Source organism: Haloarcula amylolytica (genome assembly GCF_049705545.1).
In the GTDB taxonomy this organism is placed as follows: Archaea; Halobacteriota; Halobacteria; order Halobacteriales; family Haloarculaceae; genus Haloarcula; species Haloarcula amylolytica_B.
This window is the reverse complement of the sequence record NZ_JBNAMU010000002.1, coordinates 111,809-168,732: the sequence shown is the minus strand read 5'-3', so window position 1 is coordinate 168,732 and position 56,924 is coordinate 111,809. Positions and strand designations below refer to the sequence as shown.

Here is a 56,924-nt window from a genome sequence, read left to right as displayed (position 1 = left end):
CTCTCGGTCGTCTGACGGCTCGCGTTTGAGAGGAGGTTCGGTATGGGTTCACAAGTGCTCGCTGGCCGGGGCTGATCTCTGGAAAGCGACGTATAGGGCACGTCCCGCGATGAGCCACCGCAGAAGCATCACTATCCCGTGCGATCCCCTCGACCGATATATTCGGCAGTGTATCGGCGTCAGAGAGGGGGCCAGAGATCAGACGGGTGAATCGAAGACGGCCCGACAACGCCCAGTACAGTGGCTCCGTCGAGCGTCCAGCTGGAGAACTGTACTCAGAACCCCGAGGGGTACAGGTCCGGGACCGCGTCGCGGTCCACGTGAACGTCGAGCGGGTGGAGCGCGTTCGTCTCGACGAGGTAGACGAACGCGTCGTACCGGTCAGGGAGGACCGTCGGCACGTAATTCCCGGATTCGTGAGACGGGTGGTACACAACGCCGATGGCGCGATGGCCCCGCGGTCGGGCGAGCGGCGAGTCGCCGGGGAGGTCCTCGGTCACGAGGAGACAGTCGCCTCCACCCGCCTGCTCGAAGACGTGTTCGTAGCTCCCCCTCTGTGCAGGTGGGACCGTCATCTCTTCCAGCCGAGCGCCCCACGAGTCCGCGGCAATCACACTGCCCCGATGTGAGCCCATACCAACCAATGCCACGTCGGACCTGCCCTCGCGTTGGCGAACGAGCTGGCCAACGTTAAGTCGGCCCTGCGCCTCCATGTCGGTCGCTCTGGCGTCACCGACGTGGGTGTTGTGTGCCCAGATGATACCCTTGCTTCCCGGCCCGTGATGCGCCTGCAGGCGCTCCAGTGTCTCGACCATGTGCCGGTCACGGATGTTCCAGGAGTCGACGTCACCTCGAACCATCTCGCGGTAGTACTGTTCGGCGTTTTTTGCGACCAGCGCGTTCTGTTCGGCATTGAAGTAGTCGTCCCGGCCGTCATCGTACGCTGTGACCTGATCGCGGAGCCGAGCCAACATCTCCACCACCTCCTCCTCACAGGTCTCGGGAACCATACGGAGCGCTCGCGCGTACTCCTGGGCGTCGTCACCGTAGGGTTCGAAACATCGATAGGCGGCTCTGGCCTCGGCTGCCGCGTCCGGGTCGACGTCCTCGAGATAGTCCACGACCGCTTCCATGGACTCGAAGAGACTGTAGACGTCGAGGCCGTAGAACCCGATCCGTTCCGCTTCGGCGCGGGTCTGGTTGTGGACTTCTAGCCAGTCGAGGAACTCGAGGACCTCCCAGTTCGCCCACATCCATGTCGGCCACCGTTCGAACGCCTTGAGCGCGTCTCGGATCGTCTCGTGAGACCCGGAGAGTCCCTTGACGTACCGATTGATCTCGTAACAATCCGTCCAGTCGCCCTCGACGGCGACGAACGAGAAGTCTTTCTCCTGAAGGAGTCGGGCCGTCAATCGCGAGCGCAAGCGGTAGTATTCAGACGTTCCGTGAGAGGCCTCGCCGAGCAATACGTATTTTCGATCCCCGAACTGCTCGACGAGGCGATCGAGGTCGTCTGGATGATCCAGTCCGTGTGACGTGGAGCGGATTTCCTCGATAGCTGCATCGGCGTCATCCGGTTCTGTCCAGGACGTGCGTTCCTGCAGTGTCATGGGGACTCCTGTCCAGCCTGTTCGCCAACACCTTCTACGATGCGAGCCTGTGCGACGGTGGGCTCGCTCACTTCCTCACCGAGTTCGTCGTGTGCTTTCGGCCGCCAGTCGTCGCACGATCCGCGGACACGAACGCCGGAGACGCGTTCCGCCATAGCAGATGTTCACCTCGAGCGGTGACTCACTCCGAATAGCCCTCCTGGAGGAATTCTCCTTCCGTCTCGTAGATGGCAACTAACTCCGTGATGAACTCCTCGTATGATTCGCCCTCCTCGAGGTGGTCGTCCAGTCGGTCTTTGAGTTCGTCGCTGATTTCGAGCGTGTAGGTCATAGTAATGGGTGTTGCTGATCCGTCGTTTACTCTATCATGGACGACGTCAAAATACCCCCACAGCTATTCCCACTCGGTGGTAATCGCCGACCAGTACATCCAGCTCCCATCATGATTATCAGCATATATCGATGTCTGCAGCCACTGTCGGGACGTTTCTCGTCTTTCTGATTATCTTCATCGCTCTCGTTTTGTTCGTCACCGAGCCCGTCCCGCTCGACGTGACAGCGATCGGGATCATGGTCTCGCTGATGATACTCGGTCCATGGACGGGCGTTTCGCCGCGAGAGGGCGTCTCCGGCTTCTCGAACCCCGCAACGATCACGATTCTCGCGATGATGATCCTGAGCGAAGGCGTCCGTCGGACGGGTGTGATTCAGCGTCTCGAAAAGACAGTCGCGTCCTACACGGGCGAGAGCGAACACAAGCAACTCGGCGCGACGATCGGGCTCGTCGGTCCGCTCTCGGGAATCATCAACAACACCGCTGCCGTCGCCGTCTTGCTGCCGATGGTAGGCGATCTTGCACACGAGAACGGGACGTCGCCGTCAAAGCTGCTCATTCCACTTTCCTATGCATCGATGGCTGGTGGGATGCTCACGCTCATCGGCACGTCGACGAATCTTCTGGCTAGCGACGTGGCGAGTCGACTCGCCACCGACTATCCCTCCTTGCACGCGTTCTCGATGTTCGAGTTTACCCACCTCGGTCTCGTGGTGTTTCTCGTTACCGGGGCGTACCTCCTTACTGTCGGGTACTGGCTGGCTCCGTCTCACGTGACGCCCCGCAGTAAGCTCGAAACGACACAAAAAGAGGAGTTTCTCACGGAGGTGATTGTCGGCGACGAATCACCGTTCATAGGCTCGACGCTCCGGGAAGCACTCGAAGCGGTCGAATTCGAAGCGAACGTCACCCAACTTATTCGTGGTGGTGACTATCATCGAGAGCCGAGACTGTCGATGACGATACGCGAGGGTGACACCTTCACGATCCGGCTCACCGAAGACGCGTTACGGACGCTACATGAAGTCGAGGGGATCGAGTTCGTTCCGGAAGTCACGCCGCCCGGTGGGCTCGACACGCTCGGCCCCGGGCAAACGCTCATCGAAATCGTCGTCACCGCCGGGTCCGATCTCGTCGGCGAAACGGTCGAGTCGTCACGGTTTCAAGACCAGTATCAGACGGCTGTTCTGGCCATCCGTCGTGGCAGTGAGACCGCCTACGAACGCCTCACGGAGTATCGGATCCGCCCGGGCGACCTCCTCCTCATCGATTCCGACCCCGACACCGTCGACCGACTCGCGGACGATCCGAACGTGATCGTGGCTGGCGAACTCGCCCTCCAGCAGTTCCGGTCGTCGAAACTCCCGATCGCAGTCGGCGTCGTGCTCTCGGTCATCGGCGTGGCGGCACTCGGCATCCTGCCGATCATGGTGGCTGCGCTCGGTGGCGTCCTCGTGATGATCGTCACCGGTATCATCAAACCTGCAGAGGCCTACGAAGCTGTCCAGTGGGACGTGATCTTCCTGCTGGCCGGCGTCATTCCGCTCGGCAGGGCACTATCGGAGACTGGTGGTGCCGATCTGCTCAGCACGCTCGTCGTCTCGACGGCTGACTTCTTGCCTGCGATTGCCGTTCTCGGACTGTTCTATCTGCTGACCGCTGTGATAACCAACCTCGTCAGCAACCAGGCCAGTGTCGTGTTGCTCATCCCTGTCGCCGTCGACGCGGCCGCCCAGTTGAACGCCAACGCATTTGCCTTCGTTCTTGCAGTCACGTTCGCCGCCAGTACGGCGTTCATGTCGCCAGTTGGATATCAGACCAACCTCTTCGTCTATGGTCCCGGTGGATACGATTTCGGTGACTACATCCGAATCGGCGCTCCCCTCCAGGTGATCTTGGCCGTCGTCACGACCCTCGGGATCGCTGTTTTTTGGGGGGTCTAACGATGACGGTCCAGTTATTCAGGCAAAGCGATCCACGTACTGAAGTCCTATTTTCGCCACTGTTCTGATTTCTCTGCGGGCTCCCGCTTTTCACCTTCTCGGAATTTCAATAGGCTCGAACATCTTCGAGCGTCGGGATGCCGCGTCGAGCACCCTCCTTGCGCGTTGCCAGTGACCCGGCGATCGTTCCAATTTCGACGGCTTCCTGCAGTGACGCCCCTGTTGCGAGTTGCGCCGCCAGGAATCCGTTCAGGACGTCGCCGGCACCGGTCGTATCGACCGCTTTGACCGTCGGTGGCGTTACCGTAAACCGTCGCTCCGCTTCGACGATGACATCGTCGGCACCTCGTTTTCGGACAAGGACGCCATCGAACTCTCCGAGAGAGGACTGTAGCGCCTGATATTCGCTTTCGTTCGGGGTGAGGTAGTCGACCGCATCACAACCGAGGAACTCTTCGATTCCGTCTGCGGGCGCGGGGTCAAGGATGACAGTCGGTCGCTCCCGTTCGGCAGCCAGGTCCGAAAGCAGTGCCGAAACTGGCGCAATCGGAATTTCGTTTTGCAGGAGGAGACACTCGGCCGAGCGAATCGTGTCGTACTGCTCTCGGATGTAGGCACTATCGATGGTACCGTTAGCCCCCGGTCGGACGATGATCCAGTTGTCCCCCTCCGGCCCGACGAACACGTAAGCCGTGCCAGTTGGCTCTGACGCGGTTCCGATTCGAGTGACACCGACCCCGGCGTCCATGAGATGACTGCGGACATCAAATTCCCCAGCATCGGGACCGACCTTCCCGAGCATCTGCGTTTCCGCTCCTGCCTTCACCGCAGCGACGGCCTGGTTCGCACCTTTCCCGCCATGGCGAATGCTATCGGGATCGGCTGGGAGATCCGCTGGGAGATCACCGATCTTGACTGTCTGGCCGCGGTCGGGGAACCAGCTATATCGGTTTCCGAGTTCTGCGATTTCCGATTCGGACACGTGGTGTATTCTGTCCACGTTGATGCTACCGAGACTGACAACCTCTTCCATATCGTACGATCAATCAAACAATGTTTCGCTCACCGAATGAGTGTTACGGGAACTGTCGCCCGACGTGCGACGATTTCCGCGATGCTACCGAACACGGGTCGTTCTTCCTCCGTCCGTCCGTGTGCTCCAAGCACGATATGGTCGATATCCTCCTCGGCGGCGAAATTCACGATGATCCGCTTTGGATCACCGATCTCGGACGTGGTGGATACCTGGCGGTCGTACTCAGCAGCGAGTTCTCGAGCGTCTTCGAAGAGGCGCTCCGAGACTTCTTCGGCCCGGTCGTACCACTCTTCAGATCCCATCAAGGGTTCATACGTGGTCTCGAAGTCGGGATAGGCACCGTAGCCGGGCTCAAAGAGGTCAACCACGTGGAGCACAGTGATCGACGCATCTGGAAACTCTTCGAGTGCATGACGAAGCGCTCTTTGCGACAGCGGTGATCCATCGATCGGGACGAGAATCCGCTTCGTCATGTGTCTACCTCCTGGGCTGTGTCGAACGAACTCTGACCGGTCATGAACTGCTGCACCTCTGTAGCCAAACTCATCTCTACCTCCGTATCGAAGCGCCGCGGAATAGGGGTTTCCGGTGATTCCAGTCCAGTGAGAATCCGATCCCATCGAATAGCTGTTTGCGAAACGTAATAACTGGTCAATCACTCGGGCTTAACGACCTCAGCGTACGAGAGCCATTCAGCAAAATCACCGATCGATCCATCCGTCTGTCCTTATTGACAGATAAGATGGATTTTTTACCGCCTACTGATACATTCCTGCCGGTGGCTGGTCCTGTTGCTGCTGATACTGTTGGAGTTGCTCGGCGATTTGTTGTTTCTGTTGTTGGATCTCTTCCGCCTGTTCAAGGAGTTCCTGGGTATCAATGTCGAATTTGACGAGTGGCTCCAGTGCGTTTTCGATGACAGCACGCGCTGCCCCAGGATCGGGAATATACGGATGCGAACGAACGATGAGTACTGCTGCCGGGACATCATCGTGATAACACGCATTTAATAATGCACCAGTGACACCGCCGAGGACTCCCGCCCCGTCTGCCAAGGTGATCTCCGCATCGGTAAGCGCCCCTTCTAGCTGATCGGTTGTGGCGACGCCCATCACCTCGCCGATGTCGTCCTCGGTTTCTGCCGGTGTGCCAGCGAGAAACACGGCCCGTTCGAACTCTTCGGCTACGTCACTCAAAACACACTGACTCAACGATTCGACGGCGGTTGGCGGGATCGGAACATCGCTTTGGAGGGTCATCACAGCTGGGTCTTCCCCTCCGTAGACACGTACTGCGTCACGAACCCGGCCGTCGTTGAATGCTGCAACTGGTGGGAAATCGTCGGAAACGATGGTTCCGTGCTGTTCCAGATCGAGTTGCTTCGTGATTTGATCGACTGCGATAGAGGCGACCAATCCCAATCCGGGAAGCCCTTCGATGAGCGTTGGCGATTCGGCCCGTAGTTCGGTCATCCTTTCGAAACTCGTCGATGAATTAGGAGCCATTTCTCGACACCGAGTCTACCATCGGTCGTCACGGCTTTATCAGCGCTTCAAATTTCCACTCCGTGAGAATGAGGCTATAGCTGATTACGAAGGCCCATCGGCGGACTCACCTGGCAGACGAACCGTCAACACCGGAGCATCGGAGCGCGGGACGGCTTTTTCGGTGACGCTGCCGAGAAGATATCGATCCAGACCTGTACGGCCATGCGTCCCGAGAACGACGGGATCGGTGTCGTGTTCAGCGACGTAATCAAGGATGGCCTGGTGGGGTGCTCCCTGTGCGACTATACCCTCGATCGTATCCACACCGGCCGCCTCTGCTTGCTGGATACCTCATCGATTGCGTTCTCACCAGCCTTTTTGAGGGCATCGAGCCCCCTGCGACGGAGGCATCAACGCCGGCGTTCGTGTCGACCACATAGATCGTATGGAGGGCAGTACGTAGCTGCGAGATTGATTGCACGTTCGACGGCGCCTCGTGTTCCGTTACTTCCGTCCGTCGGGACTACTATCCGGTCGCACATGTCAAATGTTCGTTGGCGGAGGGACAGAGAGTGACTGTCAATTACGAGTAGCCGGGAACTCCTCAGTCCCCAGTATAGAGTAGACTCAGGCTCGGACCTGTGTTCCGGTCTCACCGGCCAGTGCGTCCATCAGGTGCTCGGACGCGGTAACCACGGCCCGCTCTCCGCCCTGTTCGATAAAGCGGAGACAGGCCTCCATCTTCGGTCGCATACTGCCCTCGCCGAACTCACCCGCGTCGAGATGCGCGCGCAACTCCTCGGTGGAAATTCGACGGAGCGGTCGCTGGTCGGAGGCATCGTAGTTCACGTACGCGAACTCGACGTCCGTCAGAATGACGAGCGTATCGGCCCCGAGTTCCGAGGCGAGCAGTTGTGAGGTCTTGTCCTTGTCAACGACGGCTTCGACACCACGAAGCGCGTCATCTCGGACGACGGGAACACCACCGCCGCCAGCGGTGATCACGAGGTTTCCCCGCTCCACGAGACTGGCGATTTCCTCTGCTTCGACGATCTCGACCGGCTCTGGAGACGGGACGACACGACGGTACGGCCGGTTCCCGGTCGCTACGCGTCGTGTCTCGAATGATTTCTCCGCGGCTTCTGTTTCGGTGTAAAGCGGTCCGATGGGTTTCGTCGGATCCTGGAAGGCGGGTCGTCGGCGTCGACGACCACTTGGGTTACGACGGTGATGAAGTCGGGCGTGTCAGTGAGTTCGTTGTCGAGTGCCTGTTGGAGCAGATATCCGATCTGGGCCTGGGTTTCGGCAACCAACACATCGAGGGGTAAGTGGGGCGTCTCGCCGACGCGCTCTTGCTGTAAGAGGAGGGTTCCCACCTGCGGTCCGTTTCCATGGGTGAGCACGACATCGTAGCCGGTCTGGATCGCGTCCGCAATCTGTCGAGCGGTCCGCGCTATCACGTCTCGCTGTTCGTCGATCGTCTCCAGGCCGTGCTCACCGAGCAGCGTGTTTCCGCCCAGCGCCACGACGATCGGAGCCGTTCCCGTCTCGTGAGAGTTGCCGCCCATACTAATTGAACTCCCCGCGCATAGTTAGTACTATGAGTCAGACGCGGATCGTCATCATGGGTGCAGCGGGCCGCGACTTCCACGACTTTAATACGGTCTTCAGAGGCGACGAAAGGTTCGAGGTCGTCGCGTTCACGCACACCGGGACACAGAATATCGGCGAACTCGAAGAGCTCCCCAACCGACGCTATCCTCCGGAGTTGGCGGGCGATGGCTATCCCGATGGCATCCCGATCCGCTCCGAAGCAGAACTCGAGACAATTGTCGACGAGGAGGACGTGGATACTGTCGTGTTCTCCTACTCCGATGTCTCACACGAGCACGTGATGCATCAGGCATCGCGCGCACTCGCTTCCGGTGCTGACTTCCGACTGATCGGCCCGAACCGGATGATGCTTCATGCGGAGATTCCGGTCGTCGCCGTCGACGCAGTTCGAACCGGATGTGGAAAGTCACAGACTGCGCGGAAGTTCGCCGATCTGCTACGCGAACGGGCAAAAGACGTGGCCGTCGTCAGGGAACCGATGCCCTACGGTGACCTCGTCGCCCAACGGGTACAACGGTTCGAGTCGATGGGAGACCTCGACGAGAGTGATGTCACCATCGAGGAGCGGGAAGAATACGAGGGTCACATCGAATGTGGTCACGTCGTCTATGCGGGTGTCGACTACGAGGCCATTTTGGACCGCGCTCAAGAGGAGGCCGAAATCATCGTCTGGGACGGCGGCAACAACGAACTCCCGTTTTACGTCCCCGATATCCACGTCGTCGTGGCCGACCCGCATCGCGCCGGATCCGAACTCCGGTACCATCCGGGCGAAACCAACTTCAGACTCGCGGATTATGTCCTCATCAACAAGGAAAACACCGCCGACGAGAACGGGGTTCGCGGGGTCGAAGAGAACATTCGTCAAACGAATCCGGACGCGGAGATCATTCACGCGAACTCGACGATTACGGCGGATAGGGACTCAATCGCTGGAAAACGCGTTCTCGTCGTCGAAGACGGGCCGACACTCACCCACGGCGACTCGCCCTCCGGTGCCGGCTTGATCGCTGCCCGCAAATACGGAGCTTCGGAAATCGTCGATCCGGAACCGGCGGCTGTAGGCTCGCTCAAGCGAATCTTCGAGGAATACAAGCATCTCGATAGGGTTCTCCCTGCAATGGGTTATAGCGACGCGCAGGTCCGGGATCTGGAAACGACGATCCGGAATGCAGCGCCCGACATCGTAGTCTCGGGGACGCCCCACGACCTGGCGCGGCTGATTGACGTAGATTGCCCTATCGTACGGGTTCGCTACGAACTTGAGGAGAAAAATATCACGCTGGGTACGGTGCTTGACCGTCACGCTCAGGTATTGGATCTCTGAGATCGGGCGATTTTTGTCGTCGTGTATCCCTCGAAGAATGCTACGGGCCGATCGCGCGATTCCGGCAATCCGCTGTTGGTTCCGAACAGGAACAGCGAACGCATGCGATTCCCGAAGAATGGGAACTACCGGCTTGACCTAAACCGATTTAGAGCGTAGTTTCCAGATATGAGCGAGGGCTTCGATACGGGTCACACAACCCCAGAAGAACCAGCGACGAGCGTCCGCTCGTCGACCTCGAGGTCAAGCTCGGCACCCGGTGGCCCTCCATGACGGCTAGCATCGAGGAGAGCAGCCACATAAGCTATCCCGTGCCCATCGGACGGGATGCCCCGCGAGACGACCACGTGGCCAATGAAGAACAGGCGGCCGAAGAATGACGCCAGACCACTACTCTGCACCCCCTGTCTCAAGGGCTTTCCAGAGGTGACCCCCATGGAACACGTCGAATACGCATACACGAGCGGCATGGACGATTCGGAGATCGAAGAGCGACTACAGACAGCCGAGACGGGTGTCCTCGCACTCTCTGGCGACGGCGATGCATATGGGATTCCCCTCTCCCACTACTACGACGGAGACAGCCTGTATTTCCGCCTCGGCTTGACCGCGGGGAGTACGAAACGGGAGTTCTATGAGACGACCGAGACGGCGTGTTACGTCCTCTATGGTGCCGAGCCAACCGACGATCCGCGTGGATTGGATTCCTGGAGCATCATCGTCACCGGCCAGCTCGTCGAACTCCCCGAAACGGAACGCGAACGGTTCGATACGGCCGAGATCAATCGCCACTTCTCGCCGATCCGAGTCTTCGATGAAGCCATCGAGGACATCGATATCACGGTCGTCAAACTCGATATCGATACGATAACCGGCCGGCACACACCGGCACAGGAACACGGTTAGGGAAGACCGGCATGGAGTCCGCAACCCAGCCGTTCGAGTATGCGATGAGCACGATGACCTGTAGTAGCCATTGAAAATCAATCCACACCTGATCGCACGATAGTGGTACGATCAGTGTGTGAATCGTCTCAATTGTTCTATAGGCGAGGGCGAGAAGTTCCGGTTTGCGGTCAGCGAACCACGTCTCGGCGATCCAGTGCAGATTCTCGTCACGGTGGTCAAGGGAGCCGAACCGGACCCGACGTGTATCGCGAAGCTGAGTTCGTCTCGAATCTCTCCGTTTCGCTCTCACCGAGTATCCCTCGCATGGCCCTTCGGAACAGTGCAACTGATTCCCTCGGGAGGTATCGACTGTCGCTCACCCTTATTTTATAAGTCACGATGTCGTTGATTCATTTATCCCGCATCGTCTGTCACGGTGTGGTGGTCCGGTCCAGCACTATGCCAGTCAATATCCTCGTCCCGGTCGACGGCTCGTCGCACTCGTTTGCAGGCCTCGTGTACACGCTCGTGTCGTTTCCAAACGCAACTATTACTGCTTTACACGTCCGCGGACCGGGACAGAATCTACCGCCGGAATTCGATTCGCCGGAACAGGACGACGAGCAACTACAGCAAACCGGAGACCGAACCATCGAACGTGCGACCGAGATTGCATCGGAGTACAACTGCGAAGTCACGACTGCACTCAAGCGTGGGGAACCGCATCGCGTGATACTTGAGCACATTTCCGAACACGATATCGATCACGTCGTAATGGGGAGTCACGGCGAATCGTCGGTTGCTCACCCGTTTCTTGGCCACGTCACCGAGGCAGTCGTTCGACGAGCACCGGTCTCGACGACGATCATCCCCGAATCTCGACCCGAACTCCTTCGACGGGAGTTTCCGGGCCGCATTTTGGTGCCAGTCGACGGGTCAGAACAATCTCTCGCTGCGCTCGAATACACTGTCGATCGGTTTCCAGAAGGTCGAATCACAATTTTCCACGCTGTCGCCCCACCGCTCGGCTATGAGAGCGGGGCCATCGACGAGGGCTTAGGAGATTTCATTGAAAACCTGACTAAACGGGGAGAAACGATCCTCGATTCGGCGGTACAAACAATCGAGGACGACGACCTCGTAGTCGAGACGCATCTTGGGCACGGAAAACCGGCCCGGTCTATCATCGACTACGCCAGCGAAAACGAGGTCGACCAGATCATCATGGGGAGTCAGGGGCGCTCTCTTCCGGCACGAATCATACTCGGAAGTGTCGCTGATACTGTTTCACGTCGATCGACGGTTCCCGTGACGTTGATTAAAGGTCGACCCGTGTGACTGTAATATCTGATATTATCGACGTACCGGGGAACCGTTATCTGCTCGCCAAGAGAGCACCGACTGTGTCTCGAAATAAACTACACGGGATCACGCGATACATATCGAACCAGGTGCAAAAGGGAGCCATTCTCGAACCAATAACAGAGGCGGAAACGCTCATACGCCGCTCCCGGTGTATCATCAGGCGGCGTCGTCACTGCCAGTGACAATGGCGTGAGGCTGCCGGCGGTCACGACATCGTCGGTGTACGTCCCAGTTAAACAGCTCCCGGACCGAACGTGTGCGAGCCAGTTCCGACAGTCGTGTCAGACACGCCTCGGCGTTACATACGTCCGCCAACACCTCGACAGCGGTGAGATGTCGGGGATACAGACGGGGATTCGAACGGTCGATTCGGAGATTTGCATCCGGAACGGTTCGTCGGTGAGTGCGAAAGCACGGATTACGGGAACTGTCCGCCCCCTCGGTCCCGCCGAGTTCGATCGGTGCGCTCACTTACGTAGGGGTCGGCGAAAGGCGTTCCTCTCACTCTCGTCCCGTCGTACTCCTTGATTCGTCCCATGGTGTGCGAACCGCTCCCGAAAGACTCCGTCGGAGTCGGTCAGTGCGCTCTCGAATCACAGGACATCGAGTCGAGCTTTTCGATCACGACTCCGAGACAGACGCTTCCAAAAAAGAGACCGAGTGCACTTCCGAAGAGTAGCGGACCGATACTCCCCGTAGCTTGCTCTATCACCGAAACGAATACGCGAACGTCGAGCGCGACGATCACGAGAGCGCCGATTCCGTTAAATATCATGTCGAGGATCGTATCGCGGAGGCCGTAGTACTCGAGAACCGGCGGTCTGTCGATATACTCTCCGATTTCGCGTGCAGCGAGTTCGATAAATTCCCAGAACACGCCGACCCCGAGCGTAAAAAGTACCGTGATGAGGGTTACGTAGAGGTCCCTGAACTGCGGTTCGAGCGGGTGTTGAATATGGATCTGAAGACTCGCATAGACGAGTGCTGCGATGAAGGCCGCCGAGATGGAATGCGTAAGATGATCCCACCACCAAACGGTGTCGTACCATCCTAGCATACCTATCATGTGAAGCAATCCTGCAACTGCGATCCACGCCGGGAGCGCCGGGCCAAACGTGAGATACGGCCCATTCCCGAGCGCACTTGCGTATTCGACGAGTCTCGGTGTGAGTGCGAAGACGACCGAGACAATGCCGTTGACGATCGCTGAGACGTTTTGTGATACCAGTCCGAGAATCACCGTCACGACGATCCCCGCGAGTGAAACGAAGAAAACACCGTGTAAAACACTCGTCATGATACAACCGATCATTGTGATGAATCAATAAAATCGTACGCATGTTACTGCCCCCTGCTTCGCTCCGTCTGCCGCCTTCGCTCGTTGAGACCGAGGGGTACCGTTTTGAACGATGCTGATAGCAGTCCGTCCCATCTCGCTAAAATTGCCGTTCAGAGCGCGGGGTTCTCCACATCGATAGAGGGAGCGAATCACCGGTATCGATAATGTCGTTGGGGGATGTCATCGAAGCGTCTCCGCGAACCAATCTGCCGCCACGTCGGCGACTTCTTCCAGTTCTCTCTCCCCCTCGAAGAGGTGCCCCGCCCCCTCGACGACGTGTAGTTCCTTCTCACACGAAAGTTGATCGTACGCCTCGCGGTTGAGTTCGAGTACCTGCGTGTCGTCTCCGCCGACGATGAATAACGTCGGTGCCCCGACCTCGCCGAGCCGCTCCTCGGCCAGATCGACACGTCCACCGCGTGAAACGACGGCATCGATATCACCACCTCTGCGCGCCGCTGCCCGTAGCGCGGAGGCAGCACCCGTACTGGAGCCGAAATAGCCTACGTTTAGGTCGGCAGTATCGTCGCGGTCGCGTAGCCACTCGGTAACGGCAACGAGACGAGTTGTCAACAACTGGATGTCGAACCGGTTGTCACGATCTGTATCTTCCGCTTCAGTGAGCAAATCGAACAGGAGCGTTCCAAGCCCCCGCTCGCGAATGACCTCTGCGACGAAGTTATTACGGGGACTCTTGCGACTGGAGCCGCTCCCGTGGGCGAAGACGACCAGCCCCGTCGCACCGTCTGGTATTTCGATCATTCCCTCGAGTTCGACATCGTTGACCGGGATCGACACGAGATGTTCGGATGGCTGACTCATAAGTGAATTCACATTTTCGTCGGATTTTACTGCTACCATGGTTCTTATGACATGAGAATATCCGCAGGCTACTGGGCCATCGTTCCCGAAGATACACTAATGTCTGAATCTCGCCGATTCAAAGACCGCACCGAGGCGGGAGAACAACTCGGAGACGCGCTTCGAAAGCGGGAGCTAGACGTGGACATCGTGCTTGCAATCCCCCGTGGCGGGCTCCCGCTCGGACGGGCCGTCGCCGACACGCTCGGCGTCCCGCTCGACATCGTTGTCGCATCGAAAATCGGCGCGCCGGGTAACCCCGAATACGCCATCGGTGCCGTCGCCCGCAACGGGAGCGTCTGGCGTAACGAAGAGGCCTTCCGCGGGACGGGCTCCGACGAGGAACATTTCGAACAGGAGCGCGAGAAGGAAGCAGAGAACGCACGTCAGAAGGCCGAGCGCTACCGAGGCGAGCGAGCCGAGCCCGACCTGACCGGGAAGACCGTCGCCGTCGTCGATGATGGGGTGGCCACGGGTTCGACCGTCAGAGCGTCCCTCCAGATGCTCCGAGAAACCGACGCCGAACGCATCGTGCTGGCGGTTCCGGTCGGACCGCCCGACACCATTAACGAGTTAGAGGAGTTGGCTGACGAGGTGGTCTGTCTCAAGACGCCGAGTAGCTTCAGGGGGGTCGGCCAGTTCTACGAGCGGTTCGACCAGGTCTCTGATGAAGAGGCGATGGCGTACCTCGAATCGTCGTCCTGACTCTCGGACTCATCGTCCCCTAGTCAGGAAACACTCTGAATTGGTTCAGTAAACCTCCTCGGTCACCATCCGACGAACGAACTCCAGTCCATAGAAGACGTATCCCCCGTTATCGATGTTTCTTGAGCCGATCTCATCCTGTCGCGACCCAGAAACACCCGGAAGTGAATCCTGACGGCCGGACCCTACTTGTAAGCCTGTTCGCCCGCTTTAATGGCTACATCGAGCCAATTCTCCGTCGGCGGAAGCGGGCATTCGTAGTCGTCGGAATACGCACAGGTCGGATTGTAAGCCTGGTTGAAATCGAGGATCCACGTGCCATCGGCTGTCTGGTGGGTATCTGGTTCGAGATCGAGATACCGGCCCGCACCGTAGGTTTCCTCACCACTGGTCGCATCCCGAAACGGAACCCACAGTCGGTCGTCCTGTGGAACACTCTTGTACGCCTGGAGCGTAACGGTCTCGCCGTCGATCTCGAATCGAAACTCTCCCCACTGAAGATAGTCCTGCTCGCCGTCGGCGCTCGTTCCCACTGTTACTGTCGTTTTGCTCTCGTACTCGTGTAGCGGCAGTTCGAACCGATACTTCTCTTTAGGCGGATAGTACTCGAGGCCGTCGAACGATTCTCTGTCCTCCGGTGGGAGTGGCGAACGGGGGTTCGTTCCGAAGTAGTCATCTTTCGCCTCACGCTCCTCTTGAATAGCAGTCTTCCAGTCAACCATCATGATCTAGATATAGGTGTCGCTGGCCTCTATGCCTTCGGCCATTCTACGTTGGTGGGAATAGTATCCGGGCTCTTAGCGGACCCGTTACGTCGTTGAAACTATGACGGAAACCTTCGTTGTAATCGGCGGGGATGCCGCTGGAATGAGCGCCGCAAGCAAAGCCAGACGCGAGGACCGGGACCGTGAGATTCTCGTCTTCGAGAAGGGAGACTGGGTGTCGTACGCCGCGTGTGGGATGCCCTATTACGTGAAAGGCGACGTCGACTCGCTAGACGAACTCGTCCAGGTCACCCCCGAGGCTTTTCGAACAGAACGGGACATCGATCTGCGGACGAATCACGAAGTCGTCGGTATCGATCCAGTAGGACAGACGGTGACAGTATCGGCAGACGATAACCGCTTCGAGCAACCGTACGACCAGCTACTCGTCGCAACGGGGGCTCGGGCAATCGAACCGCCGTTCGCCGGCATGGACCTTGATGGGGTGTTCACTATCCACAACATGGACGAGGCCGATGCCATTCACACGTACGTGACAGAGACCGACCCCGAGACGGCGGCCATCGTCGGCGGCGGCTACGTGGGAATCGAGATGGCCGAGGCACTCGCCGGCCGCGGGCTGGACATCCACCTGTTCGAGATGCTTCCGCATGTCCTCCAACCGTTCGGCGAGTCCGTCGCGACGGTCGTCGAAGACCACCTTCGAGAACGAGACGTCGAACTTCACCTAGATACGCCCGTGGCAGGATTCGATGGCGAAGAGACCGTCGCCTCGGTCGACCTCGATTCGGGGACGGTTCCGGCCGATATCGTCATCGTCGGTGTCGGCGTCGAACCGAACGTCGAACTCGCCGAAGACGCCGGCATCGAAACCGACGAGACTGGTGCTATCGCCACTGACGAGTACGGCCGGACGAACTACGAGACCATCTTCGCAGCAGGAGACTGTGCCGAGGCGACGAACGTCGTTACCGGCGAGGCCGACCACGTCCCGTTAGCACTGACCGCAAACCGTGCGGGACGGGCAATCGGCCAGACGGTCACGGGGACGCCGACGGAAGTCGGTGAAATCGCCGGCACGGCGATCGTGAAAGCGTTCGACCTCGGAGCAGCACGAACGGGTATCCTCGACGAGACGCGTGCCCGGGACGCGGGATTCGATCCGATTTCCGTCGAGATCACGGCACCGACGCGAGCCCATTACTATCCCGGCGCAGAAGAACTGACGGTCACGCTCGTTGCCGACCGCGAGTCGGAGCGTGTGCTCGGAGCGAGCGTCGTCGGACCCGAAGGCGTGAAACGAATCGACACAATCGTGACTGCACTCCACGCGGGCCTGACCGTCAGCGAGGTAGAGAACCTCGATCTGGCGTACGCGCCACCGTTCAGCCCCGTCTGGGATCCGATTGCGACTGCTTCGAAGGTTCTCGCGGGCTCGCTGGAGGACGCAGCGTGACACCACTCGATCTCCGCGCTGACATCCCCGCCCTCGAAGAGGTCATCTATCTCAATACCGGAGCGAGTGGCCGAGTCCACGTCGAGTCGTCACGGCCGCGGAGACGTTCCTCGAACACCACGAATTCGAAGCACCCGCTGCCGAAGGCATGTACACGGCCGCATCCGATACCGATGGCGACGTCCGAGCAACTGTCGCTGAATTTCTCGGTGCCGATCCCAGCGAAATCGCCCTGAGACAGCAGAGCACGACGGACGGAATCAACCGTGTTGCCTGCGCGCTCGAGTGGGAGCCAGACAACGTCGTCGTCAGGACGACCCTTGAGCATCCCGCTGGAAGCCTACCCTGGCAACGATTCGAGCGCACTCGCGGACCCGACGTTCGGTTCGTCGGGAGCGACGCGGGACGGCTGGGTATCGACGCCTACCGGGCGGCAGTCGAAGGAGCGAAACACGTCTGCGTCAGTTCGCTCACGTGGAACTACTGGACTCGACTGCTGATTGAGACGCTCATAGCCGAGCTCAAGGAGACATGGTGTTTCACGCCCCTTACGCCACTGGAGGGATTACTGTTCGCGCGGTCGCCATAGTCCGCTTGTGTCCCTAATTAATCACTTACGATGAGTAGTCTGGAAATTCCAGACCTATGAGAATGTCCCTCTCGTTATAGGTGCCCGCTGGTCGGTGAACTAGACGGAGACAACACCAATGCCAATCGAAGACCTCGCCCGCGAGAACGTCGTCAGTGCCAGCCCCGAAACATCGGTCCGCGAACTCGCCCAACAGATGCGGGACGAAAACGTTGGGAGCGTCGTCGTCACGAACGATAACAGCCCGACCGGAATCGTCACGGATCGGGATCTGACGACGCGCGTGCTCGCCGAAGAGACCGCTCCGGCCGACCAGACTGCCGACGACATCATGTCGACTGACCTGTGTGCGGTCGGCCCCGACGCAGGGTTCTACGAGGCCGCAGAGGTGATGAGCGAGAACGGCGTGCGCCGCCTCCCCGTCTGCGACGAGAACGACGAACTCGTGGGTATCATCACCGCCGACGATCTGACCGAACTCCTCGCCGACGAAACCCAGCAGCTGGCGTCGGTCATCCAGGCGCAACGGCCCGAATACTAAATTCAGCTCCTGAACCGAAATCGGGGCTACAAATCTACTTTTTCAAAGGAATGCCGAGACTAGTAGGATGCCACGATACGGAGTTCTCCGTGACTTCTGTCACGAGATCAACATCGGGGTTCTCACAATCGGCTTCGACTGCCGCGACGGCCCGCTCGAAGCCCTCCCCGACAAGTACCACGATGGGACAGTCACGGAGAAACCCAGACAGTACCGGAGGAATCGTGAGGAAGGCTACGAGTTGCACGCCCCCGTCCACAATGACCGCTACACCTTCAAGTGGGACGAGGCCAACAGTACCCTGGATTTCAGTGTCGTGACATGCTCGAAGACCGCTACGACTTCGAGCATCCCGAGCTCATCACGCTAGAAGTTCGTGGCAACCCGCAGTGGAACGGCGACGACAGCCGCCTCGGACTCATCTACGACGAGCACGCTGATCGACTTCGCGTTCAGCAGCCTGCTCGCATTCAACAGACATCCTGCAACAACGGCCTTCTGAGCGGAGAGGAAGTCAATTACCTGACGACTGCGATAGTCCGTGTCAGGAGGCCCAATTCAGGATGAAGAACCAGGAAATCGCCACCATGCTCCGCGAGATCGCGGATTTCCTCGAAATCCAAGAGGAAGAGTACAAGCCACGCGCCTATCGAACGGCCGCACGGAATATCGAGTCGCTCTCGGAAGATATCGAGGGCATACACGATCGGGGAGAACTCGAAGGAATCGAGGGCGTCGGAGAGTCGATCAGCGAAAAGATCGCAGAGTATCTCGAAACCGGGGAGCTGGAGTACTACGAGGATCTCAAGGCCGACCTTCCCGTCGACATCGAGGCGATCACGAGCGTCGAGGGCATCGGTCCAAAGACGGCCAAGAAACTATACCTCGAACTCGATGTCCAGACGCTCGACGATCTCGAGAGCGCAGCCGAGAAGGAGGCAATCGCCGACCTCGAGGGGTTCGGCGAGAAGTCACAGCAGAACATCCTCGACCACATCGAACGGGCGAGAGAAAGTCAAGAACGGATGCTTCTCGGCCGGGCCTTCCCGATCGCACAGGCCATCGAAACCCGACTGCACGACGACGATGCGTTCGACCAAGTGGACATCGTGGGCTCGTTCCGACGGCGCCGACCCACCGTCGGCGATATCGATATTCTGGCGACCGCGTCCGATCCGGAGACAGCGATGGAGCGCTTCTGCACGCACGACGACGTGAAGGAGGTCCTGTCTCGAGGCGAGACGAAGTCGTCGGTCGTCGTCTCCGGCGACCTACAGATGGACCTTCGGATCGTCGACGAAAAAGAATACGGCTCTGCTCTCGTCTATTTTACAGGTTCAAAGGACCACAACATCACCCTCCGGAATTGGGCGATCGACCGCGACTGGAAGCTCAACGAATACGGTCTCTTCGACGTCAGTGGGGTCGACGCTGAGGAGGACAGCCAACGTTCCGGCGAGCGTCTCGCCAGTGAGACCGAGGCAGACGTCTACGACACACTGGACCTCGCGTGGATCCCCCCAGAACTCCGCGAGGATACCGGGGAAGTCAACGCAGCGGCTGCAGAAGGACTTCCCGAGCTGGTTGAAATTGACGACGTTCGCGGCGACTTGCAGCTGCACACCGACTACTCCGATGGGTCCAACAGCGTCCGCGAAATGGCCGAAGCTGCGGCCGAGCGGGAGTTGGAGTACGTCCTCGTCACCGACCACGGGCCACACGCTCCGATTCCGAGCACCCTGGACGAGGAGACGTTCGAGGAACAAGTGGCAGCTGTCGAAGCGGCCGATGAAGACCTGGATATCACGGTCCTCCAAGGAATCGAGGCCGAGATCACCGCAGACGGACTGGAGATTCCCGAGTCCTGGGTCAACCGCTGTGATCTGATCGTCGCGGGGATGCACAGCACCTTGTCCGATCCCACCGAACGGATCGCGGATGCGCTCGCAGAATTTCCGATCGATATCCTCGCTCACCCATCCAATCGATTGCTCAACGAGCGAGAACCGCTGGATATCGATACGGAGGCCGTGATGGAAACGGCCGCCGAGGAGAACGTGGCGATCGAGATCAACGCTCAATCCCAGCGGCTCGATCTCGATTGGGCGTCAGTGAAAGAGTATCGCGATACGGTTTCGTACGTCGTCAGTACGGACGCGCACACGACCGGCGAACTGGATTCCATGCACCTGGGGGTCGCGCAGGCCCGTCGCGGGTGGTGTGAAGCGAGCAACGTGCTGAATACGCATTCGCTCGACGATCTGCTGTCATTTTTCGAGTGAGCCTCCAACTCACGACAGCAGATACGGTTTGGCGTTCGCTCTTTGAGAAGAGTGTCGGCGTCTCAAATCAAGGAGATATCGGGCCGGTCCACGGCTCCTTACAGACATTCCCCGTCGGTCAAAGAACAGTCGTAGGGAGCCGCTAGCTGGCACTTCCGCAACGAGAAGTGTTCGGACGTTCGAATCAGCTAATCTCGATCTGTTTGCCCTGCGTCATCGGTTCGCTCTTGGGAAGGCGGACCGTCAGGACGCCGTCATTGAACGTGGCCGAGATCTCGTCCGCATCCACGCGCTCCGGGAGGGATATCGACCGGGCGACCGATGCACGGTGACGCTCTCGCTTGACGTATTCCCCTCTTCCTCTTCGGTCTCCTCCGCGTGTTCGGCTTCCAAGCGGAGCGTACGGTCGGTCACACGCACGTCGATGTCGTCTTTCTCGAACCCCGGCAGCTCGGCGGTCAGCACGAACTCGTCGTCCTTGTCTTCAAGATCCACCCGCACCGACGACGACACGACCTCCGGTTCTTCACTCCAGGTGCGGGCCATCTCCTCGAAGTCACTCTGCATTCGCTCAAAGAGGTGGCTGATCTCGTTGAATGGATTCGTTGGTCTTGCCATATCCGTCCGCAGCTACATCGGCTAGTCCGAAAGTATCCCTTCCCGATTCCAACCGCATGTGAAGACTCGCCACGAATAATAGTGAACTGGGCTTCCGTCAGTTTGTCACATAGGACGGACTTCGTCAGAAGTCTCTGGTCTTCAAGACGCCCGAAGCGAAGAAGGGTCCAGTACTGAGGGACGGCTACTACATGGTTGCCTTGATTCCGACGAAAGACCCATCACCGTACCCTTCTTTGATCGGTTCGCGCTCGTCGATCTCGTCGGGCCAGTGGTAGATGGTCTGCACGAACTCGAACTCCGAGAACCCCGCAACTTCGAGCGCGTCGACGAGTTCGTCAGTCGAAACGAACACGGCCTCTCGATAGAACGGGTTCTCCGACTTCTTCTCCTGATAGATCTGACCGACGGGGCTGTCCTTGTCGATATAGCCGATGACGAGCGATCCGTCCGGGCGCAGGACTCGACGGGCTTCAGCCAGTGTCTGAGGGATGTCATCGACGAAGCAGATCGTCGTGACGATCAGCGCAGTGTCGAATGTCCCGTTTCTGAACGGGAGGGATTCGGCGACGCCTTTGACCACGTCGATCCCCCGCTCGCGAGCGCGAACCAGCATCTCGCCAGCGGGCTCAAGTCCCACTTGCATCCCGAGAGGGGCAGCGAACCGAGCGCTGCCGACGCCGATCTCGATTCCGAAACCTGGCTGTGCGACCAGTCGCCGGAGCGCCTCGACTTCGGACTGATAGGCGGCTTCGTGTGTGTCGAACCAGCCCTCGTATCGCTCGGTGTATCGTTCGAAGGGTTCGGACTTGGGCATAGTGCTTGTTCACGCGTGGTTCCCTTACGAGTATTGGAGATCACGCAATGTATTCTGAGCCTCTGGGAGAGGCCTCTCAGATCAATCGCACCCCAGAAGAGTTACCCGACGATTCGAAAGTTGTTAACAATACATACTTGTACTGAGCAGTTGTTTCTGAGCTTTCTCAGAGGAGAGTTCACACCGAGGCTCAAATCCGCCGCATCGTCGTCACGACTTCCCACCCAATCACTCGCCACTGACAGTCGTTCCGGACGGCCTCGATCCGCTCGAAGCTGCCATCAGACCGAGGTTCGAACTCAATTTTGCGCTCGGGAACGCGGACGGGCCCATAGATGGACCCTTCGCGTCGGCGACAGAGACCGCACTCATCGGTTCAGCACCCGGACAGCCTGGTCGACCAGCGACTCGCCCAGCCGAACCTCGGACCAGCCACAGCACTCAACTGCTCTCACCGTTAATCGACTACCCGTTATTGAAACGGTCAGTACAGGCACGTAGCTAGCAGCTACTATGGGGTCCATTCGATCTCCTGCCCACCTATAATGAGTTTTAAATTATAGGAGAGTCAACGCCAGTTGCATGCCTTCTCGTAGGTCACTGCTCCTTGAGGAGATGGTCTGGCCAGAGGTCGAATCGGCGCTCAAAAACGGAACACGGACGGCGATCGTTGCTGTCGGTTCGATCGAACAGCACGGCCCTCATCTCCCGCTGAACATGGACACATTGGATGGTGACGAACTCTCCCGACGGATCGCAGAGCAGCTGGGAGATGCACTTGCTGCGCCGACGATTCGGCCTGGCTGTTCGGGACACCACATGGAGTTCCCGGGCACGATCACTGTCCCGCCCGAGACACTGATGGATGTGATCCGGGCATACTGCCGGTCGCTCGACGAACACGGCTTCGAACATATCGTCCTCGTCCCGACACATGGTGGGAACTTCGGCCCGGTCAAGACTGTCGCACCCGATGTCGGCCGAGAAATCGAAGCCACTGTGATTCCCCTGGCTGACCTTGACGAGCATATGCAGTTACTGAATGATGGCCTCAGCGAGGCGGGGATCGACTACGATCAAGATGTGATTCATGCCGGCGCAGCCGAGACAGCGGTGGTGTTGGCGGTGAATGAGGACTTGGTCAGGATGGAGAACATCGAGTCGGGCCTCGAAGGGCAGATTTCTACCGCTCGCCTGCTCAGCGAAGGGTTCAAAACGATCACTCAAAACGGTGTGCTTGGCGATCCGAATAAAGCAACGGCTGAAGCCGGCGAAACCATCATTCAGAACGTGGTGGATACATACGTTGATCACATCGAGAACGAACGTCGTTCAGTCTAAACATCCATCTCCACCGAGGTTGAACGGGTAATGCGCACTCCTACTGAGTGAGGGATTCTCTTAATCGTTCTTGAAAGAAATGACGGCGATAGTAACGACTTGGTCAATAAGTGTCTACAATATCGATATCAAAGAAATCGACGAACTCATATCGAATATAACGTATTCGAGCGAATTAGTGATTTCGCCGGCACAAGCAGACGTGCAGACTTATGACGCAATTCGTGATTCGGTCCGTCCAGATGATTTATCACCCATGCTAAGGAATAGCACATATGGTGGTCTCCACAATTGGTTGGGGCCTCGGGAGCGACTGAGACCATCGCTCCCATCAATTTCTAATAGCACACCGGTGGCTTGCCAGTGCGGAGGATTCACTTATGTGTGCAGGCAACATATCGTACACCATGCCTGAAGAAGTCCTGTTCAAATCGGAAAGCAACCAGAGTCGAGAAGAGATTGCATCGTACCTTCGGAAAGTCGCGGATAATCTCGACAGCGGAAACGCTATCAGTCTTAAATCAGGCTCCGAATCTGTAACGCTGAATCCCCCTGCCCGACCAACCTTTGAGGTCAAAGCTGAACGCGAAGGCCCGGCAGGCAATATGACTGAACGAAGTATCGAGTTCGAACTCGAATGGGACGAGAACGACGGTGAGGGTGGCGGAAGTGGTCAGTTAGAAATCGAGTAGCCAGTACGCAGACTCACTGAACGGCTATTTCTGGTGGCATCGTGAGAAACAAACGACGGTCAGAAGTCAATCGATAATCAGCTACCCAACAGTGTGGGTGTCGGTCAACTATTGTTGGTCAGTGACTTTCGCTGCACTGCCGACGCGGCATGCTGATGCGCTGCTTATGATAGCGTCGGCTGCAACGTCAGACCAGCCACCGCCAGCTCCCGCAACACCTCCGGCGAGACATCCTCCGAACCATGCACCACAGCATCAAGCGTCCACGCGTCGTACTGACTGACGTTCGGTGCTACATCGACAGACTCGGTCGCCACCTCATCACGAATAGCCCGCGCGGCTCGACGAACACGCTTGTGTTCTTCCACAGTACCGCTCACACCTCAACACCTCACACGAGGTCGCCGACCAACGACCCACCGACATGCGGACCAACGTTCCACCCGCGCTCGCCACGAGTATATTCACACTACTCCGAGAGCGTCTCGAAGGGCGTCTCGGCCAGCACAACCGTCTCTGCCTCACCGTCAACTGTCCCAGCAACGGCGAATTCGTAGCTTCCCCAGAAATTTCTTGCACTATTATTACCTACGGAAATAAACGGTGCCAGCCCTGGGTGAGTGGTTCGCGTGTGGTACAGTCAGTACAAGACTATTAGTTACCAGGCTAAACTTCGATATAGGGAGAGTATACCTTCTGATATTTGGGTCAGTAAGTTTATCAGACGAAATTAAGTAGATTCGATATTGTGTCTGAGATGCCGAGTATTGACGTCCTTCACGTTGATGACGAACCGGACTTCTTGGACGTGGCAACTGAAATTCTTGAGAAGCAGTCCAGTAATTTCAATGTTATAACCGAGACGAGCGCGACTGAGGCGCTCGAACGGCTCGCGGAGAGTAATGTTGACTGTGTCGTCAGCGATTACCGGATGCCCGAGCAGGACGGTATTGAACTCTTAGAATCCATCCGCGAGCAGTATCCCGACTTGCCGTTTATTCTTTTCACCGGACAAGGAAGTGAAGCGGTGGCAAGCGATGCTATTGCTGCTGGTGCAACTGATTATCTCCGGAAAGGCCACGGCACAGAACGATACGAATTACTGGCAAATCGCATTGAAAATGCCGTCGAGCAGTACCGCACTAGCCAGCGCACTGCAGAACTTGAGCGGGTTCGTGCCCTCGCCAGCAATATTGACCAAGCACTCATCCGAGCGAGTTCGCTCTCGGAACTCAAAACTCGCGTCTGTGAAATCATTAGCGACTCTGAACCCTACCTTTTCGCATGGATTGGTGAGTGCGATTCCGACACCGACAGGATCGAACCGTGCGCCCATGCTGGTGTTGAAGAAGCGTATCTGGACGAGATTGTCGTTACTGCCGATAATTCTCCCACTGGACGAGGGCCCGCAGGCACGGCCATCCGAGAACGACGTATCGCTGTTTCGCAGAACATTCAAGAAGATCCTGAATTCGAAGTTTGGCGCGAAAAAGCACTTGACCGTGGTTATCGAAGCGCCGCTGCGGTTCCGCTGGAATACGATGGTACTCTGTACGGCCTCCTATGCGTTTATTCGTCTCGTTCGTTTGCGTTTTGTGAAAATGAGCAGGAACTACTCAGCGAACTTGGGGATAATGTCTCACATGCCATGCACTCGCTGAAGATCCGAGACAAACTGCGTGCAGAGCGCACCTTCACCGACCAGGCACTCGATTCACTTGCCGATATATTCTATGTTCTCGATTCTGAGGGTCGTATTCAGCGCTATAATGAGCAATTCGCGGCAGTAACCGGATATAGCGAAGCACGCCTCACGAATCTCGATGCGGTCAACCTCTTTCCGGACGACGAACAGGATGCAGTCGCCAGAGCAATTGAGGAGACGCTCACTACGGGGCAAACAACGATTGAAGCAGACTTGCTTACTGGAGACGGCAAGCGGATTCCGTATGAATTCACCGGCGACCGCTTAACAGACCAAGACGGCGGTCTAAGAGGACTTGTCGGCACTGGCCGAAATATCTCCGAACGTGACCGGCGTGAACGAGAGTTAGAAGATCAAAAAGAACAGCTAGAGCGGTTTGCTGCCACTGTCAGCCATGACCTACGGAACCCGCTCAACGTGATCAGCGGCCGTCTGGAACTTGTTCAGGAGGAGTCCTCAAGCGAGCACCTCGATGTGATTGAGACAGCAACTGATCGGATGGAGCGTATTGTTGAAGACCTTCTCTGGCTGACTCGTGAGCAAAGAGAGATCGGGTCACAGGAGCCAGTCGACATCGAAACTGCTGCTGAGGCCGCGTGGAACATTGCAGCTGATCCTGCCGATGAAGCCGAGATGTATTCCGACTGTGGGACTGATACCCAGCCGCTGATTAAAGCAGATGTGGATCAGTTTCAGCACCTTCTCGAGAACCTGTTCAGGAACGCAATTGACCACGCTGGCTTGGATGTCACTGTCGTCGTGGGCAGGGTTTCTAGCGACGATGCTGGGTTCTATGTCGAAGACGACGGGCCTGGGATGCCTGCCGGGGAGCGCGAAAAGGTGTTTAACCCTGGTTATTCGACTTCTGAATCAGGCACTGGGATAGGCCTAAGCATCGTCAAGCGAGTCGCTGATGCCCATGGCTGGGATATTCGTGTGACTGAGAGCTCGACAGGCGGAACACGGTTTGAGATTACTGGCTTAGAAACGGCCAACTAAACAGAAGTTCTCGAACGGTACGGTCAGTACGGTACACACACAGATACGCAGGGGAGACGGGATATCCATGCTTGGCAAAGAAACCCGTGCGAACTATAGTAACAATTGAAACGATTTACACACCGACCGCACTGTAGTCGTGCGGTCGGGTGTGGATTGATTTTCAATGGCTACTATATGTCGTGGCCGATGCGCATTCTGGGATGTACGATGTCGGTCGCTGAACAGCGCTATCAACGGCACCACAAAGAATATACGCACTTGCTCGATGCGTGCCCGGTCGGGAACGCCGCGGAGATCAAGTGCCGTTTCCGGAACCGGGACTGTCTGATTGTCGGACAGGGCCGCACGCACGACGTCGGCTAACTCACGGAAGGCTGCTGGGACATTTCTCAGTCGAGCGAAGCGAGTCATCAATGGGCAGTTCCGCGAGCACCCCTACTAAGATTAGGTTCGCTCCCGAAGGGAGCGTGCTTGTCTCCACATGTGGGACAGGTGAACCCGACCATGTTGACGACGGCTCCGAGTACTGGGACGCCCTCTTCGCGAAACAGCGCCGTCGAGCGCTCCGTGTCGCCGGTGGCTGTTGGAAACGGCGTCGTCACGAACACCGCGCCGTCGATGGGGAACGACTGCAGCGTCGTCAACACGATGTCGCCAGTCCCCGGCGGCAGGTCGAGCACCAGCGTGTCGACGTCCCAGACGGCGTCGGTCAGCAGTTGATCGACGGCCTCGTGGGCCATCGCGCCGCGCCAGGCCATCGGTTCGTCGTTGGCGACCAGACCGACGCTGACGACCTGCAGGCCGTCGGCCTCGACCGGTTCGGCGCGGCCGTCGTCAGTCGGACCGAGTGGGGCCTCAATGCCGAGCAACTCCGGCGTGTTCGGGCCGTACACGTCGGCGTCGAACAGGCCGACCCGCTCGCCCGACGCGGCCAGTCCGCGCGCTACCTGGGTCGCTACAGTGGTCTTACCGACGCCGCCCTTCGCGCTTGCGACGGCGATGACACGGTTGACCCCGGGCACGACGGTTCCGTGATCCGGCTCCGCTACGTCCGTGTCCACACGGACCTGCTCGACGCCGCGACATTCGAGTACCGCTGCCCGCATCCTGTCGGCGAGCGCGTCAGCCGTAGCAGAGTCCATGCCGGACAGCGCCGTCGCCACGCTGACGGTCCCGTCAGTGGTAGCCACGGACGCCACCAGCCCCGCGGCGACAACGTCCTCCTCGCCATCGGGAGCGGACACAGTTCGAAGCGCGTCCCTGACCGCGTCTGCCGTGGGTCCGCTCTCTTCTCCGGACATGTTACCACGTCTCCCCGTGTTCTGTCTCCGGCTCGGCGGACGTCTTCAGCTATCGTCGGAGACTTGGTGTGTCCATAGGTCGTAGCCGACGACAAGCGTCATGACGCTCGTCGGTGCGATTAGTAGCAGCCTGCCCATGGAGGGGAGCTCGATACCTGCAAGCGAGAGGCCGAAGAGCACACCGGTGAGTGCCGGTGCGCCAATAAGCGCGGCGCCGAGTCGGGGCTTCTCGGATCGGACGTAACCAGCGCCCCATCCGATGAGTCCGAAGAATATGAGGAGGAACGAAAGAGCCCAAATGAGGAAGGCGGTGAGTTCCCTCCCGATCTCGTTTGGGCCGGCTGTGGTGAATAATAGCGTTCCAAGCAAGCAGAGCCCGGTGCCAACGAGACCTGCGAACGCGAGCACGCGCTGCAAGCGTGACATCGATGCACCGTCACGCCTGAATGCTGCGCTTAAACCGACTAACACCAGCGCATTCGCGCTTATTATGAGCGCGGGCCTGAGTGTCCGTTGCACCCAAATCCCACTAAACAGCGGTGGATTGAACACATACGAATCTCCCGGTCGCGGTGTGGGCCAGAGTTCAAGCGGAGCTATAGCAATGAGCAAACATACCGCACTCAGAGCAAGTAGCGGACCAGCGATCCGATATGAGCGACGCCACATAGCAGGTCACTCACCTCCAAGCGCTACGACGGTACCGTCCGGTGACACACTCACAATTCCGCCGTCTAGCACTGCCAGTGAGACGGCCTGATACTCGGCCGGATACTGCCATACTGCCTCGCCAAAGCGCGTGGTGAAAGCGGTAAGACCATCATCACGCTGGAACGTGAATACGCCGTCATCGGCCGCTGCAGTCACCGCTCCGCCGAGATTGATTTCCGAGCACCACCGCGGCTCCGGTGGACCGTCATCGACGCGATCGAACGCGAACGTCGCGCTGGACGCCTCACCAGGTCGTTCGATTGCGTACACACTCTCGGGCGTCACGACCGGCACCTCGAAGGATCGCCCACGGTCGATACGCCACTGCTCGGTCCCATCAGTGAGCGACCGGCCGATTAGTTCGCCGTATGAACCGCTCACATAGACCGTTCGATCAACTACGACAGGATATCCGGTAGGCCGATCCGAGCGTCTCCAGCGGACTTCACTGGTGTCGGCATCCACCGCCACTACCTGCTCGCCATTGATCACCACGGTGCCGTCGGCCACGGCCAGCCTCGTCCCATCCGCTGGTACCGTCCACTGTCGGTGTCCATCGGTCGTATCAAATCTTGCCACGCCATCAGTTGTCGGCACAAACAGAGCAGCATCGGTCACTACTGGAACCCCTGTCCCAGCCACGTCGGTGTTCCGCCACACAACGGTCCCGTCGTCAACCGCAAGCGCAACGACACTGTCGGCCGTTGCAAGGTAGACCCGACCATTCGCCATCACCGGTGGCGCTGGGTTGTCTCCAATATCGACTGTTGACGGGACTGTGGCTGATGTGAACTCGCGTCGCCACTGTTCTGTTCCGTCACGGAGCGACAACGCGACGACACCGGTTGACATCGTCGAGACAACAGTCTCATCGGCGACGACCACCGCACTTGCACCACCGGTATCATTGCTAGCAGACGTCGTGGAAATATCCGTTTGCCACTGGACCGAGGGTGTCGTCGTTGCCATTTTGACTGGTGCATAGCCTGTGTTCGCGGCGTCGAACCGCGGCGAGGGCCACGAGCTGTCGGGGACTGTCTCGAAGCCTGAGTTGGCGGTTCTTGGTTCGACTGTATGAGATGGGTCCGGTGCGCCGCTGTCAGGGCACGACGACGAACAGCCAGCGATACTGGCGACTGTTCCGGTGGCGACCATTCCGAGGAATGTTCGCCGCAACGTGGAGGGCATCGACTGCTCGTTTTGATAGCTTCGTGAAAAATGTTAATACAATATTCCATTGAACGGGAATTCCAGCTGAGTCTTCATTTCCGTGTTACTCAGCAACTTCGCCCCACTGACGAACACACGGGGAACCGTCAGGGCCGGTGTTGCGGCAGAGGCCAGTGTTCTGGGTTCCGATTCGGTTCCCTGTTCTGCTGGTTCGGACTCGCTGCTACCCGAGCATCCAGCAGTTATGAGAACCCTGCCAGAACCGATCAGACCCGGAAGCGCTCGCCACTACATACACCAATTCCCTGTATGAAGTGTAAACATCTTCTGAGGGGCTCCAGAGTGAACGGTCCCCTACTACCCGGACCGCTTCACTCATAGATTTATTGAATACCTGACGAGATTGCTCGTACGCAGCACATTAGGAAAGATACCAGCCGAAAAGGAGAGGACTCAACAAGAGTATTAGTGGAACGACAATCCAGACCTGTCCAGCCAACACGTTGTACTGCCCGAGTGTGACCGACACTGGGGTCCCCTCAACATAGCCGACCAGGAACTCGAACCCGATGGTGAGCCCCGTCCAGCCCACTCCGATCACCACCAATTCGACGTACGCATACTCAATCGGCGTCCACTGGAAGTACACGAACGAGGTAACCAGGAGTGCGGCGACAAGCAGTGCCGTACTCAACACGTGACCGGCGTACTCGCCGACGCGTGGGATTAAGACCACTTCCCTGAAGCCGCCGTTGATCACCGCGACCACCGCCATGACAATCCAGACGCCCAGCGGATAAACCAAAACGTCCGGCCGGATCAACTGTGCGTCCCCCACTGAGAATACACTCATTCATGTCGTCAGATCGGCCAGTGGCGAGTTAATCCTACTGTCGATTCTCGAATTGACGCGTTCGACAGACCACTGTTTTGCACTGAATCCGTGCACGATACCCGTGCTGTATCTCGCGCAGATGTCCAGATACCTCGTTGAACTGGGAGAACTCACAGTGGTCGATACGCACGCCTACTGAGCAGCTACTTCTGGTGAAATCGTGAGAAACAGACGACGGTCAGAAATCAATCGGTATTGGCTTACCAACAATTAGATGCATTACGACCATATGTTGGTTAGCATCTGTAGACTTAGGCTGTCGCCGTGAAGTCCTGATGCCCTGTCTGTGATGAGATGTTTGGTAGATTCTTTCTCATGAACCAACTTTGACTGCTCTGGAGACGTGTCTGGCTACCTCTCAGAGGACGGCGCGGGCGAGACGGCCTGTTGCATCGCTTTGAGATTCGACCGAAGTTGATCGCTCGTCGAGCGGACCAGTTCCGTATCAGGCGAGGAACGGACTTCGAGCCCGTCGAAGCGAGGTATAATCTGCTGGAAGGGGATGTCGGGTGGCGATGGGCACCTGATGAGCCACCCACAACCCACTGTTGTCAGAGGCACAGGTGGGTTCTGGACCCAGGGCATGGCGTGAAACGAGCGGGCACAGAGCGGAACGGGTACCAGAACCCGTTTACCAATAATGCATTCTATATGTATATTTTTTATGGTAGTGTGTCACACAGACTCAATGCTACACCGCCACGCCTCAAGGACCGGTCCGCTCTGGTTACACACGCGACACGGGACGCGGTTTTTACGCCCATCCACAGAACGCTCGGCTCCGCCGTTCACACCAATGGAATGGTGGGTTGCTAGGGGTGGGAGAAACGGGGGGCAACGCACCATCCGAGGTCGTCGGCTGCGACGACGGGTTCCAGCCCCGAAGCAATCGATGATGGGGGTGAATCCAACGGAATTGGACAGGGCGCAGAACCCACTTAGCACCGACACGAAGAGATATAAAAACGGTTACGATTCATGCCGCCGTCTGTCGGTTTCTTACCGGCCCGTAACCCACACATAAGCTCCGATCTGACACTGACACGGTTGCGCAACTCTTGTGTTCAAACCAGCAGAATGGTGGGCGGCCGGGGGAAAGCGGCGTGCCACGCACCACCCAGCGCCGCTGGTGCCGACGACAGGTCCTGTACCCACCACATTCGATAGGACAACTGGCAATCAGGGGACCATGGAGCGGGGGAACAGAATCTAACCTGGGTCTGATAGACAGAGAGTCTCGTGGTTTCCAAAATCGAAGTTGCTATCTTCAGCTGTGAAAACACCGTTCAAATCAGTCGGCGAGTGGCAGTTTGACGACAAAAACGGTTCCCATTGGCTCATTGTCTTCAGCCCAGATATCACCGCCATACTGGGTGACCAGCGTCTGGACGAGATAGAGCCCAATCCCCGTCCCCGAGCTACCGAGTCCACGCTCTCCTTTTCCGAAAACGATATCTTTCTTATCGTCTGGAATCCCCGGTCCGTTATCGGCAATTCGGACCTCGACATCGTCGTCGTGAACCTCGCAGGACACCTCAACGAGGGGGGTGTCCTTGTCGTTGTGTTGGACAGCGTTGTTCAGGAGGTTCCGAAAGACCGAACTGAGCATACTATTGCCGGCGACCTTGACCTCGGGAAGCGGGCTATCCAGACGGAACTCTGCCGCCGGGAACGATTCCTCGCGAAGCGACAACTCAGTCTCGATAACGGAGCAGATCGGCACCGGTTCCACGGTGAGATCTTCATTCGAGACAACCGTTTCCACGTAATCACGAGCTATCTCAGTCAGTTCAACGACGTGTTCGCCGCTGGCGAGAATTTTCTGCAAGTACTCCTCTCCTTCAGTATCAACGTGGGTTTCGAGCATCTCTGCCCAACCCAATACGACCATCATATCGTTGCGAATATCGTGACGGACGATTCGGTTCAGGAGTTCGAGTTCCTGCTCACGACGCTTTTGCTCCGTGATATCTGTACAGATGCCGACGACTTCTGAGACCTCGCCGTCATCGTTTCGGAGGAGTACCTGCCGCGTGAGCACCCAGCGAATCGATCCATCCGGTCGTACGACCCGTCCCTCATACGCTTCCTCGTGGAGTCCCTGGGATGATGCCTGGATGTTTTTTCGTACACGGTCCCGGTCTTCGGGGTGGATGCTATCAATTAACCGAGTGACGTCGTCTTTGACGTCTTCGGGAGGAATCCCCCAGATATCCTCGAAGCCTGCACTGATATAGCCGAATTCGCCGGGTCCTGTGGCTGTCCAAAGCGCAACACCATCAAGTTGGTCGAACAAGGCCCGGAAGTCGTGTCGTTGCCCAAGCGAAGCGGTGCCCATATTTACTTATTCGGTCCAAGCCGAATAAATACCGGTTACTGTTCTCATACCGCTGTATAGCATGCTAAAATTAGCAAGAGCAGTGGCAGCCACAGGGCTAGGACAGAATATAGATAGTACGTTAGGTAGCGTATGCGCAACCGAACACGGCTGTTAGAGTCCTTTCAGGTTCTCGTAATCGATAGTCTCTCTCCGCCAGCGAAGAATCAGTGTGTATGACCAGTATCTGTCCCGGCGACCTGTGCTATCGCGACGGCTTCCCGAGAACACACGACTGCCGGCAACAGAGACTCGCCGATTAGGAGCGCCCGGCCTCGACGTGTCAGCAACCAGTCGCTGGGCGATTGCCACGCGGTCAAAATGACTCGACAACCGGTCTCAAGCAGCGTATCTCTGATCTAGTACCGATGAGCGATTCCTTCGAGTAGAGAATGTCCCCCTTCGTTTATCGGGACTTCTCGCGTACCCGAACGTATGGGAGAGCTCGAAACTGAAGCCGAGAAAACGCGGTCCGAAAGTGCATCGTCCCTCCGCGAACTAGCCGAGCAACTCGACGGCGACGACGCTGTGACGCTCGAACTCGGTGGGCAGCAGGTTCAGTTGGACCCGACGAACCCGGTGACATTCAAACTGGAAGGCGAGTCGGGCTGGTCTGAAGGTGAGACTGAGACAAAACAGAGTATCGAGTTCGAGTTAGTCTGGTGGCGTGAGACCCAGACGGCAGAAGAAGGAGCGGTGGAGATCACTACTGAAGGTCAGTAATATCCACTCATTCCCTCAGACATATCATATGTACGACCACATCCTCTTTCCCACAGATGGGAGCGAGCCAGCAGATTCGGCCCTCGACTATGCCCTCCAGATAGCCGCCGAACACGAGGCAACGGTCCACGTCCTCAATGTCGTAGACACCAGCCAAGTCAGCCGTAGCGGAATGCAAGGTGATGTGAGTGCCGCCCTGGAGCAGGAAGGAACAGAAATCGTGAACGAAACAGCCCAGCGCGCCAGAGAACGCGGCATCTCCGTGGTCTCGGAGGTAATCCACGGTGACCCCTACGAGGCGATTGTCGAGTATAGTACGCAGTCAGCCGTCGAGTTGATCGTGATGCCGACCCACGGACGGCGTGGATTGCAGCGGTTTCTCCTGGGGAGCGTTACAGAACGCGTTATCAACACCGCGGACATCCCCGTGATCGCAGTCAATCCCGGGACACAACCACACACCTATCCGTGCCAGGATCTTCTGGTTCCAACCGACGGAAGCCGTGGTTCGGAACTCGCGTTGTCCGAAGGAGTCGCCCTCGCAAACGCAACTGATGCCACGCTCCATATACTCCACGTTGTCGAGACTGGAAGCCTCGGTCCGGATGCTCGCTCCCTGGTGAAAGATGAGGAACTCACCACCCGGGCGGATGAGATCATTGCAGACGCCATCGAGACCGCAGCGGCGGCGACGGTCGATACCGTCGAGAGTGAAATCGAATTCGGTATCCCGTCCAAAGAGATCCGAAGCTACATCGACACACACGAGATTGACTTCGCCATCCTCGGCACGCACGGCACGACCGATTTCAGCCGATACATGATGGGTGGGGTGAGTTCGAAAATCGTTCGAACGTCGCCAGTGCCGGTGATGTGGGTTCGAGAGCCGGATCCGAGTGGTGGGTGAGACGCCTCTGCTGGTAGGTGACAAACCACTTGAGCGTGATGCACGTAGGTACTCGCAGTGCACATGTACGAGGACATTCTGCTCCCGTTCGATGGAAGCGATGGGGCTGCGGAGGCATTACATCACGCTGCTGAGATCGCACACTGGGCCGACGCCACGATCCACGTTCTGTTCGTCGCGGATACGACACGCGATAGTGTGACCGTCGTCGAAACACAGGTCGTTGACGCACTTGTTCTGGAGGGTGAGGACATCGTCGAGGAAGCAGAGAAGACACTGAACACACTCGGTGTCGACTACGAGTCCGACGTCGTCCAGGGGAATCCAGCGCCGACGATCGTCGAGTATGCTGAGCGATACGATCACGACCTGATCGTGATGCCGACCCGCGGGCGGGAGGGGGTATCACGATACCTCGTCGGGAGCGTCACGGAGAAGATCGTCCGTCTGTCTTCCGTCCCTGTCCTCACAGCGCGGATGCAGCCCGACGAACAACTGGTGTTTCCCTACGAGAACATCCTGATCCCGACCGACGGGAGTGCCGGTGCGGCCCATGCTGCCGAACATGGTCTCTCACTTGCAGCGGCTCTCGATGCGACTGTTCACGTGCTGTCTGTCGTCGACGATACCTCCCTGGGCCTGGACGTTCGCTCAACGATTTCGGAACGTGAAAGTAAACAGGCAGCGACCGATGCCGTTGACGATCTCGTGTCCGAGGCAGAGACACGCGGCCTTTCGAATAGTGTCCGGCACGTCAAACACGGGGCCCCTAACGAGGTAATACTCGACACCATCGAGTCGAACGATATCCACGCCGTCGTGCTGGGAACGACTGGGAGGCGCGGAAGTGATCGAATACTACTCGGGAACGTCGCCGAAAAGACCGTCCGCTCTGCACCAGTTCCCGTCATCACGGTTGGACGCGGGGAGTAGCGGTTCTGTGCGATGGCCCCCGGCTATCGAATTCCGATGCGTACGTAGGCTGATTTCATGCGTATACCCCCGTTCTCACGGATCGAGGGGCCCGATATCGCCTGTCTCAGGGTTGGGGGCCTCGGACCGTCAACACCGGAATCGACGACGTCCAAACGAGATACTCAGTGACGCTACCAAGGACGTATCGGTCAAAGCCCGTGTTCCGTGGGTGCCGAAGACGCTGTTATCGAGAGACCGTATCACTGCTGCGGGTGCAAGACCACACAAATCTGTCTCACCGTCAAGATACCAGTTCCAATCACGAACAGGACAAGGACGTCGGATGAAGTGATATCAGCAGGAACCCACCCAGGATCGAATATGTCCCTCATAGCAGGAACTCCCCTCTCGCGGCGTAACCTTTGTGCGTCTACCACGAGGCTGTAGAGATAGAATCCGTGGATTCGAGCATCAATGAGATACTGATACGAGGACGTGAATCCGGCCTACTGGTCGCTGGCGCTCTCGTCTCTCTGCTACTATTCCTGTTCGCAGTCCAGTTGCTGGGGGCGTCCACAGCGGCCGCGGCCGCTCCGCTCGAACGGTTTTTCAGGCGATACGTCGCCGGAAGTGGGCAAGCTCTGGGTGCGAGCTGGCTCGCCACGTACGTGCTCACCAACGGATCAGTAGTAGCGGCCCTGTCCGTCTCGCTGTTCAAGACTGGGGTTCTCACGGCTTCACAGTTGTTCCTGATGCTCGCCGGTTCACGCCTCGGGGGTGCCGCTATCGTACTCTTGATAGGAATGCTGGACTATTTCCAGAAGCGGCGCTCTTCGTTCGGTGAGGCGACTGAGTTGGGGATACTGACGTTCCTCCTGTCCCACTCGATCTATCTACCGGCGACCGTGCTCGGGTATCTCCTCTTGCCAGTACTCCGGACCGGACTCCAGGGCGTGAGTGACAGTGTTGAATTCTCGTTTAACCCACTGGCGGCCTTCGATCCAGCGACGGGAGCCATCGTCGATACTGCTGGTGTGAGCCTGGCACTCGTGATGGCCGTTCTCGTGCTGTTTGGCAGCCTCACGCTCTTCGACCGGGTGCTCAAACGGATCGACACCGAATGGCTCCGCAAGCGGTTCTTTCTCCGATTTCAGCACAAATGGACCTCGTTCGGGCTGGGTATCCTCATCACTGGCGTGACGACCAGTGTCGCGTTCTCGTTAGGCGTCGTCGTCCCCCTCTACAACCGCAACTACATCAAGCGGAAAGAAATCGTTCCCTACGTTCTGGGGGCGAATGTCGGCACCTTCTTCGACACGATTGTCATCGCTGTGCTTTTGGAATCTCCACAGGGCGTGGCTATCGTGTTATCACTCGTCGCAGTCGGAACGATCATCACGGTCGGAACACTGGTTCGGTTCTCGACGTACTTCCAAGCTGTCGAGACCGCCCAAACCCGTCTGGTTACCAACCGTTGGTACCTGGCTTGGTTTCTCACCTCGTTGGTTGTTCTCCCGATACTTCTGGTTCTACTCCCAATCTAGTTCTGGGACCGAGAAAGCCTGTTCTATCGGGAGAGGGCCGCCAATACGGGTGGAATCCCCTTCCGCAGGCTCAGTTTCCCCCGGGCCTATATATGGATTTAACGCGCATCTCTCGGGTATGACTTCCGTCAACGAGGTGCTCGTTGCGTACGATGGGACTCCGCTCTCGGAGAAGGCGCTGACGCACGCGCTCGATGTGTATTCGGATGCGCCGATCACTGTCCTCCACGTTATCGACTACATCGAAGAGAGCTATAGCGCGAAAGCACTGATCGGAGACGAAACGCTCCGGAAACGGGCCCGAGATCGGTCGGCAGAACTGCTTGCCGAGGCCGAGGCGAAGGCGGCCGAGCACGACCGGGAGGTTAAAACAGCAAGCGAGGTCGGCAAGGCCGCTGACGAGATTATCGAGTACGCGGACAGACACGGCATCGACGTGATCGTTATCGGGAGCCACGGACGCTCGGGTGTCTCTCGAGTGCTCTTGGGTTCAGTCGCCGAAACCGTAATGAGACGTGCATCGCTGCCCGTGACTGTCGTCAGGTGACCGCAAACTGTGCGCCCAGATTCGCCCCTGAAACGGTGAATCACAACGTACCGAACATCCGGAGGTGAATCCACTCTCGAGACGCTGTTTTGTAATTGAGGGTTGAAAAATCAAGCCTGAGAGCCCTCGTCCCAATTCCGTCTCGGAGAGAGTGAGGTGCGGCTGGGGAAGCAGAAAGACACGGATGGCTGGTCGTCCAGTCGGTATTGATCAAGAGAATCATGGGTGAAAGAGCCACGGGGATGCGGTATCTCGTTGGACACACAGACTGATAAGTGGGCTGTGGCCCACTGACTTCGATTTGAGGCCGGATAACCCCGGCAGTCGATGGCAATGCGGTCTACAGCTGTGATGATATCGAATCTTTTTGTTATCGGTCAACAAATCCACAGCTGTGAACCTCAGCAAGGGGTTTGTCCTCGCCCTAATCGTTACCCTCCTCGGTCTATCGGCCATACTGATACAACCGTTTCTCCAGTACGTCCTCGGTGCCGTCCTCCTCGCCTACGTGCTCTATCCGCTGCAGATCCGCCTCGAAGCGTACGTATCGCCGATGGTCGCCGCGCTCTCGCTCGTGATTCTGACGGTTGCTGGATTCGTCGCGCCGTTCGTAGTGATCCTCGCGACAGTCGTAGATAGCGCCAACCAGAACCTCCAAAACTTCGACGCTGACCCGGTACAGATCGAGGTAGTCGAATCCCGGATCGAAGAGCTCACCGGACAAGAGGTCGATATCACAGGCGAACTCGTCAGCTCAGGGCGGGAAATCGGAACGATCGTATTCGAACGGTCGACCCAGGCGTTCAGTACGATCACTTTCCACCTCATCGGGCTCGCGTTGGCGCTCTTTCTCGTCTACTACCTTCTCAAAGACAGTGACGACCTGACCAACTGGCTCAACCGAACGATCCCCCTCCCGACGGACATCCAGCGCGACCTCCACGCTGAGATCAACGACGTGATGTGGGGCGTTCTCTTCGGACACGTCTTCGTCGCAATCGTCCAGGGGGTCGTCGCCGGAGTCGGGCTCGTCGTTACTGGCGTTCCCAATGCCCTGTTCTGGACGGCCGTCATGATCGTTCTCGCGATGATTCCGCTCGTCGGAACGATTCCCGTCTGGGGCGGGGCAGTGGTCTACCTGTATCTCACGGACGAACCACTACTCGCCGTCGGATTATTCGTCTACAGCGTCATCGTGGTTGGACTCACTGACGACTATCTCCGTCCATTCGCCGTCGACAGATACGCGAAGCTCAATCCTGCCGTCATCCTCCTCGGTATCCTCGGTGGAGCGTACGCATTCGGGATTATGGGCCTGTTCTTTGGTCCCGTCGTCCTTGGGGCACTCAAAGCCGCCCTCCGCGTCGGCTTGGATACCTGGTCCCAAATCGACGAGGGAGACATCGGTTGACCGACCGGTCCGTATCAGTCGAACAACATATTTTCGAGCCTTGTCCCCAGATTCGGCGTGCCAAACCGGCGTCGCAACTCCAGAACGATCTGTCCGGCACCGAGGGGGAGCAGGCTCATCCCGAGCACCACCAGCCAACTCTCGAGGCCAATCGGTGCGGTGCTTAGTGCCAGCGAGACCCCGGGCAGATAGACGGTACCAATCACCAGCAGAGCCGACAGGCCGAGTGCACCCCACACGTACGCGTTCTCGGTGACTTCGTTGCGCACGATGCCCGACGTGAGTTCACGCATGTTGAACACGTGCCAGAGCTGGGCGAACGCCAGCGTGAGGAACGACATCGTGACGACTTCTTCGGCCCCCATACCGCCAGCGTACATCCCGCCCCCGATCACGAACGCACCGATTGTCGCGACCGAGATCATCGTCCCATACATCCCGAGTTCGGTCCAGTGCGTGCGGGTCAGGATCGGCTCGTCGGTGTCTCGCGGCGGTGTATTCATGATCTCCTTGCTTCCCCCACACGCCCCCAGTGCGAACGCCGGGAAGATGTCGGTCACGACGTTGAGAAAGAGGATCTGCAACGGAAGCAACGGGAGCGGAAACCCCAACAGCGCCGCGATCAGGATGGCCAGTAGTTCGCTGAGGTTGCAGGACATAAGATACAGCACGAACTTCCGGATGTTCCGGAAGATGATCCGCCCTTCCCTGATGGCGTGATAGATACTCCCAAAATTATCGTCCTGCAGGATCATATCCGACGCCTCCTGAGCCACTTGCGTCCCTCGCTGACCCATAGCGACGCCGATGTCGGCCCGCTTCAGTGCCGGTGCGTCGTTGACCCCGTCTCCGGTCATGGCCACGATCGAGCCGGCTGCCTGGTGAATTCCGATCAGGTCGAGCTTGTTCTCCGGAGCAACACGCGCAAACACCGACGCGTTCACGAACCGCTCCATCTCGTCCTGTGACAGGTTCTCGGGGTCGTCGAGTTCGCTCCCCCGGATAACCTCGTCGTCCTCCGGGCGCATCAACCCGACGCTCCGCGCGATATTCCTGGCCGTCCCCGGGTGGTCGCCGGTTACCATAACGATTCGCAACCCCGCGTCCAGACAGTTCTTGATGGTCGATTTGACCTCCTCGCGCGGTGGATCGATCATCGCAACGAGCCCGAGCAGCGAGAGGTCTTCGTATGGTGGCGTCTCCGTGCTCTCTACGTCCTTCCTGGCGAGCGCAAGAACGCGTAGCCCGTCTTCGGCCATACGTTCGCTCTTCTGAATCCACTCTTCTTTGTCAGCTTCCGAGAGCGCTGCGGTGCCGTCGTCCGTCACGAGCCGAGTTGACGACTCGACGACTGCTTCTGGTGCACCTTTCACGGCAACCTTGTATCCTCCATCAACAGTATGATAGGTCGCCATCATTTTGGCGGACGGATCGAAGGACACCTCGCGGGCCTCGGGCATCGACTCGAGGAGGCCCGCCCGGTCAATACCGCCCTTCAATCCCGCTATCAGGAGAGCGGCCTCCGTTGGATCACCCGTTACAGCGGTCTCGTCGTCTTCCTGGGTCACGGAGGCGTTGTTACAGAGGACGCCTACCTCCAGGGCCTCCTGCATGACGGGATCTCGTGGCTCATCCCGCTCTTCGTCACCATGCTGGAACGTCCCTTCGGTGTCGAGTCCGGTCCCGGTGACCGCGACTGATCCGTTCGCCAGTTCGTACTCGGCCACGGTCATCTCGTTCTCCGTCAGCGTGCCCGTCTTGTCGGTACAGATGATATTCGTCGAGCCCAGTGTCTCGACGGAGGCGAGGTTGTTTATCAGGGCGTTTCGATCCGCCATCCGCCACATCCCCCGCGCGAGCACCAGCGTGGCGACGACCGGGAGTCCTTCCGGGATGGTTGCGATAGCCAGTGCGATGGCTGTCTCGACCATCAGGTACAGATCCTGCCCTCTGAGCCACCCCGAAACGAAAACGATGGCGGCCACGACGAGTAGGAACGGAACTAGCTTGCGCCCGAGTTCGTCGAGCTTCTGCTGGAGCGGCGTCTTCTCTTCGATTTCTCCCTGCAGCGACGCCGAGATCTTGCCCAGTTCCGTGTCCATCCCGGTCGACACAACGATCGCTTCAACAGTCCCCCGCGTCACGCTCGTGCCCTTGTAGAGCATGTTCTCTCGCTCGGCGAGAGGCACGTCTTCCTCCAGGACATCGCTCGTCTTTCCGACGGGAACGGATTCGCCGGTGAGCGCCGATTCGTCGGCCTGGAGCTTGGAGGGCTCGATCACTCGAAGATCGGCCGGAACGACGTTCCCGGCGCTGAGGAGCACGATGTCTCCCGGCACCAGGTCTTCGGCGGAAACCTTCTCGACCTCTCCCGCCCGGCGAACGCGAGCCTCGATCTCCGTCATCTCCTGGAGGCCCTCCATCGACTTGATAGCCCGCATCTCGGTGACGAACCCGATGAGCCCGTTGATGAGGAGCACGACGAAGATGGCGACCCCCTCGATGTTCTCGTTCAGTGCGAAGGCTGCCACTCCTGCCACCGCCAGCAACAGCACGATGAAGCTCTTGAACTGGTCGACCAGAACTCCCAACCAGTCCCGCTGCTCCGCCTCGTGCAACGCATTCGGGCCGACCCGCTCGCGCCGCGTTGTGGCTTCGTCCTCGCTCAGTCCCTCGTCTACAGAACCCTCGTAGTGATCGAGGATCTCGTCCGACGACCTGGCCCACGGCGTTTGAATCGGATGTTCGTCCATCTCCAGCGGAAAAGTCCCTGAGAGAGGCTATGGTCGATAACTGTAAAAAAGGTTGTGTGATTGACACCCAATAATCTCCAGACACAAAGAGGAACGGCGACGAGAATCCAGCGGGGACAAACAGCTACGGAATGGATACCCGCTTTCGGCTGTTCGTGCTGAAAGAATGTCACGGATAGTTCACGATACAGCGCTCATTGGGGACCTGACATTTCCCTCGCCCTCTGTGTCGGCCACGATCTCCGACCACCTATCAACGTCTCACCCACGAAAGCCGAGCAACCGAAGGCCGTTCAGCGAGACGAGGACCGTCGAGCCCTCGTGACCGATCACTGCGAGCGGGAGCGGGATACCTCGGAGGAGGATCGTGCCGACCATGAGTGCAATCGCGCCGAAGGCGATGGCGAGATTGATGGTGAGCGTTCGGCGAGTCTTGCGGCCGAGGCTAAGTACGTAGGGAATCTTGCTGAGATCATCGCCCATCAGTACCACGTCGGCAGTGTCGAGCGCGACGTCGGTTCCCGCGCCGCCCATCGCTATACCGAGGGTTGCTGTGGCGAGTGCTGGGGCGTCGTTTACACCGTCACCGACCATCGCCACGTTCTCGTGTCCTTCGACCAGCTCTTCGATCGTCGCCACTTTCTCTTCCGGTAGCAGTTCCGCCTGGACTTCGTCGATACCGACTTCGTCGGCGATGCGCTGTGCGACGCGCTCGTTGTCGCCTGTCAGCATGACGATGTGCTCCACGCCGAGCGAGCGGAGGTCGGCGATCATCTCGGCCGCGTCAGGGCGAACGGTGTCAGTGAAGGCGAGCCACCCCAGAACGCTGACTTCGCCGTGACGCTCTCGGGCAACGAGGACGCTCGTTTTTCCCTCTGCCTCTAGCGTCTGGAGGCGATCAAGCCCTGGTTCGAGACCGTCGATCGCCGCGTCTCCGAGAACGGTCTGGAAGTAACTGCGATTCCCGATGTGCGTCGTCGTTCCGTCGATGTCTGCCTTGACCCCTTTCCCGGCGACTGACTGAAACCGCTCCGCGTCAGCGACGTCGAGTGACCGGGCTTGTGCCGCCCTCACAGTCGCACGAGCGAGGTGGTGTTCCGAGCGGGCCTGTACTGCGGCCGCGATTGAGAGCAACTCATCCTCGGACAGTGTCTGGTCCGACGATTCGTCACGGACAGATACGTCGGTCAACTCCGTGTCACCCTGTGTGAGTGTGCCGGTCTTGTCGAACGCGACCGCGTCGATGCGTGCTGCAGTCTCGACGTGTTCGCCGCCCTTGAACAGCACGCCCTGCCTGCCGCCGGAGGCGATTGCCGAGAGGACTGCCGCGGGCGTCGAGATGATGACCGCACACGGGGACGCGGCGACCATGAGCGTCATCGCGCGATAGAACGTCCCCGTGAACTCGCTCCCGAGCGCGAGCGGAATCCCGATAGCTGCGATTGTGAGGGCGAATACGCCGAGTACGTACGGTTGTTCGAGACGATCGATGAGCCGCTGTGTCGGCGCCTTCTCGCTCTGGGCCTCTTCGACCATGGTGATGAGGCGGCTGATCGCCGATTCGTGGGCCCGTCGAGTGACTTCGATTTCGAGGCTCCCACTCTCGTTGATCGTGCCGCCGAACACCTCGTCACCAGATTCCTTCGGTACAGGCACGGACTCGCCGGTGAGCGAGGCCTGATCGACCGTTCCCTCGCCGGACGTGACGATGCCGTCAAGCGGGATCTTGTCGCCGGGACGAACGACGAACACGTCGCCAACGGCAACCTCGTCGATGGGAACCGTGATCTCCTCACCGTCACGAAGAACCTGCGCTTCGTCCGGTCGCATCTCGACGAGAGACTCGATCGCCCGCCGTGAACGGCCGATAGCGTAGTGTTGGAGCGTGTTCGACAGCGAGAACAGGAAGAGGAGCATCGCCCCCTCAAACGGGGCTCCAATCGAGAGCGCGCCGACCGCGGCGACGATCATCAACAGGTCGATATCGACCGCGCGGTGGCGGAGCGTCTCGATGGCCCCTTTGAGCCCGTACCACCCGCCGAAGACGTATGCGACGCTGTAGCCGGCCCACATCATGAGAGACGGACCATCGAGCCACCCCGTCGCCAAGCCGGTCACCATGCCGAGCAGTGTCAGACCGACGAACACTGCCTCACGTCTGAGTTCCGAACGGGTGGTCACCTCGTCGGGTGCCGTGTCGCCCTCGTCCTGGATCGAAACACCACGGTCTTGGACCGCACCCCGAAGTTGTTCCTCTGAGGTACCGCTCTCGTCGTAGGTGATTCGAACGCTCCCCGTTCGGAACGAGACGTCGACGTCGTGGACACCTGGTATGTCTCGGAGGTGTCGTTCGAGGGCTCGCGCTCCTGCTTCGCCGCGACCACCTCGTCGTTCGATCTGGACGGTGCACGTCGATAGCGGGGGTGATTCAGTAACGGTCACGCAATGTCTCCATACACTGCATTGTGATTCTGTACTGTAGGTCTGTCATTGTGGCTCTGTCTGACTGGATACGAAGCGGATCCTCCACACTGTGGACCCCTCCTTCTGTCTTTCTTGTCCGAATGATTCAGCTGATGATCGTCACTGGGATCCGTGCTCGGCGGGTGACTGTCTCGGCAACGCTCCCGAGGAGCGCACGGTCGATTCCTGAGCGGCCGTGACTGCCCATGACGATCTGATCGACATCATGGTCGTCAGCGTATTCCAAAATAGCTCGTGCCGGTTTGCCGACTTCCGTGACGGTAACGAGTTCGGTACTCCGTTCCGCCGCGAGGTCCGTCGCCGTCGTGTGGGTTCTGCTTGCTTGTTCTTTCGCATTCTCGTACCAGCCCTCGGCGACTGGTAGGCCGCCAGCCTCCACGTCGATAACCGAGTCGATAGGATTGATAACGTAAATCGAGGTAATTGGTGCATCGGGGAAGGTTTCGATAGCGTATGTGAGCGCACGCTCTGAAAGTGGGGAGCCGTCGAAGGCGACGAGAACGTTGGTAGGCATGAGAAGAAGTTTGTGACGAAGTGAAATGAACGTACTGCTCAGCGGGGAGCGCGACGACGATTCGTGGAGGTGGGGCACCCAGACGAGTGGGGTTTGTCTCAGGTGTTCACCGGCTACGGTGTTCAGTTGTGGCTGGTGGCGCCGGTCATGTTGGCGCTGTTTCTCGACTCAGCGGCCGTCTACACACTCTGGGGAGGGGTGCCAGTCGGTGAAAGCCTCTACTACAGCATTGACATTCACTACATCTCCGCCACAAGATCCCTCAGACGGCGGGTTTGGACCGGTCGCGACCGTCGTCGCTGGGGTCGAGGCGTTTGCCGACACTGGAGCAATCATTTTACTCGACTACGTACTCGGAACCCGTGAGCAGGTGTAACGACTATTATCCTGACTTAGAGAAATAGCGTCTTCGATATTCCTCCTCCGGACCTGGGCGACTGCATGATGAACGGGTTCGGAAAGAACCGAAATCGGTTCAGGTCCGTCTTCGGCCTCAATATAGATCGCTCCTTGATTTTGATCACCATCAGAAACCACCATTTCACTCCGACCAGAGGACCACTCTCCTCGTGAGAACTCAATAAATCCAGGTACATCGTAGCTATTGGACTCCACCCCGGGGTTAATAAAGAGATGACCGCGAACTTGCTCAGAAGACTCCAGTTGTTCTGGTATAGATTCATATTCACCAACTTCTCCGCACTCTCCAGAAATCGGTTGCACGAATGTGGTCAGAATGCCGATACGTGAATGTACGAGTTAACCTTATATAAATACAGAAAGCCCACTCGGAAGAGATGTCTCTCCCGAGTGGGCTATAAGGTATGAATGGTGGCGGCGAACCGCGTTTCCCAGAGGCTCGCGCACTCCAGTACTCCCCGGAACGCTGGTGGGCTTATCTTCCGTGTTCGGGATGGGTACGGGAGGCAACCCCACCGCTGTGGCCGCCTAACGTCGAGTCGTGGAATCGAACCACGAAAGTACCAGTCTCGATCGGGTCCACCGTCTGTCCGTGCGATCCAGTTTGCGCCTGGACTCGTTCAGCGACGAGTAAATCGTCGGTGAATGAGTCACAGTGCGTATGAATGATGGCTTTGGTCTGTTAGTGCTCGTGGGCTTAACGTCTCGTTACCTCGACGCGCACACCCCGAGTCTATCAACCGCGTCTTGTACGCGGGACCTCAGCGGTGTCTCTTTTCCAAGTGGGTTTCGAGCTTAGATGCGTTCAGCTCTTACCCCGTGCGGCGTGGCTACCCGGCACGTGCTCTCTCGAACAACCGGTACACCAGTGGCCACCAACCGTAGTTCCTCTCGTACTATACGGTCGTTCTTGTCAGACACCATTACACACCCAGTAGATAGCAGCCGACCTGTCTCACGACGGTCTAAACCCAGCTCACGACCTCCTTTAATAGGCGAACAACCTCACCCTTGCCCGCTTCTGCACGGGCAGGATGGAGGGAACCGACATCGAGGTAGCAAGCCACTCGGTCGATATGTGCTCTTGCGAGTGACGACTCTGTTATCCCTAGGGTAGCTTTTCTGTCATCAATTGCCCGCATCAAGCAGGCTAATTGGTTCGCTAGACCACGCTTTCGCGTCAGCGTTCCTCGTTGGGAAGAACACTGTCAAGTCATCTTTTGCTCTTGCACTCTTCGCCGGGTCTCTGTCCCGGCTGAGATGACCATAGGGCGCGCTCGATATCTTTTCGAGCGCGTACCGCCCCAGTCAAACTGCCCGGCTATCGGTGTCCTCCTCCCGGAGTGAGAGTCGCAGTCACCGACGGGTAGTATTTCACTGTTGACTCGGTGGCCCGCTAGCGCGGGTACCTGTGTAACGTCTCCTACCTATGCTGCACATCGGCGACCACGTCTCAGCGACAGCCTGCAGTAAAGCTCCATAGGGTCTTCGCTTCCCCCTGGGTGTCTCCAGACTCCGCACTGGAATGTACAGTTCACCGGGCCCAACGTTGGGACAGTGAAGCTCTGGTTAATCCATTCATGCAAGCCGCTACTGATGCGGCAAGGTACTACGCTACCTTAAGAGGGTCATAGTTACCCCCGCCGTTGACAGGTCCTTCGTCCTCTTGTACGAGGTGTTCAGATACCTGCACTGGGCAGGATTCAGTGACCGTACGAGTCCTTGCGGATTTGCGGTCACCTATGTTGTTACTAGACAGTCCGAGCTTCCGAGTCACTGCGACCTGCTCCGTTCCGGAGCAGGCATCCCTTCTTCCGAAGGTACGGGACTAACTTGCCGAATTCCCTAACGTTGGTTGCTCCCGACAGGCCTTGGCTTTCGCCGCCATGGACACCTGTGTCGGTTCTCGGTACGGACACTATGCTCGTCTTTTCATGGGCCCCAGGTTGAATCACGTTTCCCTATACCGCCGTTCGTCCGCTTCGTGCCATTACGGCTTCCACGGAGTTGGACGGTTCGACCGGGCGAAAGCCCGGCGTGATCGACCCCAGGGCGTCAACTTTCACTGCATAGTGGCACAGGAATATTAACCTGTTTCCCATTTCGTCATAGTCGAGTTGCGGTATGACTTAGGACCGGCTAACCCTCAGCTGATCAGCAGTGCTGAGGAACCCTTATCCATTAGGCCGTCGGGGTTCTCACCCGACTATCGCTGCTACTATGGCCAGGATTTTCGTCACTAATCGGTCCACAGGAGCTCTCGCCCCCGCTTCCATCCAATTAGAGCGCCAATCTACTCGATTACCCTGTAACGGGTACGGACAGGTCTCGGTGGTGGATTTGAGTCCCGATCATTTTGGGCGCCTCAAACCTCGGCCGGTAAGCTGTTACGCTTTTCTTAGAGGGTAGCTGCTTCTAAGCTCACCTCCCGGCTGTCTAGGGCTCGAGACCACCTTCAGAGGATTACACTTAATCCACACTTGGGGACCTTAACCTATCTCTGGGTTGTTCCCCTCCTGGTACACAGGCTTACCCCGCGCACCGGAATCCCCGCGTCAAACAGCGTCTGTAGGTTTGGAGTTTGACAGGTGTGCCGACTCCTCTCGGAGGCGGACACACCAATCGGTCGCTCTACCCCACAGACTACCTCGGCGGAGGTCATGCTTCGACATGTTTCGATTGGAACCAGCTGTTGCCGGACTCGATGGGCCTTTCACCCCTACACATAGATCACGAGAGGGTATTGTAGGACACCAACTCTAACAGACTTCCACGTGCCTTTCGGCACGCTTCATCTTGTCCATGCGTAGATCGTCCGGATTCGGGTCGTGTCCACATGGCTCCCCGCGCTTGAACACGGCGGCCCTCGGGCAAAGCCCTGCGGCCATGTCGGTTTCCCTGTGCCTCCCCGGATGCTCCGGTTAGACTTGCCATACAGACACACTCCCTGGCTCGTTTTTCAAAACGTACGACAGAACATCGGCTTCCTGTAAGTCTTACTGGACGCTCGCGCGTCGGTCATTCGTTACAGGACCTTGTATGCCCTGTCGCTCGATCGCCAACTGATTTCATGCTCTATTTCGCCTCCCTTCTGAGGGTACTTTGCAGCGTTCGTTCACACTACTTGTTCACTATCGGTCTCAGGTTGTGTTTAGCCTTCGCAGTCGATGCCTGCGTTATTCGCGAGGGATATCCAACCCCCGCTACTCTGGCACTACCGCACAGCGTACTGGTCTTCACTACGGGGTTGTCACCCTGTATCACGCTCTGTTCCAAGAGACTTCGTGAAGACGGTCGGCTGATGAGAGGTAGCCCTGACACCACATTGCCCGTGAGGGCTTCGGTTTGGGCTGTATCGCGTTCACTCGCGGTTACTGACGACATCACATTGCGTTTTCTTTTCCTCCCGATACTGAGATGTTTCAGTTCTCGGGGTTCCTCATTGCGCGAAGCAATTGTTAGAGAGATTCTCATTCGGAAATCTGTGGTTCTTCGCCTCCGTGCGGCTCCCCACAGCTTATCGCAGCTTGGCACGTCCTTCATCAGCGCCTGAGCCGAGCAATCCACCAGCTGGCATAGTAGCCAACGTCGTTGTGACTCGTTCAACTGAACGAGTCCAGTGGACGCCTGGATCGCACGTACACACGGTTTCATACTCGCCCCCAAGGTGGTAGATGGTGGGCGAATCGACCCTTCCCAGGCGCGGTTTCACCCGACCTGGTGCATCTGTCGTCGTATCACAGTCGAACGCCGTCCCACACTTAAGGGGAGTGGTTCGTCGGTGATACGAAGTACGGACCCGTCGGGAGTTGCACCCGACATCCCCGTGAGGGGATATCCGCCTCGGATAGGTCTTGTGAGCCCAGCGGGCCCATGCAGTAGTCGGCGCTTGCCGACTCGCGGTGACTTGTGGTCACCAGTCAGTTCCGTCTGGTTGTTGTGACCAACAACCAAATGTAGGTGGGTCAGGCCAGAGGCCTGATCCCGGTCAGTAGGAGGTGATCCAGCCGCAGATTCCTCTACGGCTACCTTGTTACGACTTAAGCCCCCTTGCGGAGCCCAGATTCGACCATCGCATGATGGCCTCATCCGGACCCCACTCGGGTGCTTTGACGGGCGGTGTGTGCAAGGAGCAGGGACGTATTCACCGCGCGCTTCTGACACGCGATTACTACCGAATCCAGCTTCATGCGGGCGGGTTTCAGCCCGCAATCCGAACTACGACTCCGTTTGGAGATTAGCGTCGCCTCTCGGCGTTGCATCCCACTGTCAGAGCCATTGTAGCCCGCGTGTTGCCCGGTCCATTCGGGGCATACTGACCTACCGTTGCCCATTCCTTCCTCCATTTTAGCAATGGCAGTCCTCCTAGTGTACCCAACCACCGCAGGGGTGTTGCTGGCAACTAGAAGTGTGGGTCTCGCTCGTTGCCTGACTTAACAGGACGCCTCACGGTACGAGCTGACGGCGGCCATGCACCTCCTCTCAGTAGCGTCGGGTAAGGTCGTCAACCTGACTGTCATTACTACTGTCGGGACCGGTGAGATGTCCGGCGTTGAGTCCAATTAAACCGCAGGCTCCTCCGGTTGTGGTGCTCCCCCGCCAATTCCTTTAAGTTTCATCCTTGCGGACGTACTTCCCAGGCGGCTCGCTTATCGTCTTCACTACGGCACATCACGTGCTCATGGCGCGTGACATACCTAGCGAGCATTGTTTACAGCCAGGACTACCCGGGTATCTAATCCGGTTCGAGACCCTGGCTTTCGTCCCTCACTGTCGGGTCCGGTCTCTCAACGTGGTTTCCCCATTGGTGGTCCGTCCAGGATTACAGGATTTCACTCCTACCCCGGACGTACCCGTTGAGTCTCTCGGCCCCAAGCTGTGTAGTTTCCACCGGACGCCGACCAGTTGAGCTGGTCGATTTCCCAATGGACTTACACAGCAAGCTACGGACGCTTTAGGCCCAATAATATCGGCCATCACTTGGACTGCCGGTATTACCGCGGCGGCTGGCACCGGTCTTGCCCAGTCCTTGTTCCTGTACCACCTTACGGTACAGAAAAGCGAGGGCTATATGCCCTCACACTCGGAGTCCCCCTATCGCACTGTCGTGCAGTGTAAAGGTTTCGCGCCTGCTGCGCCCCGTAGGGCCCGGTATCTTGTCTCAGATACCGTCTCCAGGCTCTTGCTCTCACAACCTGTACCGATTATCGGCATGGTGGGCCGTTACCCCACCATCTACCTAATCGGCCGCAGCCACATCCTACAGCGCCGGAACGTTTCTAACTCTCGGCACTCCAGCATGAGAGTTATATCCGCTATTGGCCTCAGTTTCCCGAGGTTATCGCGGTCTGTAGGGTAGTTTGGCCACGTGTTACTGAGCTATATGCTACGAGTCTAAACTCGTGCAACTAGCATGGCTAAATCGGACTCCGATAGCAATGGCCTCCGGCAGGATCAACCGGAATGTGCTGATATACATCAGCGGCGGAAGTGGTTGCACTCCGTCGGAAGCTAACACATTGGTTCCTACGCCAATGTTGACTACTGCATGGGTCCGTGGGCTCACATCAGATTCCATCTTGACGGCGGACCGCAGGGGTGGAATCCTCATACACGAACACGAAGCCTCGGTGGCCTCGCGTTCTAAGCGAGTGACCCAGGCCACCATGTTGGCGGCGTTGGGGTGTCGTTCCGAGAACGCTGCCCGGAGCGACCTTCGCATCACAACCGATGGGAGGGGAGTATATAAATGGACGGTCTCGAGCCCGCCGTGCCTAGGCGTCACACAGAATATGTGTCGCATACACACTAGACCATGAGTTTCTGTCGTCCCACCCAGAAGGAAGGATCTCGAAGTACTACCCGGTTCTCTACACTGAACGATTAGTACTTCACCTGTACTGACCGTTTAAAATTAAGTGTGACAACATTTCTATGACACCCTAACAACACTCGGTTAGCCACTTACCTCCGTCCTGAAGGCCCATAGCTACGGTCGGCAGAAGCAAGAGAGCAGACCGAGGCCCCGATGAGCACTCGGCCTGGAGGTGCTGGGATAGCGTGATGGCACCACGGGACCGGGGTGATACCGTGGAACCGACGCCCTCAGCCGAAATGGCATCACCGGGCATCGCGCTGCAAACGGCCGCTGGGCGATAATAGTCAGCAATCCGGGATGGAGTTAGCGACGGTCGGCGGTGGCTCACGGGTGAACACCAGTCACCTGAGGGACGAAGCGGCGATATGTCCACGCCTGATGGACCTCCCACCGGACCGGAAGCCAGAGGAGCTCTGGATTATCCAGGTCAATCCACAGACTTGCCAGGGGGAACCGACCACAAGTGAGGTCATCGCAGACCGACGGAACGAACTGTCGGGCAACATCTCGCTCAATCAGGAACTGGGCTTTATCGAACAGGTCAACGAGTGGGTCGAGAGTGGGAAGCCCCCGTCCGACGAGTTTACCAAGACCAGTATCCACCGGATACAGATGGGGAAGCGGTATCACTGCTCGACAAAGGTCAATCGGGACCCAGACTTCCTCACCGAACTACATGACCTGGGGAAACGCCGAGTACGGGAGTTCTTCGACGAGCGACCGGGATAGAGGGCGTCCAGACCACTATTGCCTCGTGGTGGCTGTACAGTATGACTTCAACACATCCAACCCCCCGCCAGCGGCGCAGACTGCTGCCGGCCGAACAGGGATTCGAAGGCCGACGATGACGAGATCGTGGATGTCCTCAGTCATTTATTCGGTGTGGGTTTCGATGAGCGCTTGGAGCGCTTCTTCCCGTTTGAGGCCGACGTCGTCGTCGAGTTGGTCCTCTCCGTTGATGTGAAGCAATTCGTTCGTCGCGGTCATCCCGGTGTCGGATGCAGTATCAGTTGCCATCAGTAGATTGTACGCGTCAGCGTCAGCTGATTTTATTCGCATAGCGCACAATACTGTGAAATACTACTCGCCGGTTAGAGGTGTCGGGTCAGTCACCTCGTCACAGGTAGAAATCCGCTCGCATCGGGAGCGACACAGTGTGATAGAGAGGAGAAGGCGGCGTTAGCTTTCGACAGCAGGGGCCGAGGACTCGGACTGTTCGTACTTGTTCTCGAACTCCTGAATCAGTTGGCCCATCTTCGCGTACCAGTCGTTAAGCATCCGCTGCATCTCGTCTGCGATCTGGGACGGGTCCGTCGGCGAGTAGACGTGGTAGTAGCCGCCCTGGTCGTAGTTGATCTGGTCTTTCTCGATAAAACCCGTCTGGAGTAGCCGCTGGACGGCGCGGTATGCGGTCGACCGCTCGCGGTCGACTGCGTCGGCGAGTTCGTCGACGGTCAGTGGGTCATCAGCTTCGACGAGCGCCCGAAAGCACTCCTTGTCGAGTTCCTTGAGCCCGTGGAAACATTCTAACAGCCCCTCGCACTGCATGTCTCGGCGGAGTTGTTCAGACATCGAATCTGGCATCGTTATCACGTCTTCGTAGCCGCCACGCGGTAATAAGACTTGTGTACGGTTCGCACAAATGCACGCACGATCCGGCAAAAACTGCCCTCGGATAGGCGGTCAAGGCCGTTCACCTCACAGCCGATACACACCCTTGCCGAACGGTTAGTCCGCGCCCGTCGCAGCTGTATCGCGAGTCTCGCTCCGGGTTCGCCAGTAGCCCTGGAGATAGGCGCCGATAAACATCCCGGCGAGTGCCCAGAGGATAGTAACGTTGCCAATACCGAGGCTCGCGTAGGCGGCCCCCGGACAGATGCCGGACAGCCCCCAGCCGACGCCGAAGATGGCACCGCCGATCAGGACGTTCCGGTCGAAGGATTTCAGACGCCGTTCGAAGGTGTCGCCAGTCAGCGGCGCGCGGCCGAGGAGGCGGGGTGCGAGGAAGAAGGTCACCCCTGTCACGGCAGCGCCGCCGAACATCACGAACACCAGCCCGAAGTCCTCGAACTGGAGAAAATCCAGGACGACTTCCGGGCGCGCCATCTGGCTGTACGCGAGTCCGAACCCGAAGATGAGCCCGCCGACGAGAATCAGCGGCATGAACGCAGGGTGGCGGTCGTCGCTCACGTGCCGCTCCCTCCGGTCGCTCCCGTTCGGTCGTTTCGAGACTCTCGCTCCGCTCGAGTCTCGCCGCTCACGGACTCACCCCCAGTGCCGAAACCAGTTGTGCAGTGACGATGGCGACGGCGAGGAACGTCAGGACGCCGGCGATCGACGTTTTCGACGCCGAGCCGACGCCACAGACGCCGTGGCCTGACGTACAGCCCTTGCCGACGCGTGTCCCGATGCCGACGAATATCCCGCCGAGGAGGAGTCGCCACGGCTGGACGTCCGTGGTCCACGCGCCGCCCTGATAGACGACCGCGTACACAGCCGCACCGAGGACGATGCCGAGCGTGAACACGATGCGCCAGTCGCGGGAGCTGACGTACTGCTGGAACCGGGACCGGTCTGAGACGTACGACAGCGTCGACTCCAGAAACGTGCTCGCGCCGGCACTGATTCCGGTTCCGAGGTAGATGACGACAGTCCCGAGCCCGACTAGCAGGCCACCGACGGCGTAGCGACTGATGCCGTTCGGGAATAGCTCGGCGGTTGCCTGCAGTGGGAGTGCCTCAAGCACCATTGGCGTGGTTAGTCACCCGCGAGCGAGTCCTGGCTAGCTGCGCAGTTGTTTGGCCCGAGTTCCAGCGTGAACGCCTCCTCGTCGTCAACCACGCTCTGCCCGAGGTTCGTCGCGATGATCTCCTCGTAGTTGGCCGGTCGCGGCGGCATGTCCGACAGGATCAGCTCGACGAAATCGTCCTCGTCCATCGTGAGCGCGTCCATCTCCTCGACGAGCTCGCCGATTGGTGCCGTAAACGTCCCGTCCTCGGCAGGTTCAGCTGCGTCGCTGAAGTGCGCGCCACCGACCAGCGTGTCCTCGGGAAGGGTCAGCACGCGCTCCTGCAGGGACTCGTAGAGCATACGTGCGGCATCCGGCGCACCCTCGTCGCCCTCTTCGAGGTCGGGGCGGGCGACGCTCTCGATAAACAGCCCGTCGCCGGTCGCGAGCAGGCTACCGTCGACGAGATAGGAGGTCATTCCGGTTGTGTGGCCGGGCGTAGAGACGGTTTCGATAGTTGCGTCGCCGACAGCGAACGTGTCGCCGTCTTCGGCCGTGGTCAGCTCGTCCGCGTAGGTGACGCCCCGGTCGACAGCCGCCTCCGGGATGACGCCCTCGACGCCCTCGTCGTCGAGAGCGCGCACGCCCGAGATGTGGTCGGCGTGGATGTGCGTATCCAGCGCGTACTGCAGGTCGACGCCGAGGTCCGCGGCGTCATCGAGATAGCGGTCGGTAAACGCCCGCAACGGGTCGATGAGAGCGGCTTCGCCGTCGTCGTAGAGCAGATAGCCGAGACAGCCCGAAGAGGGCCGCTGGTACTGCAACAGCGTGCCGGCGCCGTCGTAGCGCTCGACCTCGACGGCCTCGTAGATGCTCGCCCAGCCGTTCATGCCGTCCTCGAGGTGATTGACGTCGTAGCCGCGCTCCGCGAGCGTGCCCGCGACGTACTCGCTGGCGCCGCCTTTCGCACACAGGACAGTCACTTCGCGGTCATCGGGGATCCGCTCGAGGACGCCTTCGTCGATGTCGTCCTCGAGGAACTCGAAGTACGGGATGTTGATCGACATGACGTTGTCGCCGTCGATACGCCACTCGTCGTAGTCCGATTGCATACGCGCGTCGAGGAGCGTGACGTCCTCGCCGGCGTCGATACGGTCTTTCAGCGTTTCCGGATCGACGGAGTCCACGTCGACGTCCGGCGTCGGAAAGTCGTCAGCGTTCATGTTATGCACTCGTTTCTATCGGTCGGATGCACAAAAGCATTTGCATAGTAACCCACATTCTAAACAATACTACTGATCAAATGGATCTATACATGCACCCGAGGTCGCCTAAGAAGACACAGAAATCCATTTAGCGCCGTACGTCCGAGATAGCAGTTGTTTGCTGAACATCCAAGAACCAACAATCTTTTACTTGACTAGGTGATATTGTGCGATAGCTCCAAGACAACTCAACGGAGCAGATAACCAATGAACGCTGAATTTGACATCGCGGAGACGCTCGACGTGAAAGGCGCATCGTGTCCCATGCCAGTGGTGAAGACGAAAGGCGCGATCGACGACCTCGCTGTAGGTGAGGTCCTCGAAGTGCTGGCGACGGACTCCGGAAGCATGAGTGACATCGACGGGTGGGCTGGCGGCACCGAGGGCGTCGAGCTCGTCGATCAGGAGGAGGGCGACGACGTGTACAAACACTACGTCCGCAAGACGGAGTAACGATGAGCACGGACACTCCCGACGCCCCATCCGACGACGCGCCCTCGCGTGCGGAGCTGGCCGCACGCGTTGACGAACTGGAGGACGCCCTCGCTGAGGCCACGGCCGAAGACGAGAGCAAGAAAATGAGCATCATCGCGACGAAGGGGACGTTGGACATGGCGTACCCGCCGCTCATCCTCGCCAGCACCGCCGCTGCGTTCGGGTACGAGGTGACCGTCTTCCACACGTTCTGGGGGCTGGACATCCTCCACGAGGAGCGCTCGAAAAACCTCAAACTGAGCTCCGTCGGGAACCCGAATATGCCGATGCCAAACGCGGTCGCCGCGATTCCCGGCATGGACCGCGTGACGACGAAGATGATGGAAAAGAAAATCGCGGACAACGACACCGCCACCATCGAGGAGCTGCTGGAGACGAGCCTCGACATGGGCGTGGAGTTCCAGGCCTGCCAGATGACCATCGACCTGATGGACTACGACGAAGCAGACTTCTACGACGGCGTCACCACCGGCGTCGGCGCGGCGACCGCCCTCCAGGACATGGCCGACGCCGACATCCAGCTCCTGGTCTAACCTTCGATGAACAAACGCGAAGACCCTGTCCCCCAAATCGCCATGCCGTTGCAGAGGTAGAGTACGTCGAGCCAGTTACACTCGACCCACCACTAGCCGAAGTATTCGAGCCGGATGTACTCGAAACGTTGATCGAGGATTCGGCGACGTCTGACCTCGAGATTCGGTTCGTGTATCGTAGCCACGACATCGTCATCGACGAGAGCGGTTGCGTACAGATCGACTAAAGCAGACAGGTATTTCTCTCCGGTACGCAGCATCCCACCAGCGGGCACTCCAGCGCCGTTCGGTTTCTACAGATAGAGTCCGAGCAACGGTCGTAGCGTGGTACGGAAGCGAACGTTGGTCACGTCATGTCCACTCCGATTCGAGGGCGTCAAGCAGCCGCTCAACCTCGGTGTGAGTGTTGACCGCATGGAGCGACGCTCGAACGGCGTCCGGGTTCGGCAAGGCCCGAACGACGATTCCCTCTGACGCGAGTCGGTCGACCGTTGCTTCGGGGTCGTCCACGTCGATCGTCACGAGTCCCGACTCGGGATCCACAGGACTGAGAAGCCGGTCGTCGGGGATGGCAGTGGTCAGCCTACCGGCCAATTCCTGGATCCGGTCAGCGATATGGTCGACTCCGACCTCACCGATTGCCTCGATGGCCTCAGCCAGGGCGACGTGTGGAGCCGGGTTTGCCGATCCGACCTCGAATCGGCGGGCACCGGCCGCGAACTCGTAGGGGTCTGCAGTCGGCGTTTCGACGCTCCGGTAGCCCACTGTGGTGGGCAGAAGAGAGTCAGCAGCCTGGCCGTCGACGTAGAGGAAGCCGCCGCCCCACAGCCCCAGCAGCCATTTGTGACCGGCCGCCGCGACAGCGTCCGCATCCCACTCGCCGACGTCCATGGGGAGCTGTCCCGGCACCTGCACAGCATCGACGAGTGCGAACGCGCCGGCTTCGTGGGCGATGTCGACGAGGTCGCCGACAGGTAACCGGGTGCCGTGGGTCCACGTCACCGCACTGAAACACGCCAACTGTGCGTCGGCGACGGCCTCGGCGAAGGCGTCGAGATCGACACGGCCGTCCTCGG

Annotated in this window: 49 protein-coding genes, 3 rRNA genes and 6 pseudogenes (1 of these 58 cut by a window edge); 23 read left to right on the top strand and 35 right to left on the bottom strand. The window is 58.4% G+C overall.

Translation table 11 applies throughout. The features are described from left to right. Nucleotides 1-275: 275 nt before the first annotated feature. Genes ACOZ4H_RS17445 through ACOZ4H_RS17435 form a run of 3 tightly spaced genes read right to left on the bottom strand, consistent with a single transcriptional unit; the run spans nt 276 to nt 1,941 of the window. Nucleotides 276-1,610, bottom strand: a complete 1,335-nt coding sequence (locus ACOZ4H_RS17445; protein WP_424330538.1) for an erythromycin esterase family protein — start codon at nt 1,608-1,610, stop codon at nt 276-278. Continuing rightward, a complete protein-coding gene (locus tag ACOZ4H_RS17440) occupies nt 1,607-1,765 on the bottom strand; it encodes a DUF5828 family protein (RefSeq protein ID WP_424330537.1) in 159 nt (52 codons plus the stop codon). Before ACOZ4H_RS17440 ends, ACOZ4H_RS17445 begins: the two co-directional genes overlap by 4 nt. Nucleotides 1,766-1,791: 26 nt before the next feature. Continuing rightward, entirely contained in the window at nt 1,792-1,941 is a 150-nt protein-coding gene (locus ACOZ4H_RS17435) for a DUF7557 family protein (RefSeq protein ID WP_424330536.1), read from the bottom strand. 131 nt (nt 1,942-2,072) lie between these two features. Between ACOZ4H_RS17435 and ACOZ4H_RS17430 the strand changes: the two genes are divergently transcribed. Further along, a complete protein-coding gene (locus ACOZ4H_RS17430; RefSeq protein ID WP_424330535.1) occupies nt 2,073-3,887 on the top strand; it encodes an SLC13 family permease in 1,815 nt (604 codons plus the stop codon). A gap of 106 nt (nt 3,888-3,993) precedes the next feature. Here the strand turns inward: ACOZ4H_RS17430 and ACOZ4H_RS17425 are convergent, their stop codons facing one another. The 6 genes from ACOZ4H_RS17425 to ACOZ4H_RS17400 all read right to left on the bottom strand — a co-directional run bounded on the left by ACOZ4H_RS17425 (nt 3,994) and on the right by ACOZ4H_RS17400 (nt 7,978). Continuing rightward, nucleotides 3,994-4,920: a ribokinase gene (locus ACOZ4H_RS17425; RefSeq protein WP_424330534.1), complete on the bottom strand. Its 927-nt coding sequence runs from the start codon at nt 4,918-4,920 to the stop codon at nt 3,994-3,996. A 29-nt stretch (nt 4,921-4,949) separates the two neighbouring features. Next, the gene (locus tag ACOZ4H_RS17420) at nt 4,950-5,396 is read right to left on the bottom strand and encodes a universal stress protein (RefSeq protein ID WP_424330533.1); all 447 of its coding nucleotides are present in this window, start codon (nt 5,394-5,396) and stop codon (nt 4,950-4,952) included. A 285-nt stretch (nt 5,397-5,681) separates the two neighbouring features. Beyond that, nucleotides 5,682-6,428, bottom strand: a complete 747-nt coding sequence (locus ACOZ4H_RS17415) for a proteasome assembly chaperone family protein (protein ID WP_424330532.1) — start codon at nt 6,426-6,428, stop codon at nt 5,682-5,684. An 84-nt stretch (nt 6,429-6,512) separates the two neighbouring features. After that, nucleotides 6,513-6,734, bottom strand: coding sequence for a universal stress protein (locus tag ACOZ4H_RS17410; RefSeq protein WP_424330531.1), 222 nt, complete (start codon nt 6,732-6,734; stop codon nt 6,513-6,515). Nucleotides 6,735-7,037: 303 nt separating this feature from the next. Continuing rightward, nucleotides 7,038-7,463 (bottom strand): hypothetical protein, encoded by a 426-nt coding sequence (locus ACOZ4H_RS17405; RefSeq protein WP_424330870.1) that lies wholly within the window; start codon nt 7,461-7,463, stop codon nt 7,038-7,040. 53 nt (nt 7,464-7,516) lie between these two features. After that, nucleotides 7,517-7,978 (bottom strand): hypothetical protein, encoded by a 462-nt coding sequence (locus tag ACOZ4H_RS17400; protein ID WP_424330530.1) that lies wholly within the window; start codon nt 7,976-7,978, stop codon nt 7,517-7,519. Between the two features lie 32 nt (nt 7,979-8,010). On the opposite strand from ACOZ4H_RS17400, the gene ACOZ4H_RS17395 reads away from it, so the two are divergent. The 3 genes from ACOZ4H_RS17395 (at nt 8,011) to ACOZ4H_RS17385 (ending at nt 11,577) form a co-directional block, all read left to right on the top strand. Then, complete coding sequence (locus ACOZ4H_RS17395) at nt 8,011-9,351, top strand: cyclic 2,3-diphosphoglycerate synthase (RefSeq protein ID WP_424330529.1); 1,341 nt, start codon at nt 8,011-8,013, stop codon at nt 9,349-9,351. A 435-nt stretch (nt 9,352-9,786) separates the two neighbouring features. After that, nucleotides 9,787-10,257 carry a pyridoxamine 5'-phosphate oxidase family protein gene (locus ACOZ4H_RS17390; protein ID WP_424330528.1) on the top strand — a complete coding sequence of 157 codons (471 nt, stop codon included), beginning with the start codon at nt 9,787-9,789 and terminating at the stop codon, nt 10,255-10,257. A gap of 441 nt (nt 10,258-10,698) precedes the next feature. Beyond that, nucleotides 10,699-11,577 carry a universal stress protein gene (locus tag ACOZ4H_RS17385; protein WP_424330527.1) on the top strand — a complete coding sequence of 293 codons (879 nt, stop codon included), beginning with the start codon at nt 10,699-10,701 and terminating at the stop codon, nt 11,575-11,577. Nucleotides 11,578-12,181: 604 nt separating this feature from the next. Here the strand turns inward: ACOZ4H_RS17385 and ACOZ4H_RS17380 are convergent. Together ACOZ4H_RS17380 and ACOZ4H_RS17375 are read right to left on the bottom strand one after the other, a co-directional pair. Then, nucleotides 12,182-12,901, bottom strand: coding sequence for a hypothetical protein (locus tag ACOZ4H_RS17380; RefSeq protein ID WP_424330526.1), 720 nt, complete (start codon nt 12,899-12,901; stop codon nt 12,182-12,184). 222 nt (nt 12,902-13,123) lie between these two features. After that, nucleotides 13,124-13,765 carry a dienelactone hydrolase family protein gene (locus ACOZ4H_RS17375; RefSeq protein ID WP_424330525.1) on the bottom strand — a complete coding sequence of 214 codons (642 nt, stop codon included), beginning with the start codon at nt 13,763-13,765 and terminating at the stop codon, nt 13,124-13,126. Between the two features lie 99 nt (nt 13,766-13,864). Here ACOZ4H_RS17375 and ACOZ4H_RS17370 point away from each other — a divergent pair, with 99 nt between their 5' ends. Continuing rightward, nucleotides 13,865-14,509 carry a phosphoribosyltransferase gene (locus ACOZ4H_RS17370; protein ID WP_424330524.1) on the top strand — a complete coding sequence of 215 codons (645 nt, stop codon included), beginning with the start codon at nt 13,865-13,867 and terminating at the stop codon, nt 14,507-14,509. A gap of 185 nt (nt 14,510-14,694) precedes the next feature. Here the strand turns inward: ACOZ4H_RS17370 and ACOZ4H_RS17365 are convergent, their stop codons facing one another. Beyond that, complete coding sequence (locus tag ACOZ4H_RS17365; RefSeq protein ID WP_424330523.1) at nt 14,695-15,234, bottom strand: DUF1684 domain-containing protein; 540 nt, start codon at nt 15,232-15,234, stop codon at nt 14,695-14,697. Between the two features lie 100 nt (nt 15,235-15,334). Here ACOZ4H_RS17365 and ACOZ4H_RS17360 point away from each other — a divergent pair, with 100 nt between their 5' ends. The 5 genes and pseudogenes from ACOZ4H_RS17360 to polX all read left to right on the top strand — a co-directional run bounded on the left by ACOZ4H_RS17360 (nt 15,335) and on the right by polX (nt 20,102). Next, on the top strand, nt 15,335-16,690 hold the full coding sequence (locus tag ACOZ4H_RS17360; protein WP_424330522.1) for an FAD-dependent oxidoreductase: 1,356 nt from the start codon (nt 15,335-15,337) through the stop codon (nt 16,688-16,690). 133 nt (nt 16,691-16,823) lie between these two features. Beyond that, nucleotides 16,824-17,279: pseudogene (locus tag ACOZ4H_RS17355) on the top strand (aminotransferase class V-fold PLP-dependent enzyme); the annotation flags it as partial. 118 nt (nt 17,280-17,397) lie between these two features. Beyond that, entirely contained in the window at nt 17,398-17,820 is a 423-nt protein-coding gene (locus ACOZ4H_RS17350) for a CBS domain-containing protein (protein WP_424330521.1), read from the top strand. Nucleotides 17,821-17,887: 67 nt separating this feature from the next. Continuing rightward, nucleotides 17,888-18,190, top strand: a complete 303-nt coding sequence (locus tag ACOZ4H_RS17345) for a hypothetical protein (protein WP_424330520.1) — start codon at nt 17,888-17,890, stop codon at nt 18,188-18,190. A gap of 193 nt (nt 18,191-18,383) precedes the next feature. After that, nucleotides 18,384-20,102 carry a DNA polymerase/3'-5' exonuclease PolX gene (polX, locus tag ACOZ4H_RS17340; RefSeq protein ID WP_424330519.1) on the top strand — a complete coding sequence of 573 codons (1,719 nt, stop codon included), beginning with the start codon at nt 18,384-18,386 and terminating at the stop codon, nt 20,100-20,102. Nucleotides 20,103-20,286: 184 nt separating this feature from the next. Here the strand turns inward: polX and ACOZ4H_RS17335 are convergent, their stop codons facing one another. The 3 genes and pseudogenes from ACOZ4H_RS17335 to ACOZ4H_RS17325 all read right to left on the bottom strand — a co-directional run bounded on the left by ACOZ4H_RS17335 (nt 20,287) and on the right by ACOZ4H_RS17325 (nt 21,537). Next, on the bottom strand, nt 20,287-20,409 hold the full coding sequence (locus ACOZ4H_RS17335; RefSeq protein ID WP_424330869.1) for an Hsp20/alpha crystallin family protein: 123 nt from the start codon (nt 20,407-20,409) through the stop codon (nt 20,287-20,289). Nucleotides 20,410-20,483: 74 nt separating this feature from the next. Continuing rightward, nucleotides 20,484-20,648, bottom strand: a pseudogene (locus ACOZ4H_RS17330) (Hsp20/alpha crystallin family protein); the annotation flags it as partial. A 259-nt stretch (nt 20,649-20,907) separates the two neighbouring features. Continuing rightward, nucleotides 20,908-21,537 (bottom strand): class I SAM-dependent methyltransferase, encoded by a 630-nt coding sequence (locus ACOZ4H_RS17325; RefSeq protein ID WP_424330518.1) that lies wholly within the window; start codon nt 21,535-21,537, stop codon nt 20,908-20,910. 582 nt (nt 21,538-22,119) lie between these two features. Between ACOZ4H_RS17325 and ACOZ4H_RS17320 the strand changes: the two genes are divergently transcribed. Together ACOZ4H_RS17320 and ACOZ4H_RS17315 are read left to right on the top strand one after the other, a co-directional pair. After that, nucleotides 22,120-22,878: a creatininase family protein gene (locus ACOZ4H_RS17320; protein WP_424330517.1), complete on the top strand. Its 759-nt coding sequence runs from the start codon at nt 22,120-22,122 to the stop codon at nt 22,876-22,878. Between the two features lie 407 nt (nt 22,879-23,285). Next, nucleotides 23,286-23,570 carry an amphi-Trp domain-containing protein gene (locus ACOZ4H_RS17315; RefSeq protein ID WP_424330516.1) on the top strand — a complete coding sequence of 95 codons (285 nt, stop codon included), beginning with the start codon at nt 23,286-23,288 and terminating at the stop codon, nt 23,568-23,570. 164 nt (nt 23,571-23,734) lie between these two features. On the opposite strand, the gene ACOZ4H_RS17310 is transcribed toward ACOZ4H_RS17315, so the two are convergent. Together ACOZ4H_RS17310 and ACOZ4H_RS17305 are read right to left on the bottom strand one after the other, a co-directional pair. Then, the gene (locus ACOZ4H_RS17310) at nt 23,735-23,950 is read right to left on the bottom strand and encodes a hypothetical protein (RefSeq protein ID WP_424330515.1); all 216 of its coding nucleotides are present in this window, start codon (nt 23,948-23,950) and stop codon (nt 23,735-23,737) included. An 11-nt stretch (nt 23,951-23,961) separates the two neighbouring features. Next, nucleotides 23,962-24,206 (bottom strand): annotated as a pseudogene (locus ACOZ4H_RS17305) (hypothetical protein); the annotation flags it as partial. A gap of 121 nt (nt 24,207-24,327) precedes the next feature. On the opposite strand from ACOZ4H_RS17305, the gene ACOZ4H_RS17300 reads away from it, so the two are divergent. Then, nucleotides 24,328-26,274: a response regulator gene (locus ACOZ4H_RS17300; RefSeq protein ID WP_424330514.1), complete on the top strand. Its 1,947-nt coding sequence runs from the start codon at nt 24,328-24,330 to the stop codon at nt 26,272-26,274. A gap of 413 nt (nt 26,275-26,687) precedes the next feature. Here the strand turns inward: ACOZ4H_RS17300 and ACOZ4H_RS17295 are convergent, their stop codons facing one another. The 5 genes from ACOZ4H_RS17295 to ACOZ4H_RS17275 form a co-directional block, all read right to left on the bottom strand. Then, nucleotides 26,688-27,578 (bottom strand): P-loop NTPase, encoded by an 891-nt coding sequence (locus tag ACOZ4H_RS17295; RefSeq protein ID WP_424330513.1) that lies wholly within the window; start codon nt 27,576-27,578, stop codon nt 26,688-26,690. A gap of 45 nt (nt 27,579-27,623) precedes the next feature. Then, nucleotides 27,624-28,004, bottom strand: coding sequence for a hypothetical protein (locus ACOZ4H_RS17290; RefSeq protein ID WP_424330512.1), 381 nt, complete (start codon nt 28,002-28,004; stop codon nt 27,624-27,626). Nucleotides 28,005-28,253: 249 nt separating this feature from the next. Then, a complete protein-coding gene (locus tag ACOZ4H_RS17285) occupies nt 28,254-29,444 on the bottom strand; it encodes a PQQ-binding-like beta-propeller repeat protein (RefSeq protein WP_424330868.1) in 1,191 nt (396 codons plus the stop codon). A gap of 436 nt (nt 29,445-29,880) precedes the next feature. Continuing rightward, the gene (locus tag ACOZ4H_RS17280; RefSeq protein WP_424330511.1) at nt 29,881-30,312 is read right to left on the bottom strand and encodes a hypothetical protein; all 432 of its coding nucleotides are present in this window, start codon (nt 30,310-30,312) and stop codon (nt 29,881-29,883) included. Between the two features lie 1,333 nt (nt 30,313-31,645). Beyond that, a complete protein-coding gene (locus tag ACOZ4H_RS17275; protein ID WP_424330510.1) occupies nt 31,646-32,692 on the bottom strand; it encodes an ATP-binding protein in 1,047 nt (348 codons plus the stop codon). Nucleotides 32,693-33,166: 474 nt separating this feature from the next. On the opposite strand from ACOZ4H_RS17275, the gene ACOZ4H_RS17270 reads away from it, so the two are divergent. The 3 genes from ACOZ4H_RS17270 to ACOZ4H_RS17260 all read left to right on the top strand — a co-directional run bounded on the left by ACOZ4H_RS17270 (nt 33,167) and on the right by ACOZ4H_RS17260 (nt 35,294). Further along, the gene (locus ACOZ4H_RS17270; protein ID WP_424330509.1) at nt 33,167-33,454 is read left to right on the top strand and encodes an amphi-Trp domain-containing protein; all 288 of its coding nucleotides are present in this window, start codon (nt 33,167-33,169) and stop codon (nt 33,452-33,454) included. Between the two features lie 28 nt (nt 33,455-33,482). After that, nucleotides 33,483-34,361, top strand: a complete 879-nt coding sequence (locus tag ACOZ4H_RS17265; protein ID WP_424330508.1) for a universal stress protein — start codon at nt 33,483-33,485, stop codon at nt 34,359-34,361. Nucleotides 34,362-34,424: 63 nt separating this feature from the next. After that, on the top strand, nt 34,425-35,294 hold the full coding sequence (locus ACOZ4H_RS17260) for a universal stress protein (RefSeq protein WP_424330507.1): 870 nt from the start codon (nt 34,425-34,427) through the stop codon (nt 35,292-35,294). Nucleotides 35,295-35,400: 106 nt separating this feature from the next. Here ACOZ4H_RS17260 and ACOZ4H_RS17255 read toward each other — a convergent pair. Beyond that, nucleotides 35,401-35,528, bottom strand: a pseudogene (locus ACOZ4H_RS17255) (universal stress protein); the annotation flags it as partial. Between the two features lie 206 nt (nt 35,529-35,734). On the opposite strand from ACOZ4H_RS17255, the gene ACOZ4H_RS17250 reads away from it, so the two are divergent. The 3 genes from ACOZ4H_RS17250 to ACOZ4H_RS17240 all read left to right on the top strand — a co-directional run bounded on the left by ACOZ4H_RS17250 (nt 35,735) and on the right by ACOZ4H_RS17240 (nt 38,778). Continuing rightward, on the top strand, nt 35,735-36,820 hold the full coding sequence (locus ACOZ4H_RS17250; protein ID WP_424330506.1) for a sodium:phosphate symporter: 1,086 nt from the start codon (nt 35,735-35,737) through the stop codon (nt 36,818-36,820). A 118-nt stretch (nt 36,821-36,938) separates the two neighbouring features. After that, the gene (locus ACOZ4H_RS17245) at nt 36,939-37,367 is read left to right on the top strand and encodes a universal stress protein (RefSeq protein ID WP_424330505.1); all 429 of its coding nucleotides are present in this window, start codon (nt 36,939-36,941) and stop codon (nt 37,365-37,367) included. A gap of 394 nt (nt 37,368-37,761) precedes the next feature. Then, a complete protein-coding gene (locus ACOZ4H_RS17240) occupies nt 37,762-38,778 on the top strand; it encodes an AI-2E family transporter (protein WP_424330504.1) in 1,017 nt (338 codons plus the stop codon). 14 nt (nt 38,779-38,792) lie between these two features. Here ACOZ4H_RS17240 and ACOZ4H_RS17235 read toward each other — a convergent pair whose 3' ends face one another. From ACOZ4H_RS17235 to ACOZ4H_RS17210, 6 genes are all read right to left on the bottom strand, one after another. Further along, complete coding sequence (locus ACOZ4H_RS17235; protein WP_424330503.1) at nt 38,793-41,531, bottom strand: cation-translocating P-type ATPase; 2,739 nt, start codon at nt 41,529-41,531, stop codon at nt 38,793-38,795. A gap of 261 nt (nt 41,532-41,792) precedes the next feature. Continuing rightward, nucleotides 41,793-43,973 (bottom strand): heavy metal translocating P-type ATPase, encoded by a 2,181-nt coding sequence (locus tag ACOZ4H_RS17230; RefSeq protein ID WP_424330502.1) that lies wholly within the window; start codon nt 43,971-43,973, stop codon nt 41,793-41,795. A 127-nt stretch (nt 43,974-44,100) separates the two neighbouring features. After that, entirely contained in the window at nt 44,101-44,529 is a 429-nt protein-coding gene (locus ACOZ4H_RS17225; protein ID WP_424330501.1) for a universal stress protein, read from the bottom strand. 829 nt (nt 44,530-45,358) lie between these two features. Next, a 5S ribosomal RNA gene (rrf, locus tag ACOZ4H_RS17220) occupies nt 45,359-45,481 on the bottom strand. A gap of 130 nt (nt 45,482-45,611) precedes the next feature. Continuing rightward, a 23S ribosomal RNA gene (locus ACOZ4H_RS17215) occupies nt 45,612-48,541 on the bottom strand. 401 nt (nt 48,542-48,942) lie between these two features. After that, nucleotides 48,943-50,414: ribosomal RNA gene (locus ACOZ4H_RS17210) — 16S ribosomal RNA — on the bottom strand. The 16S, 23S and 5S rRNA genes sit together here, the layout of an rRNA operon. A 788-nt stretch (nt 50,415-51,202) precedes the next feature. Here ACOZ4H_RS17210 and ACOZ4H_RS17205 point away from each other — a divergent pair. After that, nucleotides 51,203-51,556, top strand: a pseudogene (locus ACOZ4H_RS17205) (patatin-like phospholipase family protein); the annotation flags it as partial. A gap of 144 nt (nt 51,557-51,700) precedes the next feature. Here the strand turns inward: ACOZ4H_RS17205 and ACOZ4H_RS17200 are convergent. From ACOZ4H_RS17200 to ACOZ4H_RS17180, 5 genes are all read right to left on the bottom strand, one after another. Then, nucleotides 51,701-51,844, bottom strand: coding sequence for a hypothetical protein (locus ACOZ4H_RS17200; RefSeq protein WP_424330500.1), 144 nt, complete (start codon nt 51,842-51,844; stop codon nt 51,701-51,703). A 162-nt stretch (nt 51,845-52,006) separates the two neighbouring features. Continuing rightward, the gene (locus ACOZ4H_RS17195; protein ID WP_424330499.1) at nt 52,007-52,411 is read right to left on the bottom strand and encodes a helix-turn-helix domain-containing protein; all 405 of its coding nucleotides are present in this window, start codon (nt 52,409-52,411) and stop codon (nt 52,007-52,009) included. Between the two features lie 144 nt (nt 52,412-52,555). Then, nucleotides 52,556-53,017, bottom strand: a complete 462-nt coding sequence (locus tag ACOZ4H_RS17190) for a YeeE/YedE family protein (protein ID WP_424330498.1) — start codon at nt 53,015-53,017, stop codon at nt 52,556-52,558. A 67-nt stretch (nt 53,018-53,084) separates the two neighbouring features. After that, entirely contained in the window at nt 53,085-53,576 is a 492-nt protein-coding gene (locus tag ACOZ4H_RS17185) for a YeeE/YedE family protein (protein WP_424330497.1), read from the bottom strand. A gap of 8 nt (nt 53,577-53,584) precedes the next feature. Beyond that, nucleotides 53,585-54,778 (bottom strand): MBL fold metallo-hydrolase, encoded by a 1,194-nt coding sequence (locus ACOZ4H_RS17180; RefSeq protein ID WP_424330496.1) that lies wholly within the window; start codon nt 54,776-54,778, stop codon nt 53,585-53,587. A 249-nt stretch (nt 54,779-55,027) separates the two neighbouring features. Between ACOZ4H_RS17180 and ACOZ4H_RS17175 the strand changes: the two genes are divergently transcribed. From ACOZ4H_RS17175 to ACOZ4H_RS17165, 3 genes and pseudogenes are all read left to right on the top strand, one after another. Beyond that, the gene (locus tag ACOZ4H_RS17175) at nt 55,028-55,273 is read left to right on the top strand and encodes a sulfurtransferase TusA family protein (RefSeq protein ID WP_424330495.1); all 246 of its coding nucleotides are present in this window, start codon (nt 55,028-55,030) and stop codon (nt 55,271-55,273) included. A 2-nt stretch (nt 55,274-55,275) separates the two neighbouring features. Next, a complete protein-coding gene (locus tag ACOZ4H_RS17170; RefSeq protein ID WP_424330494.1) occupies nt 55,276-55,848 on the top strand; it encodes a DsrE/DsrF/DrsH-like family protein in 573 nt (190 codons plus the stop codon). A 53-nt stretch (nt 55,849-55,901) separates the two neighbouring features. Further along, nucleotides 55,902-56,075: pseudogene (locus ACOZ4H_RS17165) on the top strand (HalOD1 output domain-containing protein); the annotation flags it as partial. Between the two features lie 124 nt (nt 56,076-56,199). On the opposite strand, the gene ACOZ4H_RS17160 reads toward ACOZ4H_RS17165, so the two are convergent. Then, on the bottom strand, nt 56,200-56,924 hold the 3' portion of the coding sequence (locus ACOZ4H_RS17160) for an aminotransferase class V-fold PLP-dependent enzyme (protein ID WP_424330493.1). Its footprint extends 394 nt past the window's final position; 725 of the gene's 1,119 nt are visible here — the last part of the coding sequence; the start codon falls outside the window, past its right edge — the gene reads right to left on this strand; it ends in the stop codon at nt 56,200-56,202.

What these genes read in the sequence shown, in the direction of transcription:
- ACOZ4H_RS17225 (WP_424330501.1), bottom strand. Translation starts at nt 44,529, where the DNA reads ATGCCTACCAACGTTCTCGTCGCCTTCGACGGCTCCCCACTTTCAGAG.
- ACOZ4H_RS17435 (WP_424330536.1), bottom strand. Translation starts at nt 1,941, where the DNA reads ATGACCTACACGCTCGAAATCAGCGACGAACTCAAAGACCGACTGGAC.
- ACOZ4H_RS17195 (WP_424330499.1), bottom strand. Translation starts at nt 52,411, where the DNA reads ATGCCAGATTCGATGTCTGAACAACTCCGCCGAGACATGCAGTGCGAG.
- ACOZ4H_RS17180 (WP_424330496.1), bottom strand. Translation starts at nt 54,778, where the DNA reads ATGAACGCTGACGACTTTCCGACGCCGGACGTCGACGTGGACTCCGTC.
- ACOZ4H_RS17390 (WP_424330528.1), top strand. Translation starts at nt 9,787, where the DNA reads ATGGAACACGTCGAATACGCATACACGAGCGGCATGGACGATTCGGAG.
- ACOZ4H_RS17325 (WP_424330518.1), bottom strand. Translation starts at nt 21,537, where the DNA reads ATGCCCAAGTCCGAACCCTTCGAACGATACACCGAGCGATACGAGGGC.
- ACOZ4H_RS17360 (WP_424330522.1), top strand. Translation starts at nt 15,335, where the DNA reads ATGACGGAAACCTTCGTTGTAATCGGCGGGGATGCCGCTGGAATGAGC.
- ACOZ4H_RS17185 (WP_424330497.1), bottom strand. Translation starts at nt 53,576, where the DNA reads ATGGTGCTTGAGGCACTCCCACTGCAGGCAACCGCCGAGCTATTCCCG.
- ACOZ4H_RS17175 (WP_424330495.1), top strand. Translation starts at nt 55,028, where the DNA reads ATGAACGCTGAATTTGACATCGCGGAGACGCTCGACGTGAAAGGCGCA.
- ACOZ4H_RS17420 (WP_424330533.1), bottom strand. Translation starts at nt 5,396, where the DNA reads ATGACGAAGCGGATTCTCGTCCCGATCGATGGATCACCGCTGTCGCAA.
- ACOZ4H_RS17415 (WP_424330532.1), bottom strand. Translation starts at nt 6,428, where the DNA reads ATGGCTCCTAATTCATCGACGAGTTTCGAAAGGATGACCGAACTACGG.
- ACOZ4H_RS17295 (WP_424330513.1), bottom strand. Translation starts at nt 27,578, where the DNA reads ATGTCCGGAGAAGAGAGCGGACCCACGGCAGACGCGGTCAGGGACGCG.
- ACOZ4H_RS17430 (WP_424330535.1), top strand. Translation starts at nt 2,073, where the DNA reads ATGTCTGCAGCCACTGTCGGGACGTTTCTCGTCTTTCTGATTATCTTC.
- ACOZ4H_RS17245 (WP_424330505.1), top strand. Translation starts at nt 36,939, where the DNA reads ATGACTTCCGTCAACGAGGTGCTCGTTGCGTACGATGGGACTCCGCTC.
- ACOZ4H_RS17375 (WP_424330525.1), bottom strand. Translation starts at nt 13,765, where the DNA reads ATGAGTCAGCCATCCGAACATCTCGTGTCGATCCCGGTCAACGATGTC.
- ACOZ4H_RS17280 (WP_424330511.1), bottom strand. Translation starts at nt 30,312, where the DNA reads ATGAGTGTATTCTCAGTGGGGGACGCACAGTTGATCCGGCCGGACGTT.
- ACOZ4H_RS17235 (WP_424330503.1), bottom strand. Translation starts at nt 41,531, where the DNA reads ATGGACGAACATCCGATTCAAACGCCGTGGGCCAGGTCGTCGGACGAG.
- ACOZ4H_RS17345 (WP_424330520.1), top strand. Translation starts at nt 17,888, where the DNA reads ATGCCACGATACGGAGTTCTCCGTGACTTCTGTCACGAGATCAACATC.
- ACOZ4H_RS17260 (WP_424330507.1), top strand. Translation starts at nt 34,425, where the DNA reads ATGTACGAGGACATTCTGCTCCCGTTCGATGGAAGCGATGGGGCTGCG.
- ACOZ4H_RS17445 (WP_424330538.1), bottom strand. Translation starts at nt 1,610, where the DNA reads ATGACACTGCAGGAACGCACGTCCTGGACAGAACCGGATGACGCCGAT.
- ACOZ4H_RS17265 (WP_424330508.1), top strand. Translation starts at nt 33,483, where the DNA reads ATGTACGACCACATCCTCTTTCCCACAGATGGGAGCGAGCCAGCAGAT.
- polX (WP_424330519.1), top strand. Translation starts at nt 18,384, where the DNA reads ATGAAGAACCAGGAAATCGCCACCATGCTCCGCGAGATCGCGGATTTC.
- ACOZ4H_RS17170 (WP_424330494.1), top strand. Translation starts at nt 55,276, where the DNA reads ATGAGCACGGACACTCCCGACGCCCCATCCGACGACGCGCCCTCGCGT.
- ACOZ4H_RS17395 (WP_424330529.1), top strand. Translation starts at nt 8,011, where the DNA reads ATGAGTCAGACGCGGATCGTCATCATGGGTGCAGCGGGCCGCGACTTC.
- ACOZ4H_RS17300 (WP_424330514.1), top strand. Translation starts at nt 24,328, where the DNA reads ATGCCGAGTATTGACGTCCTTCACGTTGATGACGAACCGGACTTCTTG.
- ACOZ4H_RS17290 (WP_424330512.1), bottom strand. Translation starts at nt 28,004, where the DNA reads ATGTCACGCTTGCAGCGCGTGCTCGCGTTCGCAGGTCTCGTTGGCACC.
- ACOZ4H_RS17200 (WP_424330500.1), bottom strand. Translation starts at nt 51,844, where the DNA reads ATGGCAACTGATACTGCATCCGACACCGGGATGACCGCGACGAACGAA.
- ACOZ4H_RS17320 (WP_424330517.1), top strand. Translation starts at nt 22,120, where the DNA reads ATGCCTTCTCGTAGGTCACTGCTCCTTGAGGAGATGGTCTGGCCAGAG.
- ACOZ4H_RS17365 (WP_424330523.1), bottom strand. Translation starts at nt 15,234, where the DNA reads ATGATGGTTGACTGGAAGACTGCTATTCAAGAGGAGCGTGAGGCGAAA.
- ACOZ4H_RS17400 (WP_424330530.1), bottom strand. Translation starts at nt 7,978, where the DNA reads ATGGGCGGCAACTCTCACGAGACGGGAACGGCTCCGATCGTCGTGGCG.
- ACOZ4H_RS17275 (WP_424330510.1), bottom strand. Translation starts at nt 32,692, where the DNA reads ATGGGCACCGCTTCGCTTGGGCAACGACACGACTTCCGGGCCTTGTTC.
- ACOZ4H_RS17270 (WP_424330509.1), top strand. Translation starts at nt 33,167, where the DNA reads ATGGGAGAGCTCGAAACTGAAGCCGAGAAAACGCGGTCCGAAAGTGCA.
- ACOZ4H_RS17350 (WP_424330521.1), top strand. Translation starts at nt 17,398, where the DNA reads ATGCCAATCGAAGACCTCGCCCGCGAGAACGTCGTCAGTGCCAGCCCC.
- ACOZ4H_RS17315 (WP_424330516.1), top strand. Translation starts at nt 23,286, where the DNA reads ATGCCTGAAGAAGTCCTGTTCAAATCGGAAAGCAACCAGAGTCGAGAA.
- ACOZ4H_RS17440 (WP_424330537.1), bottom strand. Translation starts at nt 1,765, where the DNA reads ATGGCGGAACGCGTCTCCGGCGTTCGTGTCCGCGGATCGTGCGACGAC.
- ACOZ4H_RS17385 (WP_424330527.1), top strand. Translation starts at nt 10,699, where the DNA reads ATGCCAGTCAATATCCTCGTCCCGGTCGACGGCTCGTCGCACTCGTTT.
- ACOZ4H_RS17285 (WP_424330868.1), bottom strand. Translation starts at nt 29,444, where the DNA reads ATGGTCGCCACCGGAACAGTCGCCAGTATCGCTGGCTGTTCGTCGTCG.
- ACOZ4H_RS17370 (WP_424330524.1), top strand. Translation starts at nt 13,865, where the DNA reads ATGTCTGAATCTCGCCGATTCAAAGACCGCACCGAGGCGGGAGAACAA.
- ACOZ4H_RS17425 (WP_424330534.1), bottom strand. Translation starts at nt 4,920, where the DNA reads ATGGAAGAGGTTGTCAGTCTCGGTAGCATCAACGTGGACAGAATACAC.
- ACOZ4H_RS17380 (WP_424330526.1), bottom strand. Translation starts at nt 12,901, where the DNA reads ATGACGAGTGTTTTACACGGTGTTTTCTTCGTTTCACTCGCGGGGATC.